Source organism: Verrucosispora sp. WMMD703 (assembly GCF_049178935.1).
GTDB lineage: Bacteria > Actinomycetota > Actinomycetes > Mycobacteriales > Micromonosporaceae > Micromonospora > Micromonospora sediminimaris.
The window spans coordinates 5,361,160-5,418,297 of the sequence record NZ_JBMHMM010000004.1 but is presented as its reverse complement, the minus strand read 5'-3'; the positions used below and the strand labels follow the sequence as shown (position 1 = coordinate 5,418,297).

The 57,138-nt window shown below is 71.0% G+C and carries 49 protein-coding genes and 2 rRNA genes (1 of these 51 only partly in view); 36 read left to right on the top strand and 15 right to left on the bottom strand.

Annotated features, from left to right (window positions below; all coding sequences use genetic code 11):
* Both ACN26Z_RS25145 and rrf read left to right on the top strand, forming a co-directional pair.
* Positions 1-2,506, top strand: a 23S ribosomal RNA gene (locus ACN26Z_RS25145); it begins 606 nt to the left of the window's first position.
* A 95-nt stretch (positions 2,507-2,601) separates the two neighbouring features.
* Positions 2,602-2,718: ribosomal RNA gene (rrf, locus tag ACN26Z_RS25140) — 5S ribosomal RNA — on the top strand.
* A gap of 308 nt (positions 2,719-3,026) precedes the next feature.
* Here rrf and ACN26Z_RS25135 read toward each other — a convergent pair.
* Complete coding sequence (locus ACN26Z_RS25135) at positions 3,027-3,710, bottom strand: hypothetical protein (protein ID WP_282237123.1); 684 nt, start codon at positions 3,708-3,710, stop codon at positions 3,027-3,029.
* Between the two features lie 69 nt (positions 3,711-3,779).
* On the opposite strand from ACN26Z_RS25135, the gene ACN26Z_RS25130 reads away from it, so the two are divergent.
* The 3 genes from ACN26Z_RS25130 to ACN26Z_RS25120 all read left to right on the top strand — a co-directional run bounded on the left by ACN26Z_RS25130 (position 3,780) and on the right by ACN26Z_RS25120 (position 8,217).
* Positions 3,780-6,398 carry a valine--tRNA ligase gene (locus ACN26Z_RS25130; protein WP_421463605.1) on the top strand — a complete coding sequence of 873 codons (2,619 nt, stop codon included), beginning with the start codon at positions 3,780-3,782 and terminating at the stop codon, positions 6,396-6,398.
* Positions 6,399-6,583: 185 nt separating this feature from the next.
* The gene (locus tag ACN26Z_RS25125; protein ID WP_421464720.1) at positions 6,584-7,855 is read left to right on the top strand and encodes a bifunctional folylpolyglutamate synthase/dihydrofolate synthase; all 1,272 of its coding nucleotides are present in this window, start codon (positions 6,584-6,586) and stop codon (positions 7,853-7,855) included.
* On the top strand, positions 7,852-8,217 hold the full coding sequence (locus ACN26Z_RS25120) for a DUF4233 domain-containing protein (protein WP_421463603.1): 366 nt from the start codon (positions 7,852-7,854) through the stop codon (positions 8,215-8,217). The genes ACN26Z_RS25125 and ACN26Z_RS25120 overlap by 4 nt, the downstream gene beginning before the upstream one ends.
* 48 nt (positions 8,218-8,265) lie before the next feature.
* Here ACN26Z_RS25120 and ACN26Z_RS25115 read toward each other — a convergent pair whose 3' ends face one another.
* Positions 8,266-9,747 carry a VOC family protein gene (locus tag ACN26Z_RS25115; RefSeq protein ID WP_421463601.1) on the bottom strand — a complete coding sequence of 494 codons (1,482 nt, stop codon included), beginning with the start codon at positions 9,745-9,747 and terminating at the stop codon, positions 8,266-8,268.
* Positions 9,748-9,888: 141 nt separating this feature from the next.
* On the opposite strand from ACN26Z_RS25115, the gene ndk reads away from it, so the two are divergent.
* Positions 9,889-10,314, top strand: a complete 426-nt coding sequence (ndk, locus tag ACN26Z_RS25110; protein WP_282237127.1) for a nucleoside-diphosphate kinase — start codon at positions 9,889-9,891, stop codon at positions 10,312-10,314.
* A gap of 14 nt (positions 10,315-10,328) precedes the next feature.
* Here ndk and sigJ read toward each other — a convergent pair whose 3' ends face one another.
* Entirely contained in the window at positions 10,329-11,207 is an 879-nt protein-coding gene (gene sigJ / locus ACN26Z_RS25105; RefSeq protein WP_093407594.1) for an RNA polymerase sigma factor SigJ, read from the bottom strand.
* A complete protein-coding gene (locus tag ACN26Z_RS25100) occupies positions 11,204-11,644 on the bottom strand; it encodes a carboxymuconolactone decarboxylase family protein (protein WP_421463598.1) in 441 nt (146 codons plus the stop codon). Before ACN26Z_RS25100 ends, sigJ begins: the two co-directional genes overlap by 4 nt.
* Positions 11,645-11,824: 180 nt before the next feature.
* On the opposite strand from ACN26Z_RS25100, the gene ACN26Z_RS25095 reads away from it, so the two are divergent.
* From ACN26Z_RS25095 to ACN26Z_RS25085, 3 genes are all read left to right on the top strand, one after another.
* Entirely contained in the window at positions 11,825-13,369 is a 1,545-nt protein-coding gene (locus ACN26Z_RS25095; protein WP_282237128.1) for an alkaline phosphatase D family protein, read from the top strand.
* Positions 13,370-13,759: 390 nt separating this feature from the next.
* Positions 13,760-16,906, top strand: coding sequence for an isoleucine--tRNA ligase (ileS, locus tag ACN26Z_RS25090; protein WP_282237129.1), 3,147 nt, complete (start codon positions 13,760-13,762; stop codon positions 16,904-16,906).
* A 150-nt stretch (positions 16,907-17,056) separates the two neighbouring features.
* Complete coding sequence (locus ACN26Z_RS25085; RefSeq protein WP_093407584.1) at positions 17,057-17,755, top strand: lysophospholipid acyltransferase family protein; 699 nt, start codon at positions 17,057-17,059, stop codon at positions 17,753-17,755.
* Positions 17,756-17,826: 71 nt separating this feature from the next.
* Here the strand turns inward: ACN26Z_RS25085 and ACN26Z_RS25080 are convergent, their stop codons facing one another.
* The gene (locus tag ACN26Z_RS25080) at positions 17,827-18,912 is read right to left on the bottom strand and encodes a hypothetical protein (RefSeq protein WP_421464719.1); all 1,086 of its coding nucleotides are present in this window, start codon (positions 18,910-18,912) and stop codon (positions 17,827-17,829) included.
* Positions 18,913-19,408: 496 nt separating this feature from the next.
* On the opposite strand from ACN26Z_RS25080, the gene ACN26Z_RS25075 reads away from it, so the two are divergent.
* Entirely contained in the window at positions 19,409-20,080 is a 672-nt protein-coding gene (locus ACN26Z_RS25075; RefSeq protein ID WP_282237132.1) for a TMEM175 family protein, read from the top strand.
* Between the two features lie 33 nt (positions 20,081-20,113).
* On the opposite strand, the gene ACN26Z_RS25070 is transcribed toward ACN26Z_RS25075, so the two are convergent.
* A complete protein-coding gene (locus tag ACN26Z_RS25070; protein WP_282237133.1) occupies positions 20,114-20,470 on the bottom strand; it encodes a winged helix-turn-helix transcriptional regulator in 357 nt (118 codons plus the stop codon).
* A gap of 65 nt (positions 20,471-20,535) precedes the next feature.
* Here ACN26Z_RS25070 and ACN26Z_RS25065 point away from each other — a divergent pair, with 65 nt between their 5' ends.
* The 10 genes from ACN26Z_RS25065 (at position 20,536) to ACN26Z_RS25020 (ending at position 32,279) form a co-directional block, all read left to right on the top strand.
* Complete coding sequence (locus ACN26Z_RS25065; RefSeq protein ID WP_282237134.1) at positions 20,536-21,435, top strand: LLM class flavin-dependent oxidoreductase; 900 nt, start codon at positions 20,536-20,538, stop codon at positions 21,433-21,435.
* A complete protein-coding gene (locus tag ACN26Z_RS25060; protein ID WP_282237135.1) occupies positions 21,432-22,748 on the top strand; it encodes an FAD-binding oxidoreductase in 1,317 nt (438 codons plus the stop codon). The genes ACN26Z_RS25065 and ACN26Z_RS25060 overlap by 4 nt, the downstream gene beginning before the upstream one ends.
* 37 nt (positions 22,749-22,785) lie before the next feature.
* Positions 22,786-24,768 carry a TIGR03960 family B12-binding radical SAM protein gene (locus ACN26Z_RS25055; RefSeq protein WP_421463594.1) on the top strand — a complete coding sequence of 661 codons (1,983 nt, stop codon included), beginning with the start codon at positions 22,786-22,788 and terminating at the stop codon, positions 24,766-24,768.
* 101 nt (positions 24,769-24,869) lie between these two features.
* Positions 24,870-25,589 carry a TIGR03936 family radical SAM-associated protein gene (locus ACN26Z_RS25050; RefSeq protein WP_396887726.1) on the top strand — a complete coding sequence of 240 codons (720 nt, stop codon included), beginning with the start codon at positions 24,870-24,872 and terminating at the stop codon, positions 25,587-25,589.
* 130 nt (positions 25,590-25,719) lie between these two features.
* Positions 25,720-28,746 (top strand): Rne/Rng family ribonuclease, encoded by a 3,027-nt coding sequence (locus tag ACN26Z_RS25045; protein WP_421463593.1) that lies wholly within the window; start codon positions 25,720-25,722, stop codon positions 28,744-28,746.
* 185 nt (positions 28,747-28,931) lie between these two features.
* Positions 28,932-29,447, top strand: coding sequence for a hypothetical protein (locus ACN26Z_RS25040; RefSeq protein ID WP_421463591.1), 516 nt, complete (start codon positions 28,932-28,934; stop codon positions 29,445-29,447).
* A 189-nt stretch (positions 29,448-29,636) separates the two neighbouring features.
* Complete coding sequence (gene rplU, locus ACN26Z_RS25035) at positions 29,637-29,951, top strand: 50S ribosomal protein L21 (RefSeq protein WP_093407572.1); 315 nt, start codon at positions 29,637-29,639, stop codon at positions 29,949-29,951.
* Between the two features lie 11 nt (positions 29,952-29,962).
* On the top strand, positions 29,963-30,217 hold the full coding sequence (rpmA, locus tag ACN26Z_RS25030) for a 50S ribosomal protein L27 (protein WP_091197044.1): 255 nt from the start codon (positions 29,963-29,965) through the stop codon (positions 30,215-30,217).
* A 90-nt stretch (positions 30,218-30,307) separates the two neighbouring features.
* The gene (gene obgE, locus ACN26Z_RS25025; RefSeq protein WP_282237139.1) at positions 30,308-31,759 is read left to right on the top strand and encodes a GTPase ObgE; all 1,452 of its coding nucleotides are present in this window, start codon (positions 30,308-30,310) and stop codon (positions 31,757-31,759) included.
* 70 nt (positions 31,760-31,829) lie between these two features.
* Positions 31,830-32,279, top strand: a complete 450-nt coding sequence (locus ACN26Z_RS25020; protein ID WP_282237140.1) for a GNAT family N-acetyltransferase — start codon at positions 31,830-31,832, stop codon at positions 32,277-32,279.
* Positions 32,280-32,285: 6 nt separating this feature from the next.
* On the opposite strand, the gene ACN26Z_RS25015 is transcribed toward ACN26Z_RS25020, so the two are convergent.
* On the bottom strand, positions 32,286-32,765 hold the full coding sequence (locus ACN26Z_RS25015) for a DUF4383 domain-containing protein (RefSeq protein ID WP_421463589.1): 480 nt from the start codon (positions 32,763-32,765) through the stop codon (positions 32,286-32,288).
* A gap of 189 nt (positions 32,766-32,954) precedes the next feature.
* Entirely contained in the window at positions 32,955-34,202 is a 1,248-nt protein-coding gene (locus tag ACN26Z_RS25010) for a cytochrome P450 (RefSeq protein ID WP_421463588.1), read from the bottom strand.
* A 274-nt stretch (positions 34,203-34,476) separates the two neighbouring features.
* Between ACN26Z_RS25010 and ACN26Z_RS25005 the strand changes: the two genes are divergently transcribed.
* Positions 34,477-34,854, top strand: a complete 378-nt coding sequence (locus ACN26Z_RS25005; protein ID WP_282237143.1) for a hypothetical protein — start codon at positions 34,477-34,479, stop codon at positions 34,852-34,854.
* Between the two features lie 22 nt (positions 34,855-34,876).
* On the opposite strand, the gene ACN26Z_RS25000 is transcribed toward ACN26Z_RS25005, so the two are convergent.
* Positions 34,877-35,095, bottom strand: a complete 219-nt coding sequence (locus ACN26Z_RS25000) for a DUF397 domain-containing protein (RefSeq protein WP_093407559.1) — start codon at positions 35,093-35,095, stop codon at positions 34,877-34,879.
* 68 nt (positions 35,096-35,163) lie between these two features.
* On the opposite strand from ACN26Z_RS25000, the gene pepN reads away from it, so the two are divergent.
* The 10 genes from pepN (at position 35,164) to ACN26Z_RS24950 (ending at position 46,761) form a co-directional block, all read left to right on the top strand.
* Positions 35,164-37,677 (top strand): aminopeptidase N, encoded by a 2,514-nt coding sequence (pepN, locus tag ACN26Z_RS24995; RefSeq protein ID WP_421463586.1) that lies wholly within the window; start codon positions 35,164-35,166, stop codon positions 37,675-37,677.
* A gap of 74 nt (positions 37,678-37,751) precedes the next feature.
* Positions 37,752-38,348: a nicotinate-nucleotide adenylyltransferase gene (gene nadD, locus ACN26Z_RS24990; protein ID WP_093407555.1), complete on the top strand. Its 597-nt coding sequence runs from the start codon at positions 37,752-37,754 to the stop codon at positions 38,346-38,348.
* Positions 38,349-38,447: 99 nt separating this feature from the next.
* Positions 38,448-38,852 carry a ribosome silencing factor gene (rsfS, locus tag ACN26Z_RS24985; RefSeq protein ID WP_093407553.1) on the top strand — a complete coding sequence of 135 codons (405 nt, stop codon included), beginning with the start codon at positions 38,448-38,450 and terminating at the stop codon, positions 38,850-38,852.
* Positions 38,849-39,514 (top strand): histidine phosphatase family protein, encoded by a 666-nt coding sequence (locus tag ACN26Z_RS24980; protein WP_282237145.1) that lies wholly within the window; start codon positions 38,849-38,851, stop codon positions 39,512-39,514. Before rsfS ends, ACN26Z_RS24980 begins: the two co-directional genes overlap by 4 nt.
* A gap of 48 nt (positions 39,515-39,562) precedes the next feature.
* On the top strand, positions 39,563-40,423 hold the full coding sequence (locus tag ACN26Z_RS24975; RefSeq protein WP_282237146.1) for a DegV family protein: 861 nt from the start codon (positions 39,563-39,565) through the stop codon (positions 40,421-40,423).
* Positions 40,424-40,561: 138 nt separating this feature from the next.
* A complete protein-coding gene (locus tag ACN26Z_RS24970) occupies positions 40,562-41,335 on the top strand; it encodes an SDR family NAD(P)-dependent oxidoreductase (RefSeq protein ID WP_421463584.1) in 774 nt (257 codons plus the stop codon).
* A 462-nt stretch (positions 41,336-41,797) separates the two neighbouring features.
* Positions 41,798-42,646: a helix-hairpin-helix domain-containing protein gene (locus ACN26Z_RS24965; protein ID WP_421464718.1), complete on the top strand. Its 849-nt coding sequence runs from the start codon at positions 41,798-41,800 to the stop codon at positions 42,644-42,646.
* Positions 42,647-42,681: 35 nt separating this feature from the next.
* On the top strand, positions 42,682-45,063 hold the full coding sequence (locus tag ACN26Z_RS24960) for a ComEC/Rec2 family competence protein (RefSeq protein ID WP_421464717.1): 2,382 nt from the start codon (positions 42,682-42,684) through the stop codon (positions 45,061-45,063).
* A 124-nt stretch (positions 45,064-45,187) separates the two neighbouring features.
* Positions 45,188-46,168: a DNA polymerase III subunit delta gene (gene holA, locus ACN26Z_RS24955; protein WP_421463583.1), complete on the top strand. Its 981-nt coding sequence runs from the start codon at positions 45,188-45,190 to the stop codon at positions 46,166-46,168.
* Positions 46,165-46,761, top strand: a complete 597-nt coding sequence (locus ACN26Z_RS24950; RefSeq protein WP_282237150.1) for a hypothetical protein — start codon at positions 46,165-46,167, stop codon at positions 46,759-46,761. Before holA ends, ACN26Z_RS24950 begins: the two co-directional genes overlap by 4 nt.
* A gap of 103 nt (positions 46,762-46,864) precedes the next feature.
* On the opposite strand, the gene rpsT is transcribed toward ACN26Z_RS24950, so the two are convergent.
* Together rpsT and ACN26Z_RS24940 are read right to left on the bottom strand one after the other, a co-directional pair.
* Entirely contained in the window at positions 46,865-47,131 is a 267-nt protein-coding gene (gene rpsT / locus ACN26Z_RS24945; RefSeq protein WP_093407538.1) for a 30S ribosomal protein S20, read from the bottom strand.
* A 225-nt stretch (positions 47,132-47,356) separates the two neighbouring features.
* The gene (locus ACN26Z_RS24940) at positions 47,357-48,337 is read right to left on the bottom strand and encodes a phosphotransferase family protein (RefSeq protein WP_421463582.1); all 981 of its coding nucleotides are present in this window, start codon (positions 48,335-48,337) and stop codon (positions 47,357-47,359) included.
* An 87-nt stretch (positions 48,338-48,424) separates the two neighbouring features.
* Here ACN26Z_RS24940 and ACN26Z_RS24935 point away from each other — a divergent pair, with 87 nt between their 5' ends.
* The 4 genes from ACN26Z_RS24935 to ACN26Z_RS24920 all read left to right on the top strand — a co-directional run bounded on the left by ACN26Z_RS24935 (position 48,425) and on the right by ACN26Z_RS24920 (position 52,173).
* Positions 48,425-48,958 carry a DUF4240 domain-containing protein gene (locus ACN26Z_RS24935; RefSeq protein ID WP_093407536.1) on the top strand — a complete coding sequence of 178 codons (534 nt, stop codon included), beginning with the start codon at positions 48,425-48,427 and terminating at the stop codon, positions 48,956-48,958.
* A 94-nt stretch (positions 48,959-49,052) separates the two neighbouring features.
* Entirely contained in the window at positions 49,053-50,927 is a 1,875-nt protein-coding gene (gene lepA / locus ACN26Z_RS24930) for a translation elongation factor 4 (RefSeq protein WP_093407534.1), read from the top strand.
* A gap of 183 nt (positions 50,928-51,110) precedes the next feature.
* Positions 51,111-51,398, top strand: coding sequence for a GlsB/YeaQ/YmgE family stress response membrane protein (locus ACN26Z_RS24925; protein ID WP_093407532.1), 288 nt, complete (start codon positions 51,111-51,113; stop codon positions 51,396-51,398).
* 130 nt (positions 51,399-51,528) lie between these two features.
* Positions 51,529-52,173: an MOSC domain-containing protein gene (locus ACN26Z_RS24920; protein ID WP_282237152.1), complete on the top strand. Its 645-nt coding sequence runs from the start codon at positions 51,529-51,531 to the stop codon at positions 52,171-52,173.
* 85 nt (positions 52,174-52,258) lie between these two features.
* Here ACN26Z_RS24920 and ACN26Z_RS24915 read toward each other — a convergent pair whose 3' ends face one another.
* The 3 genes from ACN26Z_RS24915 to ACN26Z_RS24905 all read right to left on the bottom strand — a co-directional run bounded on the left by ACN26Z_RS24915 (position 52,259) and on the right by ACN26Z_RS24905 (position 55,237).
* A complete protein-coding gene (locus tag ACN26Z_RS24915) occupies positions 52,259-53,164 on the bottom strand; it encodes a phytanoyl-CoA dioxygenase family protein (protein WP_232511333.1) in 906 nt (301 codons plus the stop codon).
* A gap of 233 nt (positions 53,165-53,397) precedes the next feature.
* The gene (locus ACN26Z_RS24910) at positions 53,398-54,330 is read right to left on the bottom strand and encodes a hypothetical protein (protein ID WP_421464716.1); all 933 of its coding nucleotides are present in this window, start codon (positions 54,328-54,330) and stop codon (positions 53,398-53,400) included.
* A gap of 118 nt (positions 54,331-54,448) precedes the next feature.
* Positions 54,449-55,237 (bottom strand): enoyl-CoA hydratase-related protein, encoded by a 789-nt coding sequence (locus tag ACN26Z_RS24905; protein ID WP_282237154.1) that lies wholly within the window; start codon positions 55,235-55,237, stop codon positions 54,449-54,451.
* A 20-nt stretch (positions 55,238-55,257) separates the two neighbouring features.
* Between ACN26Z_RS24905 and hemW the strand changes: the two genes are divergently transcribed.
* Positions 55,258-56,481 (top strand): radical SAM family heme chaperone HemW, encoded by a 1,224-nt coding sequence (hemW, locus tag ACN26Z_RS24900; RefSeq protein WP_421463580.1) that lies wholly within the window; start codon positions 55,258-55,260, stop codon positions 56,479-56,481.
* A 27-nt stretch (positions 56,482-56,508) separates the two neighbouring features.
* On the opposite strand, the gene ACN26Z_RS24895 is transcribed toward hemW, so the two are convergent.
* Positions 56,509-57,123: a DUF4870 domain-containing protein gene (locus ACN26Z_RS24895; RefSeq protein WP_282237156.1), complete on the bottom strand. Its 615-nt coding sequence runs from the start codon at positions 57,121-57,123 to the stop codon at positions 56,509-56,511.
* Positions 57,124-57,138: the final 15 nt, after the last annotated feature.

Sequence of the window (57,138 nt, the reverse complement as noted above, 5' to 3'; positions counted from 1 at the left end):
CGCCTACAATCCGTCGGAGCCTTGCGGGGTGACGGCGTGCCTTTTGAAGAATGAGCCTGCGAGTTAGTGGCATGTGGCGAGGTTAACCCGTGTGGGGGAGCCGTAGCGAAAGCGAGTCTGAAGAGGGCGTTTGAGTCGCATGTTCTAGACCCGAAGCGGAGTGATCTAGCCATGGGCAGGCTGAAGCGCGGGTAAGACCGTGTGGAGGGCCGAACCCACCAACGTTGAAAAGTTGGGGGATGACCTGTGGTTAGGGGTGAAAGGCCAATCAAACTCCGTGATAGCTGGTTCTCCCCGAAATGCATTTAGGTGCAGCGTCGTGTGTTTCTTGCCGGAGGTAGAGCACTGGATGGTCTAGGGGGCCTACAAGCTTACCGAAATCAGCCAAACTCCGAATGCCGGTAAGTGAGAGCGCGGCAGTGAGACTGCGGGGGATAAGCTTCGTAGTCGAGAGGGAAACAGCCCAGATCACCAGCTAAGGCCCCTAAGCGTGTGCTAAGTGGAAAAGGATGTGGGGTCGCATAGACAACCAGGAGGTTGGCTTAGAAGCAGCCACCCTTTAAAGAGTGCGTAATAGCTCACTGGTCAAGTGGTTCCGCGCCGACAATGTAGCGGGGCTCAAGCACACCGCCGAAGCTGTGGCACTCACACAGAGCCCGGTGTCTGTCTTTCGAGGTGGGCATCCAGGTGTGTGGGTGGGTAGGGGAGCGTCGTGCCGGGGGTGAAGCAGCGGGGTGACCTAGTTGTGGACGCGGCACGAGTGAGAATGCAGGCATGAGTAGCGAAAGAAGGGTGAGAAACCCTTCCGCCGGATGACCAAGGGTTCCAGGGCCAGGTTAATCCGCCCTGGGTGAGTCGGGACCTAAGGCGAGGCCGAGAGGCGTAGTCGATGGACAACGGGTTGATATTCCCGTACCCGCGAAGGAGCGTCCCTGATGAACCTCGTTGTGCTAACCACCCGAGCCTGGTGCGGTCTTCGGACCAAGCTGGGGGAGCGTGGGAACCTGGCGGGTAGTAGTCAAGCGATGGGGTGACGCAGGAAGGTAGCTGAGCCCGGCCGGTGGTTGTGCCGGGGTAAGCGTGTAGGCCGACGTGTAGGCAAATCCGCACGTCATGAAGGCTGAGACGTGATGCCGAGCCGATTCAGGTGAAGTCAGTGATCCTATGCTGCCGAGAAAAGCCTCTAGCGAGTTCCGAGCGGCCCGTACCCCAAACCGACACAGGTGGTCAGGTAGAGAATACCGAGGCGATCGGGCGAACTGTGGTTAAGGAACTCGGCAAATTGCCCCCGTAACTTAGGGAGAAGGGGGGCCGGAGACGTGAAGCCCCGCGCGGGTGGAGCGTTGTATGGCCGCAGAGAGCAGGGGGAAGCGACTGTTTACTAAAAACACAGGTCCATGCGAAGAAGTAATTCGATGTATATGGACTGACGCCTGCCCGGTGCTGGAACGTTAAGGGGACCTGTTAGCTCTTCGGGGCGAAGCGGAGAACTTAAGCGCCAGTAAACGGCGGTGGTAACTATAACCATCCTAAGGTAGCGAAATTCCTTGTCGGGTAAGTTCCGACCTGCACGAATGGCGTAACGACTTCCCCACTGTCTCAACCACAGGCCCGGCGAAATTGCAGTACGAGTAAAGATGCTCGTTACGCGCGGCAGGACGGAAAGACCCCGGGACCTTTACTATAGCTTGACATTGGTATTTGAGTCGGCTTGTGTAGGATAGGTGGGAGCCGGTGAAGCTCATACGCCAGTATGGGTGGAGGCAATCTTGAAATACCACTCTGGTTGATTCGGGTATCTAACTTCGGACCGTTATCCGGTTCAGGGACAGTGTCTGGTGGGTAGTTTAACTGGGGCGGTTGCCTCCTAAAGGGTAACGGAGGCGCCCAAAGGTTCCCTCAGCCTGGTTGGCAATCAGGTGTTGAGTGCAAGTGCACAAGGGAGCTTGACTGTGAGACTGACGGGTCGAGCAGGGACGAAAGTCGGGACTAGTGATCCGGCACTTGCGTGTGGAAGCGGTGTCGCTCAACGGATAAAAGGTACCCCGGGGATAACAGGCTGATCTTCCCCAAGAGTCCATATCGACGGGATGGTTTGGCACCTCGATGTCGGCTCGTCGCATCCTGGGGCTGTAGCAGGTCCCAAGGGTTGGGCTGTTCGCCCATTAAAGCGGTACGCGAGCTGGGTTTAGAACGTCGTGAGACAGTTCGGTCCCTATCCGCCGTGCGCGTAGGATACTTGAGAAGGGCTGTCCCTAGTACGAGAGGACCGGGACGGACGAACCTCTGGTGTGCCAGTTGTCCCGCCAGGGGCACGGCTGGTTAGCTACGTTCGGAAGGGATAACCGCTGAAAGCATCTAAGCGGGAAGCCTGCTTCAAGATGAGGTATCCCACCACCTTCGGGTGGGTAAGGCCCCCAGCTAGACGACTGGGTTGATAGGCCGGAAATGTAAGCCCGGTAACGGGTTCAGTTGACCGGTACTAATAGGCCGAGGACTTGACTATCAAAGTTGCTACGCGTCCACTGTGTAACTCACAACAAACAAACAACACCCCAACAAGCGTGTTGGTGTTGGTGTTGTTTGACATGTTGATAAGGTTACGGCGGTCATGGCGGAGGGGAAACGCCCGGTCTCATTCCGAACCCGGAAGCTAAGCCCTCCAGCGCCGATGGTACTGCACCCGGGAGGGTGTGGGAGAGTAGGACACCGCCGGACATTCTTCGATTCAGGGCCACCCCAACGGGGGTGGCCCTGAAGTCATTTCTGGGCGACCCACTACGTCTCTCGGGCCGATAGGCGCGGCCGTCGTCACCTGGGGTGCCGAGATGTACGGCGTACTCCTGGTGTGTCTTCTCGCCGGTGGCGGAGTCGTCCTGGTGGCCCTCGCCAGGCTGGCCACGCCGGTGCGGCACGCCCGTCCGAGCTGACCGGACGCGGCGGGTCAGTCTCAGCGTGGCCGGTCGCGCCCGAGGGAGGGCGCGGCAGCCGTCGCACGAGCATCCGAGTCAGCGGCCCCGCAGCCGTCAGTCGCGGGTCTGCATGCTCTCCCTGATCTGCCGCAGCAGACCGGCGGAGTCGTCGACCGAACGGGCGGGGAACATGGCCAGCACCACGCTGCCGTGGTCGGCCCAGCCGCAGACCGCGAAATCGCCGCCCTCGCCGCCGGTGCTGCCGCACTTCATCACGCCGCCCAGCCGCCCCGGCGACACGCCGCGGAGCCCGGTCACGGCTGCGGTCTCGTCTGCCATCAGCTCGAACAGACTTTCCAGATCCCGCTCAGGCTGCCACAGCAGAGTGGTGCCTCCGAAGATCAGAACCGATCGCCGGGCGTCGGCCGGGTCCTGGTAGACGGCGCCGAAGCTGCTGTCGAGCTGAATGTCGGCAGCCAGTCCGCTCCGCAGGTAGTCGGCGGTGCTGGCAGCCCGGTCGCTGCTGTCCAGACGAAGACCGGCGACCTGGTCGGGGATGGCGATCCGGGCGTCCTTCTGTTGCACGATCCGCCAGCCCCAGGTGCCGAACGCGCCCACCCCCACCAGCGCGATGATCGCGAGCGCCGCCACGACCAGACGTCGCCGCCGGGACCGCACGCCCGGCCGGTCGGTGGCGTCTGCCGGCTCGCGGTCGCCCAGTTCGATCGGCTCGTCGGTCAGCTCGACCGGCGGAGCGCCCTCGTCGAGCTGGCGGGCACTGAGATGTGCGTCGGACATAGCCGACACCGTACGCGAACGACAGGTGGCGCACGTCGGGTCCGTCGAAGCGCTCCGTAGACTTTCAGGGTGACCGAGAGACTGGATGCCCGACGCCCCGACGCCCCGACCCTCGCCGGCCAGTATCAGCCGGGTGAGGTAGAGCAGCGACGGTACGAGCAGTGGGTAGCCGACGGTCGATTCCGTGCCGCCGCGGACAGCGAGCGGCAGCCCTTCACCATCGTCATCCCGCCGCCGAACGTCACCGGCTCGCTGCACATGGGCCACGCGCTCGACCACACGGTGCAGGACGCGCTGGTGCGGCGCAAGCGGATGCAGGGCTACGAGGCGCTCTGGCTGCCGGGCATGGACCACGCTGGCATCGCTACCCAGAACGTGGTCGAGCGGCAGCTCGCCGCGCAGGGGCTCTCCCGTCACGACCTGGGCCGGGAGAAGTTCGTCGAGCGGGTGTGGCAGTGGAAGGCGGAGTCCGGCGGAGCGATCCTGGGCCAGATGCGCCGGCTCGGCGACTCGGTCGACTGGGACCGGGAGCGCTTCACCATGGACGAGGGCCTGTCCCGCGCCGTGCAGACCATGTTCAAGAAGCTGTACGACGACGGCCTGATCTACCGGGCGAACCGGATCATCAACTGGTGTCCGCGCTGTCTCACCGCGCTGTCCGACATCGAGGTGGAGCACACCGACGACGACGGCGAGCTGGTCTCGATCCGGTACAGCGACGAGGTGGTGGTGGCCACCACCCGGGCGGAGACGATGCTCGGCGACACGGCGGTCGCGGTGCACCCGGACGACGAGCGGTACCGCCACCTGATCGGCACCGAGGTCGAGCTGCCGTTGACCGGGCGGCGGATCCCGATCGTGGGCGACGCCCACGTCGATCCGTCGTTCGGCACCGGCATGGTGAAGGTGACCCCGGCGCACGACCCGAACGACTTCGAGATCGGGCAGCGGCACGACCTGCCCAGCCTGACGATCATGGACGAGCGGGGTGTCATCACCGCGCACGGACCGTTCGAGGGCCTGGACCGGTTCGAGGCCCGACCGGCGATCGTGGCGGCGTTGCGGGCCGAGGGACGCGTCGTCGCGGAGAAGCGGCCGTACGTGCACGCCGTCGGTCACTGCTCCCGGTGCCGTACCACCGTCGAGCCGCGGTTGTCGTTGCAGTGGTTCGTCAACACCTCGCCGCTGGCCAAGGCGGCCGGCGACGCGGTACGCGACGGTCGGGTGCGCATCGAGCCGGCGGAACTGGCCAAGCGCTACTTCGCCTGGGTCGACAACATGCACGACTGGTGCATCTCCCGGCAGCTCTGGTGGGGCCACCGGATTCCCGTCTGGTACGGCCCGGCCGGCGAGGTGGTCTGCGTCGGCCCGGACGAGCAACCGCCGGCCGGCGAGGGTTGGCACCAGGACGAGGACGTGCTTGACACCTGGTTCTCCAGCGGCCTCTGGCCGTTCTCCACGCTCGGCTGGCCGGAGCAGACCCCGGACCTGGCGAAGTTCTACCCGACCAGCGTGCTGGTCACCGGGTACGACATCCTGTTCTTCTGGGTCGCCCGGATGATGATGTTCGGCCTGTACGCGATGGACGGCCGGCAGCCGTTCGACGTGATCGCCCTGCACGGGATGGTCCGCGACGAGCACGGCAAGAAGATGTCCAAGTCGTTCGGCAACGTGGTCGACCCGCTGGACTGGATCGACAGGTACGGCGCCGACGCCACCCGGTTCACCCTGGCCCGGGGCGCCAACCCCGGCGGCGACGTGCCGGTCAGCGAGGAGTGGTGCCAGGGCTCGCGGAACTTCTGCAACAAGCTCTGGAACGCCACCCGGTTCGCGTTGCTCAACGGTGCGCACACCGACGGCCCGATGCCGGACGCCGGACGGCTGTCGACCGTCGACCGGTGGATCCTGTCCCGGCTGGCCCACGTCACCGCCGAGGTCGACGAGCAGTTCGAGTCGTACGAGTTCGCCAAGGTCTGTGACCTGCTGTACCACTTCGCCTGGGACGACGTCTGCGACTGGTACGTGGAGCTGAGCAAGCCGGTGCTGGCCGGCGGTGGCGAACCGGCCGAGGTCAGCCGCCGGGTTCTCGGTCACGTCCTGGACCAGCTGCTGCGGCTGCTGCACCCGGTGATCCCGTTCGTCACGGAGGAACTGTGGACGGCACTCACCGGCGGCGAGACGGTGCTGACGGCAGCCTGGCCCACGGCTGATCGGGCGCTTATCGACGACGCGGCCGAGACGGAGGTGGCCACCCTCCAGCGGGTGGTGACCGAGGTCCGCCGGTTCCGCTCCGACCAGGGCCTGCGCCCGACCCAGCGGGTCGCGGCCCGGCTCGACGGGCTGTCCGGTGCCGGTGTGGCGGCGCACGAGCCGTTGATCCGGTCGCTGGCGCGGCTGGATCCGGCCGGTGACGATTTCCAGGCCAGTGCGACGCTGGCCATGCCGGGTGAGGTAAGTGTCGCGTTGGACACCCGAGGCTCGATCGACGTTGCCGCCGAGCGGGCTCGGTTGACCAAGGATCGCGCGGCGGCGGAGAAGGAGGCGGCGCAGGCCCGGGCGAAGCTGGACAACCCGGCGTTCGTCGGTAAGGCCCCCGAGCACGTCGTATCCAAGATCCGCGAACGACTGTCGGTCGCCGAGGCCGACCTGGCTCGCATCGATGCCGCCCTGGAGGCACTTTCCTCGTGACCGACCCTGTCGACCGAACCGACCCTGTCCGCGCCGACCGGCCCGGTGCCGTACCCAGCGAACCGACCGACCGCGCCCGTACCGGTGATGGTGCGGGCGCGGACCGCCGGGAGCGGACCGGTCGGGCCGATCGTGCCGCCTTCGCGCAGGTGGAAGCCGAACTGGCCGCGCGTGGCTTCACCCGGATGGTCTTCGAGCTGGACCGCATCTCGTCCCTGCTGGACCTGCTGGGCAGCCCGCAGCGGGCGTACCCGTCGATCCACCTGACCGGGACCAACGGCAAGACCTCCACGGCCAGGATGATCGACTCGCTGCTGCGGGCCTTCGGGCTGCACACCGGGCGGTACACCAGCCCGCACCTGGAGACCGTGCGGGAGCGGATAAGCCTGGACGGCGAGCCGGTGGACGAGGCTCGGTTCACCGCCGTGTACCACGAGGTGAAGCCGCTGGCCGAACTGGTCGACGACCGTTCGGCCGAGCCGCTGACCTACTTCGACATGACCACGGCGCTGGCCTTCGCCACCTTCGCCGACGCCCCCGTCGACGTGGCCGTGGTCGAGGTGGGTCTCGGTGGCGCCGAGGACGCCACAAACGTCATCCAGGCGGGGGTGTGCGTACTGACCCCGGTCGGGCTCGACCACACCGAGTGGCTCGGTGACACGCTCCAGGACATCGCGGTGGCCAAGGCCGGCATCATCCACCCCGGTGCCACGGTCATCTGCGCCGCCCAGGAGGAGGAGGCCGCCCGGCCGATCCTGCAACGCTGCGCGGAGGTGGGCGCGACCGTGGCCCGGGAAGGCTCGGAGTTCGGCGTACTGCGCCGGGCTGTCGCGGTCGGCGGTCAGGTGCTCACCCTGCAAGGGCTCGGTGGGGTGTACGAAGAGGTCTTCGTCCCGCTGCACGGTGCCCACCAGGCACAGAACGCGGCGGTGGCGCTGGCCGCCGTCGAGGCGTTCCTCGGTGCGGGTGCCCGGCGGCAGCTCGACGTGGAGGCGGTGCGGGAAGGCTTCGCCGCCGCCAGCTCCCCGGGGCGGCTGGAGCGGGTGCGTTCCGCGCCGACGATCCTGCTCGACGGCGCACACAATCCGCAGGGCATGGCGGCCACTGTCACCGCGCTCCAGGAGGAGTTCGCGTTCAGCAAGCTGGTAGCCGTCATGGGAACCCTCGCCGACAAGGACGCCGCCAGCATGCTGGAGCTGCTGGAGCCGGTGGTCGACCAACTGGTGGTGACGCGGAACAGCTCGCCCCGGGCCCTGCCGGTCAAGGAACTGGCCGCGCTGGCTGCGGAGGTGTTCGGCCCGGACCGGGTCGAGGTGGCCGAGGAGATGCCGGACGCCATCGAGGCGGCGGTGGCGCTGGCCGAGGAGGACGTGCCGGGCGAGCTGGCCGGCGTCGGGGTGCTCATCACCGGTTCCGTGGTGACCGTGGCCGACGCCCGCCGGCTGCTGAAGCGATGACCGGCGACGGCGACGGCCAGCCCCGCCGGTCGGGCCTGCGCGACCCGCAGCGGGCGGTACGCGGGCTCGGTGCGGCTGCCCTCGCCCTGGAGGCGTTGGTGCTGCTGCTGGCGATCCAGCCGATCCGGGCGGTCGGCGCTGACCTCGGTGGCGTGGCGATCGCCGTGGTGGTGGCGCTGGCCGTGGTCTCCGCCGTGCTCGCCGGCATGATGCGCCGGCCGTGGGCCTGGCACGCCGGCACCGTGTTGCAGGGTCTGCTGCTGTTGTCCGGCCTGCTGCACTGGTCGCTGTTCGTGCTGGGCGTGATGTTCGCGCTGGTGTGGGCGTACGCGCTGCACGTGCGCCGCGTCATCCTCGGCTGAGAGCGGCCGCGGAGGTGCGTCAGGCTACCGGCTGCCCCAGGGGCCTCGTCATGCCTCGGCGAGTTCCCGCCACTGGGTCAGCGCGATGCCGTGCCCGTCGGGGTCGCGGAACGCCGCCGCCCACACCTCCAGCTTGCTGCCACGGTTGACCACCCGGGGCGGGTAGGTGAATCGGACGCCGGACTCGCGCAGCCGCTCGTACGCCGACTGGATGTCGTCCACGTCGAGGTTGACGTGGACCAGCCGGCGGCTGATCGGCTGGGCCCCGGTCACCTCGCGTAGCACCAGGCGGGTCGCCCCCGAGGAGAGCACCGCGTTGGCGGCACCCCGGTCGACCTCGGTGAAGCCGAGTCGATCCCGGTAGAACTCCAGCGAGCGGGACAGCTCGGTGACCAGCAGGGTGATGCCCACCCCGCTGATCGGTGCTGCCGGGTCGGCGGCGTCCGGGTCGAAGCCGAAGATCGCCTCGTCCAGTTCCCCCGCGTCGACCGCCTCCGCCCGGTCCGCAGCGGACTGCGGGTGATCGTCGACAGTCCGACGGTCGCCGGGCGTCGCCCGGCTGTCGGCCGTCGGGCGTTCGGTGCTGGCGGTCTGGCGCGGTTCCGGATCGTCGAGCGGCAGGTCGAGCGGGTCGAGGGGATCCATCGGATCGGCCAGGCTCGCGGCCGGGCCGGTCGGTGGCGGCGCTGATCGATCGCCCGTCGGGTCGGCAGGTTCGTCTCCGGCGGCGGTCGCCGCCGGGCTGAACGGTTCCTCAGTGAACCGCTCCTCGGCGGGCATCCGAGGCGCGGGGGTGGCGCGGCGGGGCAACCGCTGCTCGTCGGAGCGTTCCACCACGGTTCCCTCCAGCACGACCGGTCGGCCCGGGCGCTGGCGTACCCGCACCGTCTCGTGGTGCTCCACCGGTTCGGCCGCGGCCTCGTGCGGTCGGCCGTCCGACGGACCGCCGAGCGGACCTTCGGACGGATCGTCGGAGGGATCGTGGAAGTCGTCCTCCGGTGCCCGACCGGCCCACGGCGGCGCCTCCTGCCCGATCAGCACCTCGTCCGGCGGCACCGTGGCGAACTCGGGGGGCAGGTCGGCGGTGCTGCCGGCCTCGGTGTGGGTGAGCACCTCGTCCCAGAGCACCCGGACGTGTCGCGGGTCGTCCAACGCCACCCGGATCGGCAGGGTCTGCCCCAGCGACGGCCACTTCGACACCGGAACCCGCGGCTCGATGATCTTCTTCGAGCGGGGCGGCAGCCCGGGCGCGTCGATCACCAGTTGCAGCTCGCAGCGACCGAAGGCGTACTGGGTCGGCGGCTCGGATGCGCTGTGCACGTGGCCGGCGCCGACGACCCAGGTGCGGCCGCCGCTGCGCACGGTGGCCAGCGCGATCGCCAGGGCCAGCAGGGCGGCACCGAGTGCGACGATGGCCCAGCTGGTCATGCCCAGGCCGAAGAGGATGACGAAGGTGGCCACGGTGCCCAGCACCGCGGCGATCAACTTGCGTACCGGTGCGATGGGTCGGTTGCCGCCACCATTCGCCACAGTGGACCTCCCGGGGGTCAGGGCCAGGCTAGGCCGGATCGGGGGCCGGGGGAAGGCCGGCCACCGCGCCGGCGCCGGGTCCGGGTCGCTAGGCTGACCGTACCCAGCCCGACCGGCTTCCGCTCTGAGGAGGAACCCAGCGTGTCCAGCAGCAGCCCGGACGACCGCACGCTCGTCCTGATCAAGCCCGACGCGGTCCGCCGAGGACTGGTGGGCGAGATCATCTCCCGATTCGAGCGCAAGGGGCTGCGGATCGACGCGATGGTGTCCCGGACGATGGACGCCGCGCTGGCCGACGAGCACTACGTCGAGCACGTCGACAAGCCGTTCTACCCGCCGCTGAAGGCGTTCATGACCGGTGGCCCGCTGGTCGCGCTCGTGCTCTCCGGTGATCAGGTCATCGAGGTGGTGCGTGGCCTGATCGGCGCCACCGACGGGCGCAAGGCCGCCGCCGGCACGATCCGCGGCGACCTGTCCCTGTCCAACCGGGAGAACCTGGTGCACGCCTCCGACTCGGCCGACAGCGCCAAGCGCGAGCTGGCGCTCTGGTTCCCCGAGCTGGGCTGAGCCAGCCGCTCGGCTCAGGCTGCCCAGGGCAGCTTGTCCGGGTTGGCCACTAGGAAGATGTCGGTGATCCGACCGGCGGCCGTGCCGAGGGTGACCGCGTACGTGTCGCCGGCCGCGGTGACCACCACGGCGGCCGGCTGGCCGTTGAGTTCCGTGCGTCGCACGGCGTGCAGCCAGCCCTTCTCCCGGACACCCAGCACGAACCGGACGACCCGGTCCGCGCCGGTGACCGGGTTGCGGGCGGCCCGCACCCGGCCGCCGCCGTCGCTCCACGCGGTCGCGTCGGCGGCGACCAGGTCGGTCAGCGCGGCCAGGTCGCCCTCGGTCGCGGCGGCGATGAACGCCTCCAGCAGCCGTTCCTGCTCGGCCCGGTCGGCGGTGAAGCGGCGCTGGTCGCGACCGATCCGGACGCTCGCCCGGTGGTGCAGCTGGCGGCAGTCCTCGGCGGAGCGGTCCAGCAACTCGGCGATCTCCGCGTAGGGCAGCTCGAAGGCGGTGTGCAGCACGTAGACGGCGCGCTCCGGCGGGGTGAGCCGCTCCAGCAGGTGCAGCAGCGCGGTGGAGAGCGAGTCGCGCAGCTCGGCACGCTCCAGCGGCCCGAACGGCGACGGCGCGGTCGGCACCGGCTCCGGCAACCACGGCCCGACGTATGTCTCGCGGGCGGCCTGCCGGGCCCGCAGCCGGTCCATCGACAGGTGGGTCACCACCCGGGACAGGTAGCGACGCGGCTCGCTCACCTCGGCGCGGTCGACCCGTAACCAGCGCAGGTACGCCTCCTGGAGGATGTCCTCGGCGTCGTGCCGGCTACCCAGTAGCCGGTACGCCAGCCCGAGCAGCATCGGCCGGTGCGCGTCCAGCGCACCGGCCGCCTCCGCCGCGTCGACCGGACTCACACGTCCGTTGGCAGCTCGTTGCGGAAGGTCACCGCGATCCGGTTCCACACGTTGATTGTGGCAATCGCCAGAACCAGGTCGGCGAGGGCCTTCTCCGGCCAGAACTTCGCCGCGGCATCCCAGACTTCGTCGGGCACGCCGTGTTCGCCCAACTGGGTGACCGCGTCGGTCAGTGCGAGCGCGGCGCGTTCCCGCTCGTCGAAGAAGGGCGCCTCCCGCCAGGCGGCCACCGCGAACAGTCGCCGGCTCGACTCGCCGGCGCCGAGCGCCTCCCGGCTGTGCATGTCGACGCAGTACGCGCAGCCGTTCAGCATCGACGCGCGCAGCTTCACCAGTTCCAGCACGGTGTGGTCGACGTTGGCCCGGACGTACTTCTCCAGCCCCAGCACGGCGCCGAAGGCCTCCGGCGCCACCTCGGCCACGTTGATCCGTTGCATGACAACCTCCCCGATAGTGCGGTCTGACACCGCCTCGACGGATCGCGCGGCCCGTCGCGTGACACCTGGGGCATGTGACACCGGTCATGCGTCGTTTCGGCGGCGGTCACCCGGACGGACGCCGACGGCCACGTCCGGCCGGTACACCGAAGCGGTCAGTCCCCTCATTCAGGAGGAACGATGACCGAACTCGACCGACGTACCCTGCTGCGGGCCGGTCTGCTCGCCGGCACCGGTGTGGCCGGCGGTGCGCTGCTGGGTGGACCGGGCGCGCTCGCCGGGCCGGCCTGGCGGCCCGCCGGGCGGCCGGTGCTGACGCACGGAGTGCAGAGCGGGGCCGCCACGGCGGACTCGGCGGTGCTCTGGACCCGGGCTGACCGCCCGGGGCGGATGATCGTTGAGGTGTCCCGCCGGCCCGACTTCCGGGGCGCCCGCCGGGTACGTGGGCCGGTGCTGACCCCGGACACCGACCTCACCGGCAAGGTGCGGCTGCGCGGGCTGCCCGGCGCCGAGCGGCTGCACTACCGGGTGCGGGTGGAGAGCCTGGACCGGCCGGGGCTGGCCAGTGCGCCGTTGACCGGCTCGCTGACCACCGCCCCGCACCAGCGGCGCGACGTGCGGTTCGTCTGGACCGGGGACATCGCCGGACAGGGCTGGGGCATCGCACCGGACTTCGGCGGGATGGAGATCTTCCGGGCGATGCGGGCGTGCCGGCCGGACTTCTTCCTGTGCAGCGGTGACACGGTGTACGCCGACAATCCGCTCACCGAGGCGGTGACGCTGCCCGACGGGCGCGTGTGGCGCAATCTGGTGGTGCCGGAGAAGCTCAAGGTTGCCGAGTCGCTGGCCGAGTTCCGTGGGCAGTTCGCGTACAACCTGCTCGACGAGCACCTGCGGGCATTCGTAGCGGAGGTTCCGCAGGTCAACCAGTGGGACGACCATGAGGTGACAAACAACTGGTATCCGGGCGAGGTGCTCACCGACAGCCGCTACACCGAGCGCCGGGTGGATGTGCTCGCCGCGCGGGCCCGGCGGGCCTTCGACGAGTGGCTGCCCACGCCGTCGCGTGGCCCGCGCTACCGACGGCTGCCGTACGGCCCGTTGCTGGATCTCTTCGTGCTGGACATGCGGACCTACAAGGACCCCAACGACGGCAACACCTACGCCGATCCGAAGCGTGGCCTGCTCGGCGCCGAGCAGCGGGCCTGGCTGATCCGGGAACTGACCCGCTCCCGGGCCACCTGGAAGATCATCGCCATCGACCTGCCGCTGGGGCTGGTGGTGCCCGACGGAGCGGGCGCGCAGGAGGGGGTGGCGCAGGGTGACCCAGGTGCTCCAGCCGGGCGGGAGCTGGAGTTCGCGCAGGTGCTCGGTGCGGCACACCGGGCGGGGGTGACCGGGATCGTCTTCCTCACCGCGGATGTGCACTACACCGCCGCGCACCACTACGACCCGGCGCGGGCGGCGGTCGCCGACTTCACCCCGTTCTGGGAGTTCGTCTCCGGGCCGGCGCACGCCGGTGCCTTCGGCCCCAACGCGCTGGACGGCACCTTCGGTCCGAGGGCCGTCTTCGTCAACGCCCCACCGCGGGCCAACACCTCCCCGGCAGAGGGCTTCCAACACTTCGGCGAGGTCCAGATCGACGCCGAGACCCGAGCCCTCACCGTCCACCTCCGCGACCGCGCTGGACGCTCCCTCTGGACCACCACCCTCCCCACCCCCTGACTCGCCCCCACCCTCCACCGTCTCCGCGATCTTGCACTTTTCGTCGTGCATAACGGTGTGAAAGCCGCCAAGAGGGGACCGGAACTGCAAGATCGCGGAGGGCGGGAGCGTCGGGGTTATTGGGGGGAGGGGTGGAAGGTGGGGTGGGTATCATGGGCGGGCGGCGATGATCCGGCTATCACCGGGGAGCTTCCGGAAGAACGGCCGGGTGACCGGCTCAGTAGAACCGGACGGGGCGGCCCGTCACAGCCGACCTAACGAGCGGGCGGTCGAACCTGACCGCCAAGCGGGGTGGTACCGCGGGCCCCCGAGGCGCCGGTCACGGCGTACCGGAGCGGCTCGTCCTCGCAGACCCACAGGACAGTGAGCGTCAGCGAGGAGCGACCCCCGATGGCCTATCCGTTGCACGACCCGACCGCCGGCGGCGTACCGGCGAGCCCGGACCTGCCCGCGGTCGAGCGCCGGGTGCTGGAGCACTGGACGGCCGACAAGACCTTCGAGGCGTCTGTGGATGCCCGCCCGGCCGGCGACCAGGGGAAGAACGAGTACGTCTTCTACGACGGCCCGCCGTTCGCCAACGGCCTGCCCCACTACGGCCACCTGTTCACCGGGTACGTCAAGGACGTGGTGCCGCGTTACCAGACCATGCGTGGCCGGCGGGTGGAGCGGCGCTTCGGCTGGGACTGCCACGGCCTGCCCGCCGAGGTGGTCGCCGAGAAGCAGCTCGGCATCACCAGCAAGGCGGAGATCCTCGACCTCGGTGTGGCCCGGTTCAACGACGCGTGCCGCAGCTCGGTGCTGGAGTTCGCCCAGGACTGGGAGCGGTACGTCACCCGCCAGGCTCGCTGGGTCGACTTCACAAACGACTACAAGACCCTCGACCTGGACTACATGGAAAGCGTCATGTGGGCCTTCAAGACCCTGCACGACAAGGGCCTGGTCTACGAGGGGTTCCGGGTGCTGGCGTACTGCTGGCGGTGTGAGACGCCGCTGTCGAACACCGAGACCCGGATGGACGACGTCTACCGCGACCGGCACGACCCGACGCTGACGGTCTGGTTCGAGCTGACCGCCGACGACGCCGCGCCGGAACTGCTCCGCGGGCCGGTGCGGTTGGGTGTCTGGACCACCACGCCGTGGACCCTGCCGTCGAACCTGGCGCTCGCCGTCGGCCCGGACATCGAGTACGCGGTGCTGGAGCGCGACGGTGTTCGTCACCTGGTGGGCGCGGCGCGGCTCGACGCGTACGCCAAGGAACTCGACGGGTACCAGCAGGTCGGCACGGTGCGTGGCGCGGACCTGGTCGGCCGCCGTTACACTCCGCTGTTCGACTTCCTGGTGGAGCAGGCCGGGCCGAACGCGTACCAGGTGCTCGGGGCGGACTTCGTGACCACCGAGGACGGCACCGGGATCGTGCACCTGGCGCCCGCCTTCGGCGAGGACGACCAGAACGTCTGCAACGCCGCCGGCATCCCGACCATCGTCACCGTCGACGACCACACCCGCTTCACCGCGCTGGTGCCGCCCTTCGAGGGCGAGCAGGTCTTCGACGTCAACAAGCCGGTGATCCGTCAGCTCAAGGAGCGGGGGGTGGTGCTCAAGCAGGACACCTACACCCACTCGTACCCGCACTGCTGGCGCTGCGACACGCCGCTGGTCTACAAGGCGGTGTCGTCGTGGTTCGTGGCGGTGACCCGGTTCAAGGACCGGATGGTCGAGCTGAACCAGCAGATCAACTGGACGCCGGGGCACATCAAGGACGGTTCCTTCGGCAAGTGGCTGGCCAATGCCCGGGACTGGTCGATCAGCCGCAACCGGTTCTGGGGGTCGCCCATCCCGGTGTGGAAGTCCGACGATCCGAACTACCCACGGGTCGACGTGTACGGGTCGCTGGCCGAGATCGAACGGGACTTCGGGGTACGCCTGAGCGACCTGCACCGGCCGGCGGTGGACGAGCTGGTCCGCCCCAACCCGGACGACCCGACCGGCAGGTCGATGATGCGTCGGGTGCCGGAGGTGCTGGACTGCTGGTTCGAATCCGGCTCGATGCCGTTCGCCCAGGTGCACTACCCGTTCGAGAACCGTGAGTGGTTCGAGCACCACTACCCGGGTGACTTCATCGTCGAGTACATCGGGCAGACCCGGGGCTGGTTCTACACGATGCACGTGCTGGCCACCGCGCTGTTCGACCGGCCGGCGTTCCGTAACTGCATCAGCCACGGCATCCTGCTCGGCTCCGATGGCCGCAAGATGTCCAAGAGCCTGCGCAACTACCCGGACGTCTACCACGTCTTCGACTCGTACGGCTCGGACGCGATGCGCTGGATGCTGATGTCCTCGCCGGTGCTGCGCGGCGGGGACATGCCGGTCACCGAGGCGAGCGTGCGTGACGCCGTCCGGCAGGTGCTGCTGCCGCTCTGGAACGTCTGGTACTTCTTCTCGCTCTACGCCAACGCGGACGGGTATCAGGCTCGTCGTCGTACCGACTCGGCGAACGTGCTCGACCGGTACGTGCTGGCGAAGACGAACGAGCTGGTGTCGACGGCCGGCGCGCAGATGGACGCGTACGACATCTCGGGCGCCTGCGCCACCGTCCGGTCCTACCTGGACGCGCTGACCAACTGGTACGTGCGTCGCTCCCGGGACCGCTTCTGGGCGGGCGACCCGGACGCGTTCGACACGCTGTGGACCGTGCTGGAGACGCTCTGCCGGGTGGTGGCGCCGCTGGCGCCGCTCACCGCGGAGGAGATCTGGCGCGGGCTGACCGGCGAGCGGTCGGTGCACCTGACCGACTGGCCGGTGGCCGAGGAGTTCCCGGCCGACCACGAACTGGTCGCTGCGATGGACACGGTACGGGCGGTGGCCTCGGCGACGCTGTCGCTGCGCAAGGCCAAGGGGCTGCGGGTGCGGCTGCCACTGGCGAAGCTGACCGTCGCCAGCCCGGCGGCCGGGCAGCTGGGGCCCTTCGCCGACCTGGTGGCCGACGAGGTCAACGTCAAGGAGGTCGACTTCACCGACGCGGTGTCGGCGTACTGCCAGCAGGTGTTGACGGTGGTGCCGCGGGCGCTCGGGCCCCGGGTCGGCAAGCAGGTTCAGCAGGTGATCAAGGCGGTCAAGGCGGGGGAGTGGGAGCTGGTCGACGGCGCTCCGGTGGCCGCCGGAGTGACCCTGGCCGAGGGCGAGTACGAGCTGCGCCTGGTCGCCGCCGACGCGGAGCACTCCGCGCCGCTGCCCGGCGGCGAGGGGGTGGTGGTGCTGGACACCACGGTCACCGCCGAACTGGCCGCCGAGGGGCTGGCCCGGGACTTCGTCCGGGTGGTGCAGCAGGCCCGCCGCGACGCCGACCTCGACGTGTCCGACCGGATCGTGGTGACCGCGTCGGGCTCCGACGAGGTCCGGGCGGCGGTGGCCGGGTACCGCGACTTCGTGGCCCGGGAGGTGCTGGCCGACAGCGTCGACTTCGCCGAGGGGATCGACGGCTTCGCCGGTGAGGTCGGCGAGGGCGTGCCAGTGACGGTGGTCGTTCGCCGCGTCTGAGTTGCACCGGAGGGGCCCTTCCGACCGGAGGGGCCCCGTTCCGGCAACCCGCACTCAGCCAGCGGACCAGCCCGACCTCACGCATGCTGTCGTGGGACGGTCCGCTACGGTGACACCGCCTCTTCCCTCATTCGATCCGCCGGAGGACCAGTGCCGCTGCTCTACACCATCGGCAAGCTCACCGTGGGGCCCGCGATGCGGCTGGCGTTCCGTCCGACGGTGGAGGGGCTGGAGCACATCCCGGACAAGGGCGGCGCGATCTTCGCCGGCAATCACCTGTCGGTGGCCGACGAACTGTTCCTCGGCACGGTGGTGCCCCGGCACCTGGCGTTCTGGGCCAAGTCGGAGTACTTCACCGGCACTGGCGTCAAGGGCCGCTTCTCCAAGTTCGTCCTCACCGGCCTCGGTGCGATCCCGGTGGAGCGGGCCGGCGGGCGTGCCGCGCTCGCCGCGTTCGACGCCGCCATCCCGGCGCTCAAGGGCGGCGACCTGGTGGTCGTGTACCCGGAGGGCACCCGTTCGCCGGACGGGCGACTGTACCGGGGGCGCACCGGTGCGGTCCGGCTCGCCATCGCGGCCGGTGTGCCGATCATTCCGGTGGGCATGATCGGCACCGAGAAGGTGCAGCCGATCGGCGCCCGGGTGCCGCGCCCCTTCACCGGCAAGATCACCGTCAGGTTCGGCAAGCCGCTCGACTTCACCGGCCGGCCGGACGACCGGCTGTCGCTGCGGCAGATGACCGACGAGATGATGGGTGAGATTCAGAAGCTCACCGGCCAGGAGTACGTCCCCCGCTACGCGCCGCCGCGGGCCCACCCGCCGGTCACCGGGGAAGCCGACGCCCGCTGAGCTATCCCGCTGGCTGCGCCGCGGCGTGGCTATCCCGCCGGTGGCGCCGTGGCGTGCCGTCGTCGACTCGATCAGCCGTCTGTGGTGACGATCTGATCCCGTAGGGTGCCCAGCAGTCGGGAGCTGTCGTCCACGGAGAGCCCGGTGAAGACGCCGGTGGTGATGCTGCCGTGGTCGACCGAGGTGCACACCACCGCACCGACTCCGTCGGTGCGTCCCACCGCGCAGCGTTCGTGGCGACCTCGGACACCGGTATCCATGATCTGCTGCTCGCCGAGTGCGTACTGGTCGGTTAGGCGCTGGATCTCGGCGTCGGCGTCCGCCGACGGGGTGAACCGGAAACCGGTGCCGCCGAAGACGGTCACCCGCTTGCCGTTGCTCGTGTGGTAGATCCCGGCGAAGGTGTCCTCGGCGAGCCAGTGCGACTGACGCATCTGGGTCTCCAACTGTCGCGCGTCACGGGCGCTGCGCGGATCCTCGCGCAGCCGTAGGTCGGCCACCTGTTGCGGCAACGCGGCGTTCGCCGGGTACTGGCTGGCCATCGGCATGCCGTAGTAGGCCGGGCAGCCGCAGCAGCAGGCCAGGGTCAGCAGCAGCAACCAGGGCCAGCGGCGCCGTCTGCGGACCGGCACCGGGACGTACCCCGCCGGCGGCTGCCAACCCGGTGGCGGTGCGACCGGTCCAGCCTTGGCCTTCTTCCTGCCCCGCCGACCGGGCGGCGGTGGTGGTGCCGGTGGGCCGGCCGGGATGGGCGGGTAGGGCCCGGGTGGTTGCGGCTGCTGTGGCGCGACCGCCGGGGGTTGTGGCGCGACCGCCGGGGGTTGTGGCTGTGGCGCGACCGCTGGCGGCGGAAGGGGCGAGACCGGTGCCGGGGAGACCGGGGGCCCGGAGTACGGCCGGGTCGGGGGCGGGCTCGGGTAGGACAGCGTCGGTGGCAGGGCGGGGAAGTCGGTCGAGGGAAGATCCCAGCCGCTGGTGTCGACACCAGCCCACGGATCGACGGGAGTCTGATGCTCCGGCTGCGGCACCGGGGTTGCCGGCGGCGGGGTGGGCTCTGCCGACTCGCCCCAGCCGCGTCGGCGCGGTGCTGCCGGCGGTACCGGCGCCGAGCCGCTCCATCGCGGGGTGGCCGCCTCCGGCGCGGACTCGGGCAGCACGCGAGTGCCCTGCGGACCGACCTGCGGCTCCACCGGCAGCGGCGGCTGACCCTCGTCGGGGACGGCCTCGGTGGGCCGCGCGTCCGCGTGGTCAACGCCGGGCGGCCGCCCGGCCCGCTCTGTGGGCGCGCCGGCCTCGGTGGGGGCCACCTTGGTCGGTTCGGCGTCGGCCGGCTCGCCGTCGGCCGGCGTGCTTCCGGCCGGTCCGGTGTCAGCTGGCCCAGCCGGCTGGTCGGCCTCGGCCGGGTCGGTGGGCAGTTCGTGGGTGACCGCCGGCTCCCCGTCCCGGTGTTGCTCCGGACGGCTCCCGTCGACCGGCCGGTCGGCTCCCGGCTGCGGCTCCGGCATCGCGGCAATCTCCTCTCGCGCCGGTCCGAGGTTAGTACCGGTGTGCCACCGGGACCGACCCGGGATGACGGGAAGGCCGATGCAAGCCGGCTCGCCGGTGCGCGCCGTTCACCGTTGGTGGCCGGATGGACACCTTTAGTCTCGGCCTATGCCCGAGTCAGCGGCGACATCCGGTGCGCCAGCGGTCAGCGAGATCGTCCGGATGACCGGATTCAGCGACGGGGTCTTCGCCATCGTGATCACCTTGTTGGTGATCGAACTCCAGGTCCCCGACCACGCCCCCGGAGAACTGCTTCACGCCCTGCTGAAGCAGGCTCCGGCGTACCTCGCCTTCCTGCTCTCCTTCGGGTACGTCGGCGTGATCTGGCTAAACCACCACACTCTGCTGCGCCTCATCCGTGGGACCACGGTCGGCCTCAACTGGATCAACCTGTGGCTGCTGCTCGGCGTGGTGATCATCCCGTTCCCGACCACCGTGCTCGCCGAAGCGTTCGCCCATGGCGGCACCGACCGTGACCGCCGGGTCGCCGTGGTGCTCTACGCCCTCGCCGCAGCCGCGATGTCCGCACCCTGGCTCGCCTTCTTCGCCTATCTCCGTCGGCATCCGATGTTGTTCCGGGAGGGGGTCGACCGGGTGTTCGTGTCCACCCAGCGGCTCCGCCCGGTGGTCGGCATGGCGCTCTATCTCACCAGTGCGGTCCTGGGCTGGTTCGTCAGCCCGGCCATCGGGCTGATCGGCATCGGTGTCATGATCTTCTTTCACGCGCTGACGAGCGAGGGTGTCCAGCGGGGGCGGGCGAGGCGGCGGAGACCGGTCTGACTGACATCGGGATCGAGTCGGCGGCCCCGGCGGTCACCTCGAACGGTGCGTGCGGCGGTGGCTCCAGGTGATCAGCGGTTGCAGCGCCGCCATCAGCTGCCGCCCCTGCTCGGTCGGGGTGTACCTGATCTGCACCGGGGTACTCGGGATCACTGAACGTTCGATCAGTCCGTCGGCTTCCAGTTCCTTGAGTCGGGCAGCCAGCAGCCGGTCGGAGATGCCGGCCACGGCGGCGCGGTATTCACCGAACCGCCGGGCACCGCGCACGGCTGCCAGCAGGATCGCGCCGGTCCACCGGCGGCCGACCAGTTCCAGGGCGTCCTGGAAGCCGCGGCAGGCCGGTTCGGGGATCTGCCGGTACGCCTCAAGATCTGTCTCGACGTCGCTCACTTATCTAAGATTAGTGACTAACCTGCGGTTTGCCCAGCCGTGGTCAACCACCGATCGTTGATGTCATGAACGATCACGGACATCCGATCACCTTCGGCGTCAGCCTGGACCCGTCCGCCGAGAGCCTGGCCGCGACCAGGCGCATCGCCCAAAGCGCGGTCGACGGCGGATTCGACCTGCTCGCCGTGCAGGACCATCCCTACCAGCCCGGCCATCTCGACAGCTGGACGATGATCAGTCATCTGGCCGCTGAGACGGACCGTGTCTCCTTCCTCACGGACGTGGCCGACCTGCAGCTACGTCCGCCAACCATGCTGGCCAAGGCCGCGGCCTCGCTGAGTGTGATGACCCGGGGCCGGGTGATCCTCGGGGTCGGCGGTGGCGCCAGCACGGACGCCATCGCCGCCATAGGGGGTGCCCGGCGCAGCGGACCGGAGATGGTCGCCTACACGGAGGAATCACTATCGATCATGCGACGGGCGTTGGCCGGCGAACCGATCCGCCACATCAGCGACCAGCACGCGGTCGAGGGATACGTGGCTGGCCCGGTGGCGCCCACTCCGGTGCCGCTCTGGGTGGGCGCACAGAAACGCCGGATGCTCACTCTCGTCGGCCGGCACGCCGACGGGTGGATCTCCCCGCTCAACATCTACGTACCGCCGACCGAGGTGCCCTCCCGTCAGGCGATCATCGACGAGGCGGCCCGCGCGGCCGGCCGCGACCCGGCGCGGCTGCGTCGGATCTACAACGTCATCGGCGCCGTTGGCCCGTACCGGGGTGCCGCCGGGCTCGTCGGCGACGTGAACCTTTGGGTGAACACGCTTACCGAGTGGGCTGTCGAGCTCGGCTTCGACACCTTCGTGTTCTGGCCGATCTCGGCCGCCGCGGCGCAGGTCGAACTCTTCGCCAACGAGGTCGCGCCGGCGGTACGCGAGCGGGTGCGCGTGGTCCGGGGGCAGCGATGAGTGGGCGCAACGCCGGACTGACACCGGCACCCGAGCAGTTGTCCGGTCGAATCGTGACACCCGGCGACCGCCGGTACGCGACGTTGCGCTCGACCTATACCCGACGGGCCACTCCGGCGGCCGTGCTACTGCCGAGAAGCACCGCCGACGTGGTGGCCGCGCTGCGGTACGCCCGGGAGCAGGGCCGGCCGATCGCAGTCCGTAGCGGCGGTCACGGCCTAGCCGGTTCGTCGTCCGTCGACGACGGGGTGGTCATTGACCTGTCGGGGCTGAACCGGATCGAGGTGCTTGATCACGCGGCCCGGCTGGTCCGGGTGCAGGCGGGGGCCCGCTGGGCCGAGGTGGCCCGGGCCCTGGCCCCCCACGGCCTGGCGATCAGCTCCGGCGACCACGGCAATGTCGGCGTCGGCGGCCTGGCCATCGGCGGTGGCGTGGGCTGGCTGGTGCGCTCGTACGGCCTGACCATTGACCACGTACGCGCCGTCGAGGTGGTGCTGGCCGACGGGACGGTGGTACGCGCCGACGCGCGCCGTGAACCCGAGCTGTTCTGGGCGGTCCGTGGGGCCGGCGCCGGGGTGGGCATCGTGGTGGCCTTCGAGATCGAGGCGGTGGAGCTGCGGCAGGTCGGGGTGGCACAGATCGCGGTGGAGGTCCGGCCAGACGGCAGCACCGTGCGGCAGTGGGCAGAGGTGCTGCGCCAATCGCCCCGGGAACTGTCGACCGCTGCCATGCTGATGCCCTATGGGCCGGTCACGGTCATGTCGATCACGGCGGTGGTCGCCGCCGAGAGCCTGCGCCGGGTGCGGCCACTGGTCGCGCCGCTACGCGAGATCGGCACGTTGCTTGACGACCGGGTCGACCTGGTGCCGTACCCCACCCTGGTGCCCACGTCCCATCTGCACGCCAACGTCGGACAGCAGCCGAACCTGACCACCAACGGCTTGTTCACCGGTATGGGCGACGAACAGGCACGGGCGGTGACGCGGGCGGCGGGTCAGGCCCTGATCCAGCTTCGCTCGGTCGGCGGCGCGGTCAACGACGTCGCGCCGACGGAGACCGCCTATCCACACCGGCACCAGGACACTCTGGTGATCGCATCGGTGTTCCCGCCGCAGGGGCCAACTGCGCTGGACGCGGCGTGGAGTGGGCTGGCCAGGCACGCCGACGGGGCGTATGTCAACTTCGAGAGCCGGCCGCGGCCGGCGGCGTTCGACCGCGTCTACCCAGGCGAGACCGGTAGGCGGGTGGCGCGTGCCTGGCGCCGGTACGACCCCGAGGGCGTTCTCCGGCCCGCCTGGGGTGCCCGGGTATGAGCGGCGGGCGGTGGGCGGGCGCGTACTCTTGGGCATCATGAGCGTCCCGCCCACGACTTCGCGTCCCGTCGCGGCCAACTCCGTGTGGCCCCGGCTGGAGCCGCTGCTGCCCCAGGTGACCAAGCCCATTCAGTACGTCGGTGGTGAGCTGGGCGCGGTGGTCAAGGAGTGGGACGCGGCGACCGTACGGTGGGCGCTGATGTATCCGGACGCGTACGAGGTGGGGCTGCCCAACCAGGGTGTGCAGATCCTCTACGAGGTGCTCAACGAGCTGCCGGACACCCTCGCCGAACGAACGTACGCGGTCTGGCCGGACCTGGAGAAGCTGATGCGCGCCCACGGCGTGCCGCAGTTCACCGTCGACGCCCACCGCCCGGTCCGCGACTTCGACCTGTTCGGCGTGTCGTTCGCCACCGAGCTGGGCTACACGAACCTGCTCACCGCGATCGACCTGGCTGGCGTCCCGCTGCTCGCCGCCGACCGCACCGACGCCGATCCGGTGATCGTGGCGGGTGGGCACGCCGCGTTCAACCCCGAGCCCATCGCCGACTTCGTCGACGCCGCCGTGCTCGGGGACGGCGAGGAGGCGGTCCTGGAGATCACCGGGATCGTCCGGGATTGGAAGGCCGAGGGCTGCCCGGGCGGCCGCGACGAGCTGCTGCTGCGGCTGGCGCGTACCGAGAGCGTCTACGTACCGCGCTTCTACGACGTGGACTACCTGCCGGACGGCCGAATCCAGCGGGTCGTGCCGAACCGGGCGGACGTGCCGTTCCGGGTGCACAAGCGCACGACGATGGATCTGGACGCCTGGCCGTACCCGAAGAAGCCGCTCGTTCCGCTGGCAGAGACGGTGCACGAGCGGTACGCGGTGGAGATCTTCCGGGGCTGTACCCGGGGTTGTCGGTTCTGTCAGGCCGGCATGATCACCCGGCCGGTGCGGGAGCGGTCGATCACCACGGTGGGGCAGATGGTGCAGCAGGGGCTGGAGTTCTCCGGCTTCCACGAGGTGGGCCTGTTGTCGCTGTCGTCGGCCGACCACTCCGAGATCGGTGACATGTGTTCCGGCCTGGCCGAGCAGTACCAGGGCACAAACGTCTCGCTCTCGTTGCCGTCCACCCGGGTCGACGCGTTCAACATCGAGTTGGCGCAGGAGCTGTCCCGTAACGGCCGGCGGACCGGTCTGACCTTCGCCCCCGAGGGCGGGTCGGAGCGGATCCGCAAGGTGATCAACAAGATGGTGTCGAAGGACGACCTGATCCGTACGGTGGTCACCGCGTACACCAACGGTTGGCGGCAGGTGAAGCTCTACTTCATGTGCGGCCTGCCGACCGAGACGGACGACGACGTCCTGGAGATCGCCGACATGGCGCACGAGGTCATCCGGGCCGGTCGCGCCGCCACCGGCTCCAAGGACATCCGGTGCACGGTCTCGATCGGCGGGTTCGTGCCCAAGCCGCACACCCCGTTCCAGTGGGCGGCCATGGAGCGGCCGGAGGTCATCGATCACCGGCTCAGGCTGCTCAAGCAGGCCATCAACGCCGACCGCTCGTTGGGCCGGGCGATCGGGTACCGCTACCACGACGGTGAGCCGTCGCTGATCGAGGGCCTGCTGTCCCGCGGTGACCGTCGGGTCGGCGCGGTGATCCGCCGGGTCTGGGAGAACGGCGGTCGGTTCGACGGCTGGAGCGAGCACTTCTCCTACCAGCGCTGGGTGGACGCGGCAGCCGAGGTGCTGCCCGATTTCGGGATCGACCTCGACTGGTACACCACCCGGGAGCGCGACGAACTGGAGGTCCTGCCCTGGGACCATCTGGACTCGGGCCTGGACAAGGACTGGCTCTGGCAGGACTGGCAGGACGCGCTCAGCGAGTACGAGCAGGACGACTGCCGGTGGACGCCCTGCTTCGACTGCGGCGTCTGCCCGGCGATGGACACCGAGATCCAGATCGGCCCGACCGGCCGGAAGCTGCTCCCGTTGACCCCGGTCAACGGCCTGAAGCTGTCCGCCGGCGCCCAGTAGTAGCCCGGCGCCACGGGTGGGGCCCGACACCGAGGAGCACGACGATCAGTAGGAAACCACAGCCCGAGGGGGGCCAGGCGCCGGTCGTCCAGCGCGTCCGGATCCGGTACGCCAAGCGTGGCCCGCTGCGGTTCACCTCGCACCGGGACTTCGCCCGGGCCTTCGAGCGGGCGCTGCGCCGGGCCGGCGTACCGGTCGCCTTCTCGCAGGGTTTCACCCCGCACCCGAAGATCTCGTACGCCAGCGCGGCGCCGACCGGGGTGGCGAGTGAGGCGGAGTACCTGGAGGTCGGCCTGCGTGAGCCGGTCGATCCGGAGCAGTTGCGGTTGGCGCTGGACGCAGCGCTCTCGCCCGGCCTCGACGTGCTCGACGTCGTGGTGGCCAGCGGTGCGAGCCTGCCCGACCGGATCGAGGCGTCCCGCTGGCGGATCGAGCTGCCGCAGGTGGATCCCGACGTGCTGGCCAAGGCGGTGGCCGCCTTCACCGCCGCCGACGAGGTGCTGGTCGAGCGCATGACCAAGCAGGGACGGCGCACCTTCGACGCCCGTGCCGCAGTCGTCGACATCGATGTGATCGCGGCATCGGCGACGCCTTCCGGGGACCCGGCCGTACCGTGTGCGATACTCGAACTGGTCGTGCGGCAGGTCACCCCGTCCGTACGGCCCGATGACGTCCTTTCCGGCTTCCGCGTGGTGGCCGGCCTGGAGCCGCCGGTGGCCCCGAAGGTGATCCGGCTGGCTCAGGGCACGCTGACCGCGCAGGGTGCGATCGTGGATCCGCTGGACGCGGACCGCGACGGGGCAACCATCGGCGGGCGCTGACCGACGGTCGGCGTCCAGGCAGGCAGACTTCGCCGGCGCGCACCCTGTGCGCCCGGGGAAACACCTTTTGCGGCAACCCTGCGTGGCAGCGCTCACCCGCGCCCGGGGAAGCCAGAACTGGAGAACGTCCATGCTCGAGAACGAGCCCGAGGGCAGCGAACGGGCCGGCATCAATCCGGCCGACGAGAGCGGCACCGCCGAGGCGACCGGATCGCCCCCGCCGCAGGAGGTGGCCGAATCCGGTCCGGTCGCTGACCCGCCGGTGGAGATTGCCGGTGCCGTGAGCGGCACCGCCGACCTGGATGGCGCGACCGACGGAGAGCCGGCCCCGCGTCGTCGGGCGACTCGCCGCCGGGCCACCTCGGTCAGCCGGCCCGAGCAGACCGACGCGCCGGTGGAGGCGTCCGGTGCCGCGGCGGCAGGTAGCGGGGAAGCTCCCCAGGCCGAGGTTTTCGCGCCGGTTTCGGGTGATCTCGACCCGGCCGCGAAGACACCGCGACGCCGTCGCAAGGCGACCACCGGGCAGAAGGCGGTCGAGGAGCCGTTGGCCGTGGCCGAGGCGGAGGCTGCCGACAGCGACGTGGTGCCGCCGGTCAAGGTGACCCGTACCCGTCGTCGGAAGTCCACGCCAGCCCCCGCCGAGCCGCCGGCCGACGCCGTGATCGAGCCGTCCGCCCAGGTCGAGCCGACCCAGCCCGCGGCCGGTCCCGCACCGGCGGCCGGCACCGACTTCGGCTCCGCCGCGCTGCCCGCCGAGGGCGCCGCCGATCCGGAGCAGGCGGCCGAGCCGGCCGAGAACGCTGCGCCGGAGAGTCCGGTCGAGCCGGTGGGCCCGGACGCTGTGCCGGCCGAACCCGAGGGCCGCTCCCGCCGTCGAAAGGCCGCGCTCACCGCACCGACTGTGCTGTTCATGGCGCCGGAAGAGGTGCTCGCCGCCCGGGCTGCCGCCGCGCAGCCCAGCGTGGAGGAGCCCGCCGAGGAACCGGCCGAGCCGTCCCGGCGTCGTCGTCGTGGCCGGCGGGAGGCCGAGCCGGTGGTGGCGACCGAGACCGAGGAGGAACCCGCCGCGGCGACCGAGGAGGTCGCCGAGGAGGAGGACGAGGACGAGGAGACCGCGGGCGGCCGGCGTCGCCGCCGGCGCGGTCGCCGGGGCCGGGGCCGGGGCAAGGGCGGCGCCGACGACGGCGAGGAGGCCGAGGAGAGCGAGTCTGCGGAGGCCGTGCAGGCCGAGGCGGACGAGCCCGAGGCCGAGTCGGAGGAGAGCGACGAGGCCGAGGGTGACGGGATGACCCGTCGGCGGCGTCGGCGGCGTCGCCGGGGGGCCGGTGACACCGACGGTGCCGCCGACGACGGTGTGCCCACCGTGGTGAAGATCAGGGAGCCACGCCGAACGGTCGACGAGGTGCAGGGCGTTTCCGGCTCGACCCGGCTGGAGGCCAAGCGGCAGCGCCGTCGGGACGGCCGCGAGCAGCGCCGTACCCGCCCGCCGATCCTCAGCGAGTCGGAATTCCTGGCCCGCCGCGAGGCGGTCGACCGGGTCATGGCCGTGCGCCAGCGTGGCGACCGGACGCAGATCGCCGTGCTGGAGGACGGCGTCCTGGTCGAGCACTACGTCACCCGCAGTTCCGCCGGCACCATGGCCGGCAACGTCTACCTCGGCAAGGTGCAGAACGTCCTGCCGAGCATGGAGGCGGCGTTCGTCGACATCGGCCGAGGTCGCAACGCGGTCCTGTACGCCGGCGAGGTCAACTGGGACACCACCGGCCTGGAGGGACGGGCCCGCTCGATCGAGCAGGCGCTCAGGTCCGGTGACTCGGTGCTAGTGCAGGTCACCAAGGACCCGATCGGGCACAAGGGTGCCCGCTTGACCAGCCACATCGCGCTCTCCGGTCGGCACCTGGTCTACGTGCCCGGCGGCAACGCGTCCGGGATCAGCCGCAAACTGCCGGACACCGAGCGTAAGCGGCTGCGTGACGTGCTGAAGAAGCTGGTGCCCGAAGGCGCCGGGGTGATCGTCCGGACCGCGGCCGAAGGTGCCAGCGAGGACGAACTGGCCCGGGACGTCAAGCGGCTTCAGGCGCAGTGGGAGGACATCCAGGCCAAGGCGGCCGAGGGCGGCGCGCCGGTGCTCCTCTACCAGGAGCCCGATCTTGTGATCAGGGTGGTCCGCGACCTGTTCAACGAAGACTTCCGCGAGCTGGTCATGGAGGGCGACGAGGCGTACGACATGGTCGAGTCGTACCTGTCGCACGTGTCGCCGGACCTGGTCGCCCGGTTGCGTCGGCACATCGGCACCACGGACGTCTTCGCCGAGTACCGCATCGACGAGCAGATCCTCAAGGGGCTCGACCGCAAGGTCTTCCTGCCCTCCGGTGGGCACCTGGTGATCGACCGGACCGAGGCGATGACGGTGGTCGACGTGAACACCGGCAAGTACACAGGTGCCGGGGGCAACCTGGAGGAGACGGTCACCCGCAACAACCTGGAGGCGGCCGAGGAGATCGTCCGGCAGTTGCGGCTGCGGGACATCGGCGGCATCGTGGTGATCGACTTCATCGACATGGTGCTGGAGTCGAACCGCGAACTGGTGCTGCGCCGGCTGACCGAGTGCCTGGGACGGGACCGCACCAAGCACCAGGTCACGGAGATCACCTCGCTGGGCCTGGTGCAGATGACCCGGAAGCGGATCGGTGCCGGGCTGCTGGAGGCGTTCAGCGAGACGTGCGAGTGCTGCAAGGGTCGGGGCCTGGTCATCCACACCGAACCGGTGCCGGAAAAGCCGCGCTCCGGGGGCGGCGACAAGGTCAAGGCGGTTGCCTCGGCAAGTGCCCCGGCGGCTGAGCAGACGACCGCTTCGTCCCGGCGCCGTGCGCGTAAGGGCACCGCCACGGCGGAGCGGACCGTGGTGGAGGTCACCGAGACCGACACCACGAGCACCGCCGACGCCGACTTCCACGACACCATGGGCTACGACCTGTCGCGTTACGAGACGGATACTCCGGCCGCGGCGGACGTCGCCGACAGCCAGCAGGGCGAGGCGGCACGGCTCGCCGCCCCGGACGACCCGGACGCGCTCGGCGACACCGACGAGGAGGAGGGCGGCACCGGTCGGCGCCGTTCCCGCCGCGGGGGCGCGCGTCGCCGTACCCGGCCCTGACCGTCGGTAGGGGCAGCTCGGCCCGCTAGCGGGGCAGACGACGGTTCGACAGGTCCCGTCCGGCGGTGATGTCCGCCGGGCGGGGCCGTCCCGTATGGTCGATGAGCGGTCGCCGCGGCCCGGCCGGGGCTCACCCCGTGTCCTGGGGCACGCGGGGGTAGACGCGGCCGCCGGAGGAGGAGTCGATGCGCCGACCGCTCGCCGTCGCCGTGGCCACGGCCGCACTGCTCGTCGGCACCGCCTGCTCGGCCGAGCGGCCCGACGCGGGCGAACCGTCCGCCCCGGCCTCGACGGGTGTCGACGTCACCACCGGCCCGGCGACGCCCACCCCGGAACAGCCGGTGGCGACCCCCGCACCCGGGGCGGCAGGCGGAAACGCCCCGGAGATCTGCGCCGCCGCCCAACAGGCCAGCGGTGACGCGGGGAAGAAGTACGTCGAGCAGCTCGCCGCGATGGTCACGGCGACCGGCGCGGGTGACACCGCCGACGCACAGGCCGCCGGCCGACGGGCCGAGGCGGCCCTGGCCGACTGGGAGAAGGCGCTCAGAGCACAGGCGGCACGCGCCGACGACCAGCGGCTCAAGGAGCTGCTGACGGAGTTGTCGACCGAGGTCGGCCAACTCGGCACCGACATCGAGGCGCTTGAGGGGACCGCGCTCGACCGGTTGCAGCAGCGCCTCGACAAGCTCTGCGCCCGCTGACCGGCCCGGCCCGGTTTGGGCCTCGGCCCGACCATGGCGTACGCTAACCTGCGGCGCACTTTGGTGTGCCGAGTTCCCGCGTGCCCGCGCCGCCGTGCTTCTGCTGCCCGGCGAGCCGCCGTGGGGACGACCGACCGGCAACGGTGGGAAAAGACGCTAGCAGCCTCAACGACAGGGAGTCCGCCTCCGATGTACGCGATCGTCAAGACCGGCGGCAAGCAGTACAAGGTCGCCGAAGGCGACGTGATCGAGGTCGAGAAGCTCACCGGTGCCCCCGGTGACGCGGTGAAGCTCGCCGCGGTGCTCCTCGTCGACGGTGACGACCTGGTGACCGACGCGGCGAAGCTCGCTCAGGTCGAGGTGTCCGGCGAGATCGCCGCACACACCAAGGGCCCGAAGATCCGGATCCACAAGTTCAAGAACAAGACCGGCTACCACAAGCGCCAGGGTCACCGCCAGCCGCTGACCCAGGTCAAGGTGACCGGCATCTCCAGCGGGAAGTAGGTCGTCCTCCAATGGCTCACAAAAAGGGTGCGTCCAGCTCGCGTAACGGTCGTGACTCCGCGGCCCAGCGACTCGGCGTGAAGCGCTTCGGTGGTCAGGTCGTCAGCGCGGGTGAGATCCTCATCCGTCAGCGTGGCACCAAGTTCCACCCCGGTGACCTGGTCGGCCGCGGCGGAGACGACACGCTCTTCGCGCTGGCCGCCGGTGCGGTCCAGTTCGGCACCAGGCGCGGTCGCAAGACCGTCAGCATCGTGCCGCAGCAGTAGCTGTCCGGCGTAAGCGGGCCGTGGACCTGATGTCCCGGCCCGCTTCGCCTTTTCTCGCGCAGGGCCGGGCCCTGCTGGAAGGATTACGTCGTGACGACGTTCGTTGACCGGGTCGTCCTGCATCTGCAGGCCGGCGACGGCGGGCACGGCTGTGTCTCGATCCACCGGGAGAAGTTCAAGCCGTTCGGCGGCCCGGACGGGGGCAACGGCGGGCACGGTGGCAGCGTCTCCCTGGTGGTCGACCCGCAGGTGCACACGCTGCTCGACTTTCACTTCCGGCCGCACGTCAAGGCGGAGAACGGGCGGGGCGGCGCGGGATCGAACCGGGACGGCGGCAACGGTGCCGACCTGGTGCTCAAGGTGCCCGACGGCACGGTGGTGCAGACCAGCGACGGCACCGTGCTGGCCGACATGGTCGGTGCCGGCACCACCTTCGAGGTGGCCCGGGGCGGGCGCGGCGGCCGGGGTAACGCGTCGCTGGCCAACGCGCGCCGCAAGGCACCCGGCTTTGCCGAGCTGGGTGAGCCGGGCGAGCAACTGGACGTGGTACTGGAGCTCAAGAGCGTCGCCGACGTCGGTCTGGTGGGGTTCCCGTCAGCCGGTAAGTCGTCCCTGATCTCGGTGATCTCCGCCGCCAAGCCCAAGATCGCCGACTATCCGTTCACTACACTGGTGCCGAATCTCGGCGTCGTACGGCTCGACAACCACACCTTCACCGTCGCCGACGTGCCCGGGCTGATCCCGGGCGCGGCCACCGGCAAGGGGTTGGGGCTGGAGTTCCTTCGGCACGTCGAGCGCTGTGCCGTGCTGGTGCACGTCATCGACACCGCCACTCTGGAGCCGGGGCGCGACCCGTTGGCCGACATCGACACCATCGAGGCGGAGCTGGCCGAGTACGGTGGGCTGGCCGACCGGCCCCGGCTGGTCGCGCTGAACAAGGTCGACGTGCCGGACGGCCGTGACCTCGCCGAGATCGTCCGACCCGACCTGGAAGCGCGTGGTCTGCGGGTCTTCGAGGTCTCCGCGGCCACCAGGGAAGGGCTCAAGGAACTCACGTACGCGATGGCGGAACTGGTGGAACAGTCGCGAGCGGCGGCACCACCGGCCGAACCGACGCGGATCGTGATCCGGCCGAAAGCGGTCGACGACGCCGGCTTCACCATCGAGCCCGAGGATGACGGCTCGTACACGGTGCGCGGTGTCCGCCCGGAGCGCTGGGTGCGTCAGACGAACTTCGACAACGACGAGGCGGTCGGCTACCTCGCCGACCGGCTGGCCCGTCTCGGCGTCGAGGACCAGCTGGCCAAGGCCGGTGCCCAGCCCGGTGACCTGGTCCGCATCGGCGAGCGGGAGTTCGACTGGCAGCCCACCCTCTACGCCGGTGCGGAGTTCGTCCCGGGTGCCCGGGGCCGTGACGTCCGGCTGGAGGAGAAGCCGACCCGGGCCAGTGCGGCCGAGCGGCTGGCCGCCCGCAAGGCTCGCCGGCAGCGACCGGCCGACGAGGTCGAGTCGGCACCCGCCGGCAGGGATGACGCCGAATAGCTTGATGCGCTCCGAAATGGGGACGACTGTTGGAAACCCTCGCGAAATTTCGTCGCCCTAGCGTGGAGTGATGCTGATCCAGTCCCGCCCGCTGGCGGATCCGGAGGTCGCCGCCCTTGCCGCGGCCGAGCAGCGCGAGCTGCGTGAGTTCACGGGCGACGCCGCCGGGCGGGACATCGGCCCGCACCGTGACACCTGCTGGCTGACGGTCGTGCTCGCCGGCCGGGCGGTGGCGTACGGCGGGATCCGAGTCCGCGACGACGACACCGGCGAGTTGGAGCATCTGTACGTGCGCCCCGCCTACCGGCGTCGCGGTGTCGGCCGGCAACTGCTTGCCGCGTTGGAGGAGTTGGCGTACCAGCGGGGGCACTCGCTCGTCCGGGTGGAGACCGGGCCGTACCTGTCGGTGGCTGTGACGTTCTTCCGGGCCTGCGGGTACGAGCCGGTTCCCGGAGCCGGTGGGCCAGGTGGCGGGCTGTATCGGAGGTGCTTCGCCAAGCGGCTGCCGGTACCGGCCTGAGCCCGCTCAGGGGCGGTCGAACGGGCGGTCGAGGCGGCCGTCGCTGCCGCCGGCCCTCGCCGACAGCAGCAGCCCGAGCAAGAGCATCCCGAGGCCGAGTCCCAGGTGCAGCCAGTTGTCCGCGTCGTTGAGCGGGATGAAGTTCGCGCCGCTCTCCTCGCCGACGGCCAGCCCGTAGATCCACAATCCGAGGTAGAGCGCACCGCCTGCGATGAGATAAAGGCGGGCACCGGCCACCCTGCGGGCCAGCGCGAGCCCGGCCACGGCGAAGCCGAGATGCAACAGGTTGTGCAGGACCGAGACCTGGAAGAGACCGAGGAGCCGGGCACCGGAGTGGTGTCCGGCGAAGGTCATGTCGCCGTAGCCGGTGGTGATGCCGGGCACGAACCCGAGCACCCCGAGGAGCAGGAACACTCCCGCCACGACCAGGGCGGCGAGTTGGACCCGGGTGCGCGTGGCCCCGCCGCCCATTGCCCGACGCGCCATCGATGTCACCTCCGTGGATCCGCGAGACGGAACTCCTGACAGCTGGACGCCACGCTCCGTGAGGTCGCCCCGCCGATCCTTCATCCTGTCGCTCGTCCCGGCCGATCCGCAGGGAAATTCCCGATCGAGCACGGCTGGCCGATCGCAGGGTGGGCCGATCGGCGACAGCGGCGGGCCCGGCCGCCCGGTTCAGCCGACGCGCCGCACGGCGGTGACCACGAAGCCGCTGCCGGGCAGCGCCGGCATCCGGCTCAGGTCCACCGCGAGATCCTGCGGCGGTACGTCGTAGCGGATGACCTCGGTCAGCAGCGCCACCGCCCGCTTCATCAACTCGATGGTGATCCACTCTCCGGCGCAGCGATGTCCGGTGAGGTGGCCCCCGCCGCCCTGCGGTATCAGCGTGAACGGGTCGCCCGGCCAGCCGGCGAAGCGCTCCGGCCGGAACCGCTCCGGCTCCGGCCACACCTCGGGGTGATGATCGGTGCCGTAGAGATCCAACAGCACTCGGCGGCCCTGCGGAAAGTGGTAACCCTGCCAGTCGAAATCCCGCCTGACCCGAGCCGCGGTCACCGGGAAGAACGGGTAGTAGCGGCGCACCTCCTGCACGAACTGCCCGGCGGCCTCCTCGTCGTGGCGTACCCGTTGCCGCCAGGCGGGATGGTCGTGCAGGGCCAGCGCGGCGAAGACCACGAACCGGGCCACCGCGACGGTCGGGCGGAGCACGTTGAGCAGTTCCACCGCGGCGACGCGGCGGGGCAGCCGATGCCCCGCGCCGTCGCGGTGCTCGGCGATCACGCGCAGGGCGGTGCCGTCGGGCGGGGACAGGGCGCCGCCGCGTACCCGCTCGACGAGGTGGCCGGCCCAGTGCTCGCCCCGCAGCCGGCCCAGCCGGCCACGCCAGTGCCGGGGACCGAGCGCGGCGGCACTGTTGATCATGGCTTGTAGGTCGGCGGTACGCCGGTCCAGTTCGCCGTCGCCCAGCGGCACCCCTGCCCAGGCGCAGACCGCTCGGGTCAGCATCGTTGCGACCTCGGTGTGCAGGGTCACCGTTCCGGCCAGTTCCCAGGCGGGCAGCCGGGCCTGCCACTCGTCGGCGAAGAGCTGCCCAAGCCGCCGTACCGCCGTCGGGGTCATGAACGACATGAACATGACCTTGCGGTCGTGGTGGGCGTCGCCGTCGAGACCCTGTACGCCGCCCCGGCCGGTAAGCGTCCGTTGACCGCGAGCCGGCATGGCACCTTCCCGCACGAACCGGTCGGTGTCGTAGAAGAGTTCGACGGCGGCCCGGCCACGCAGGCAGATCGTCGGTTCCAGCAGCAGGCGGGTCTGGAAGATGTCGGTGCCGTACCGATCGCACCGGTGACCGACGAACTGGTAGCCGGCTCGCAGGAAGGCCAGGGTGCTGTCCGGGCTGCGGTCCGTCGGGATGGTCGCCATCGGGTCCCCTGCTGCCGGGGCGCGGCCGTCGCCGACCGGCCACTCAATCGTCGCGGGTGGTATCTACCCAGGTCAGGGCGGCGCAACCGTGCCAAAGGGTGACAGTGCGGCCGAGCCGGTCAGGTAGGTGAGCTGCTGGCCCCTCCCAGGACGGGGGAAGCCTGGTTTGCTGAATTCGGCGGCGTCGTCGACCTGCCCGGCGGTGCACCGGCCGCCGGCCCGGTTGGGTGGGTACGTCGCCGGACAGGGGTTCGGCGTGCCACGGGGAGGACGGATGTGGGACAACCGTGCGGCGTACTGGCGCTGGCGGAGGGCCGGGACGGCCGGCGAGGATCGGCTACCGCTGGTGGGGCGTCCGCGCCGGCCGTCCCGGCCTGACCGTCATTTCACCGCGCATCTCGGCTTCACCGCTGCCGACCTTGTCGCCGCCCGTGAGGTGGCCGTCGGGTACGCCGAGGCGTTGAGCGTGCTCCGGCCCGAGCTGGCGATCGGTGCCTCCGCCCTGTCGCCGGCCGACGCCTGGCACCGTGCGGAGCGGCTGTTCTGCGGTGCCCTCGGGCCGGACGCCGAATGTTGTGTCGATGTCGCCGGCCACGCCGGTTTCCATCACGCGCCCGGTCCCGGTGGCCTCGGCTGGGGCGACGGTGACTAGGCGAGCGACACCGCGTCCCCGCTCAGTCCAGATCGAACTCGCCGTCCTGGGCGCCCGCGACGAAGGCGTCCCACTCGGCCTGGGTGAACACCAGCACCGGGCCGTCCGGCTCGGCGGAGTTGCGCATGCCGATGAGATCGTCGACGAAGGCGACCTCCACCGCGGCCTCCGAGGTGTCGCCCTCGGCCCGTTGCCAGACCGCCCGGGAGAGGTCGAAGTCTCCCTTGGGGTGCGCTGTCATGGTCCCGTCCTCCAGTACCAGGGGAAATGGGGAAGCCGGTTCGTTCCCTCATCGGGCAGGATAAGCGGATGCCGAGCCTGAGCCGTGCAGAGGCGACCGCGCGTGGCGCGTCGATCACCGTCGAGTCCTACCAGGTGGACCTCGACCTGACCGGGGGCGGTGAACGGTTCCGCTCCCACGTCACGATCCGGTTCCGGGCCACCGGCACCGAGACCTTCGCCGAGGTCAAGCCGGCGAAACTGCTGGCGGTACGCCTCAACGACACCGATCTCGATCCTGCGACGCTGGACGACAACCGGCTGCCGCTGACCGGCCTGGCGACGCAGAACACGCTGACCGTCGACGCTGAGATGGCATACACGAACACCGGCGAGGGGATGCACCGCTTCGTCGACCCCGCCGACGGTGAGACCTACCTGTACGTCATGTCGTTCCTGGACGATGTGCAGCGGGTCTTCGCCGCCTTCGACCAACCGGATCTGAAGGCGCCGGTCACGCTGTCGGTGACCGCGCCGAAGCACTGGACGGTGGCGGCCAACGCGGAACTGGCGGCCAACCCGGCGCCGGGTCGCTGGGAGTTCGCTCCCACCCTGCCGATCGCGACGTACTTCTTCACCCTCATCGCCGGCCCCTGGCACGTACGCCGGGACACCCACGACGGGATTCCGCTGGGTGTGTACTGTCGGCGTTCGCTCGCCGAGCACCTCGACGCCGACGCGGCGGAGATCTTCACCGTCACGAAGCAGTGCCTCGACCGGTTCCATCAGCTGTTCGACGAGCGCTATCCGTTCGGCAAGTACGACCAGGCGTTCGTGCCCGAGTTCAACGCCGGGGCCATGGAGAATCCGGGCCTGGTCACCTTCCGCGACGACTACGTGTTCCGTTCGGCGGTCACCGACAGCCAGCGCGAGCTGCGTGCCACCACGATCGCCCACGAGATGGCGCACATGTGGTTCGGTGACCTGGTCACCATGCGTTGGTGGGACGATCTGTGGTTGAACGAGTCGTTCGCGGAATACCTGGGCACCCGGGTCACCGCCGAGGCGACCCGGTTCGACCGGGCGTGGACGACGTTCGCGTTGCGCCGCAAGGCGTGGGGATACGCCGCCGACCAGCGCCCCTCAACCCATCCGGTGGCGCCGGATCGGGTGGCCGACGCCGCCGAGGGGCTGCTCAACTTCGACGGCATCTCGTACGCCAAGGGGGCCAGCGTGCTGCGGCAGCTGGTGGCGTGGCTCGGTGACGAGGCGTTCCTGACCGGTCTCAACGACCATTTCGCCCGGCACCGCTTCGGCAACGCCACCCTCGCCGACCTGCTCCAGAGCCTGGCCGCCAGCAGTGGCCGGGAGCTGACCGACTGGGCGGAGTCCTGGCTGCGGACCGCGCAGGTCAACACGCTGCGGGCCGAGGTGACGGTGGACGCCGACGGCCGGTACGACGAGGTCGTGATCGCTCAGACCGCGCCGCCGACGCACCCGGTGCTGCGCCCGCACCGCATCGGCGTCGGCCGGTACGCCGTGGACGGCACCGCCGAGCGGTTCGAGGTCGATCTCGATCCCAAGACCGACGACGGCCGTACCCGGCTCGTCGGGTTGGCCGGGGAGCCGGCGGCTGCGGTGCTGCTGCCCAACGACGGCGACCTGACCTTCGCCAAGATCCGCCTCGACGCCGCGTCGGCCGATGCGGTGCCACTGCTGCTGCCCCGCCTGACCGACCCGCTGGCCCGCGCCCTGCTCTGGGGCGAGGCGCTGGACGCGGCGACTGACGGAGAACGGCCGGTCACCGGTCTGGTCGACCTCATCGTCACGGCACTGCCCGTCGAGACGGAAGTGATCATTGTCGAGGACGTCCTGTCGATGAGTCGCGCGCTTGTCGACCGCTATCTCGACCCGCTGGCCCGACGGTCCGCCCTGGCCCGGGTCGCCGAGTCCTGCCGGCGACTGCTCGACGGCGCCGCGCCGGGGGAGTCGTTGCAACTGGCCGCCGCCCGGGGGCTGATCGCTGCGAGCACCGACGCCGAGTTGCTCACCGGGTGGCTGGCCGGCCGGGCCGTACCCACCGGGTTGGCCGTGGACACCGAACTACGGTGGGCGCTGCTCGGCCGGTTGGTGGTTCTCGGTGCCGCCGGTGTGGCCGAGATCGAGGCCGAGACGGCAGCCGACCCGAGCGCCACAGGTGCCGAGCGGGCCGCCCGGTGCCGGGCAGCCCTGCCCGATGCCGCTGCCAAACAGGCCGCGTGGGAGATCATCGTGTCGAACACGGAGCTGTCGAATCGGCTGGTCGAGGCGACCGCGGAGGGCTTCTGGCAGCCCGAGCAGGCCGACCTGACCAGCGCCTACGTGGCCAGCTACTTCGCGGACATGCCGGCCGCCGCGCGGCTGCGTACGCCCTGGGTGGCCGATGAGGTGGCGAAGCTGGCCTTTCCCCGGCACGCGGTGTCCCAGCCCACCCGGGAGGCGGCCGCGGCGTTGCTGGCCCGTGACGACCTGACACCGGGGCTGCGTCGGGTGGTCACCGACGCCGACGACGACCTTCGTCGGGCCCTGGTGGCGCGCACGGCGGTGGCCGCTACGAGCGCGTGACGACCGCGGCCGGGCCGGGCCGGAAGGGTGACGGCCCGGCCCGCCCCCGGTCTTGCACGCCCTAGGATCATGGGGTGGAGGAAGACATCCGGCGGATCGGCATCATGGGTGGAACGTTCGACCCGATCCATCACGGTCACCTCGTGGCCGCGAGCGAGGTGGCGGACCGGTTTGGCCTCGACGAAGTGATCTTCGTGCCGACCGGGCAGCCGTGGCAGAAGGCCGACGTCCCGGTCAGCTCGGCGGAGGATCGTTACCTGATGACCGTGATCGCCACCGCCTCCAACCCCCGTTTCCAGGTCAGCCGCGTCGACATCGACCGGGGTGGCCCCACCTACACCGTCGACACGCTGCGCGACCTGCGTGCCCAGTACGGTGCGAAGGCGCAGCTGTTCTTCATCACCGGCGCGGACGCCCTGGAGAAGATCCTGAGCTGGAAGGACCTCGATGAGATCTTCGAGCTGGCTCACTTCATCGGGGTCACCCGGCCGGGTTTCGCGCTGACCGCCGCGCACCTGCCCGCCGACACGGTCAGCCTGGTGCAGGTGCCGGCCATGGCGATCTCTTCCACCGACTGCCGGGCGCGGGTCGCCCGGGGCGAGCCGGTCTGGTATCTGGTGCCGGACGGTGTGGTGCAGTACATCGCGAAACGGTGCCTGTATCGGGAGTGATTCGGCCGTTTCATGCCGTTTTCCGGCTGAAACTGGCGAGTCGAGAATCCGGGCCGTGTGAGAGGCTGGAAACCTCGCACGGTTGATCGAAGGAGAACGGTGACAGTTTCCGAACGCGCTCACGAGCTGGCGATCGTCGCCGCCCAGGCGGCGGCCGACAAGAAGGCTCAGGACATCGTCATCATCGACGTGGGCGACCAACTCGCCATCACCGACGCGTTCCTGCTCGCCGCGGCCCCGAACGAGCGCCAGGTGCTGGCTATCGTCGACGCCATCGAGGAGGCCCTGCTGGACCTGCCGGAGAAGGCGAAGCCGGTGCGTCGGGAGGGCGAACGCGGCGGCCGTTGGGTGCTGCTCGACTACGTCGACGTCGTAGTGCACGTGCAGCACACCGAGGAACGCGAGTTCTACGCCCTTGACCGGCTCTGGAAGGACTGCCCGACCATTCCGTTCGTCGACCGGGACCTCGCCAGCGCAGAGGCCGCCGCCGGATCGGGCGAGTGACCAGGCTGATCATCTGGCGGCACGGCAACACCGACTGGAACGCCGCCAGCAGGGTGCAGGGACAGACCGACGTACCGCTGAACGACCTCGGCCGGGAACAGGCGCGCAGCGCAGCGCCGCTGCTGGCCGCGCTGCGCCCGGACGCCCTGGTCGCCAGCGACCTGAGCCGCGCCGCGGACACCGCCGCCGCGCTCTCCGCGCTTACCGGTCTGCCGGTACGCTCCGACGCCCGCCTGCGGGAGCGGCACTTCGGCAGCTGGCAGGGGCTGCTGTTGACCGAGGTTGCGGAGCGGTTCCCCGGGGAGTACGCCCGCTGGCGGGCCGGGGATCCCGACCCGGGAGCGGACATCGAACCGCTGGACGAGTTGGGTAAACGCATCGGCACCGCGTTGCAGGAGGCCGCCGACCAACTGTCCGGGGGCACCGTGGTGGTGGCCACTCACGGCGGTGCCGCCCGGCAGGGCTGCGGACACCTGCTCGGCTGGGAGCACGCCGTGCTGCGTGCCGTCGGCTCGCTGCGCAACTGTCACTGGACGGAACTGCGCCACGATGTCGAGCGCGGGTGGCACCTGCGCGCCCACAACGTCGGTCCGATGGAGGCCGGCATCGCCTCGACCGGCACTGCCGCGACCGGAATTCCGGTCTCCGCCGAGCCGGTCTGAGCGGACGCGTCCAGGCAGCCGCCCAGCTTGATCCGCTACGGTGCCCGCATGCCAGTCGCGGTCGTCACCGACTCCACCGCCTACCTTCCACCCGAGCTGCTGCGGGAGCACGCGCTGACCGTGGTGCCGCTGACCGTCGTGCTGGCCGGCGTCGAAGGGCTGGAGGGCGTCGAGACCTTCCCGGCGGACGCGACCCGGGCGCTGCGCGCGCGGCGGGTGTCGGTGAGCACCTCCCGCCCGTCGCCCGAGCAGTTCGGCCGGACCTACCGGGAGCTACTGGAGGCGGGGGCGGAGGGTGTCGTCTCGGTGCACCTGTCGGCCGGACTCTCCGGCACAGTCGAGGCCGCCGAGCTGGCCGCCGCCGAACTGGGCGACCGGGTCAGCGTGGTCGACAGCCGTTCCTGCGGCATGGGTCTCGGTTTCCCGGCGATCGCGGCGGCCCGGGCCGCCGCGCGGGGCGCCGACCTGGCCGGCGTACGGGCTGCGGCAGAAGCCGCCGTCGGTCGTACCAGCATCCACTTCTACGTGGACACGCTGGAGTTCCTTCGTCGCGGCGGGCGGATCAACGCGGCGGAGGCGCTGCTCGGCACCGCGCTGTCGGTCAAACCCATCCTGCACATGCCCGAGGGACGCATAGTGCTGCGGGACAAGGTCCGCACCGCCAGTCGGGGCATGGCTCGGTTGGTGGATCTCGCCGTCGAGGCGGCCGGCGACGGGCAGGTGGACCTGGCCGTACACCATCTCGACGCACCGCAGCGGGCCGAGGAACTTCTCGACACCCTGACCGTTCGGCTCGGCGACCGGTTGCGTGCGGCGTACGTCTCCGAGGCCGGTGCCGCCGTCGCGGTGCACGTCGGGCCCGGCCTCGCCTGCGTGGTGATCCACCGTAGGCCGGACAACGCCAGCTGACCAGTCGAGCCGTCAGCGCACGTCCGCGCCGTCGCGCGCGAGCCGCCGCCGGTGCCTTCGACCCGCTGGCCTGTTCGCCGTTGGTGGCGTGGGTGGGCGAGGATTGGTCGCGTGGCCGGGCCTGGGGAGGTGGGGCGGATGTCCTGTGTGGTGACCGGTGGGGGACGCGGGGTCGGGCGCGGCATCGTGGAGAGGTTGCTCGCCGACGGCCGGACGGTCGTGGTGGTCGAGCGCGATCCGGGTGCGCTGTCCTGGGTGGAGGACCACGCCCGAGCCGACCGGCTCGCGGCGGTGGTCGGTGACGCCGGTGACGAGGGCGTCGCCGGGCGGGCCGCCGACCTGGCGGAGCGCTTCGGCCCGTTGACCGGATGGGTGAACAACGCCGCCGTGTTCCGCGACGCCTCGGTGCACGACGCGCCGGTCGGCGAGGTCGTCGACCTGATCACCCGTAACCTGCGCCCCGCCGTGGTCGGCGCCGCGACCGCGGTACGCCGCTTCCTCGCCGCCGGCACCGCTGGCGTCGTGGTCAACGTCTCGTCCCACCAGGCGAGCCGGCCGGTGCCGGGCTGCCTGCCGTACGCCACGGCCAAGGCGGCCGTGGAGGGGCTGACCCGAGCGCTGGCCGTCGAGTACGGCCGGCACGGCATCCGTGCCAACGCGATAGCCCTCGGCTCGGTGGCCACCGAACGACACGAGGCGTTCCTCGCCGAGACCGAGCCGGACCAGGCGCAGCGGGTCGAGGCGGAGCTTGCCCGGCTGCACCCGGTGGGCCGGATCGGGCAGCCGCAGGACGTGGCGGAGGCGGTGGCGTACCTGCTCTCGCCGGCGGCCGCCTTCGTCAACGGGGTGACCCTGCCGGTCGACGGCGGACGCGCCGTCCTCGGTCTGGACCCGCAGGCGCGCACCGACTGAACCGACGGATCGGCGACCTGCGTCGCACGTGTCGGGCTCGTGCGACGGTCTCGGTCACGACAGGCGGCGGCCCGGCAACGCGCGGAGGCCATAGCAGATCGGGTGCATGATCGGGCTGCTGTCCACAGAGCCTCGCGCTGTCCACAGGCGGACCGGCGCGGCGCGCTCGACCGGGCCCCGCCGCCCTAACCTCGCGCCGTGTCGAAGGACGAGGACGAGGAGATGGTGGTCCGGCGGCGTCTGTGGCAACTGATGCCCAACGCGCTGGACCTGCCGGCGGGCGCTGCCGAACCACCGATGTCGGGCGGCGACCGGACGGCCCTCGCCGGGTGGCCACCGTTCGCCGAGCGGCCTCCGCCCGTCGACGTGCCCCCGCTCGCCGAGCGGCCCCCGTCCGTCGGCCTGTCCCCGCTCGCCGGGGCGTCCGGCGGGGCGCCGACGCCGGTCACGGAATGGCCGACCGTGCTGCTGCCGCTCCAAGCTGCCGGCCGGGTCGATGACTCCGGTCCCGGTCGCGCCGACGGACCGATCCGGGCCGGTGGCCCGGCCAGCAGCGGCGGCCCGGCCCGGCCCGGTGGTCCGGTTCGGGTCAGCGACGAAGGACCGGTCCACGACGAGCGAGGGCGGACGGTCGACGAGGAGTCGCCGAAGCCCCTTGCGGGGCCGAGTGCTTTCGATCCGGGGCGGCGGGGAGTGCGAGCGCTCGCCGCCGTCGCCGTCCTCGTGGTGTTGGTTGCGGCCATCTGGGCCTGGCAGTCCCGTCCTGAGGTGGAGCCGGTCGTGGCGGAGACCGGCACCGTCGTGACACCTGACCCGTCCGTCGAGACCGGCGACGAGCCGGCGAAGCCCCAGACGGAGTCGACCGGTGAGCTGGTGGTCGCCGTCGCCGGCAAGGTCCGACGGCCCGGACTGGTGCGGCTGGCGGCCGGCGCGCGGGTGGCCGACGCCCTGCACGCCGCCGGAGGGGCGTTGCCAGGGGTGGACGTGGCGATGCTCAATCCGGCCCGCCGGATCAGCGACGGCGAGTTGATCCTGGTCGGCGTACCGGCACCTCCGGGCGCTGCGGCGGGCCCCGGGTCTGGAGCCGGCCCGGTGCCGGGCGGCGGACCGGGCGCGGGCGGGCGGGTCAACCTGAACACCGCGACGTCGGTACAGCTCGAAACCCTGCCCGGGGTGGGGCCGGTGCTCGCCCAGCGGATCATCGAGTATCGCGATCAGCACGGCGGCTTCCGGTCCATCGGCGACCTGCGTCAGGTGACCGGAATCGGCGACGCCCGGTACGAGCAGCTCAAGGACCTGGTGACGGTGTGAGGGCGTCGGCAGCCCCGGTCGCACCGTCGGCCGGAATCCCCGGTGTCGCGACCGGCGGGCCCGCGCCGGACCTCCGCCTGGCGGGGCTGGCGGTCGCGGCCTGGCTCACCGCGTTGGCGGGGCTGCATCTCGATGCCCGGCGGACGCTGCTGCTGGCCGCAGGCGCGGCCGGTCTCGCCGGGGTGGCGGCGCTGCACCTGTTCGGCTTCGTCGGGCGACCCGGCCCGACCGTGCGCCGCCACGGCTGGGTCGCGGTGGCGATCCTGATCGGCGTGGTCTGTGGCGGGGCGGCCACCTCGGCGCGGCTGACCGTACGGGACGCGGGCCCACTGCGCGTCCTGGTGGACGAACGGGCCCGGGTCACCGCCGAACTTGTCGTCCGGGACGATCCCAGGCCGGTACGCGGCGGCATCGTGGGCCGTCCACCGACCCTGCTGGTGCCGGCGAGGCTGGTGACGCTGACCGGGCCGCAGGGCCAACGGATCAGCCTTCCGGCGCGGGTGCTGGTGCTCGCCGACGACCCGGCGTGGCGGGGGCTGCTGCCCGGGCAACGGCTCACTGCGGACGGGCGCCTGGCCGAGTCACGCGGCGGCGACCTCACCGGGGCGGTCCTGATGGCCGTCGGCGCACCCATTCGACTTGGTTCTCCCTCGGCGTTGCAGCGCGCGGCCGGTCGGCTGCGCGCCGGCCTCCAGCAGGCGTGCGCACCTTTGCCGGACGATCCCGGTGGCCTGCTGCCCGGCCTGGTCGTCGGGGACACCAGCCGGCTGCCTGACCCGGTGGAGGAGGATTTCCAGGCCACCGGAATGACTCACCTGAATGCTGTTTCTGGGTCGAATGTGGCAATTGTGGTGGGTGCGGTGCTGTTGCTGGCCCGCTGGGCCCGTGCCGGTCCCGCGCTGGCGGTGTGCTTCTGCGGCCTGGCCCTGGTGGGCTTCGTCATCCTGGTCCGACCGTCCCCGAGCGTGGTACGCGCGGCCACCATGGGCGCGATCGGGCTCGCCGCGTTGGCCGCCGGCCGGCCCCGGGCGGCAGTGCCCGCGCTCGCCGCCGCCGTGGCGGCGCTGGTGCTTGTCGATCCGGGCCTGGCCGGCGACCCCGGCTTCGCGCTGTCCGTGCTGGCCACCGGCGGGTTGCTGCTGCTCGCACCGAGTTGGCGGGACGGCCTGCGTCGGCGGGGCGTCCCGCCGGGGGCGGCCGAGGCGCTGGCGGTGCCGGCCGCCGCACAACTCGCCTGTTCGCCGGTGATCGCCGGACTGACGGGCACGGTCAGCCTGGTCGCGGTGCCGGCGAACCTGCTCGCGGTGCCGGCGATAGCTCCGGCGACGGTGCTCGGCGTGGCGGCCGCGGTCGTCTCGCCGATCTGGCCGGCCGGTGCCGAGGCCGTTGCCTGGCTGGCGCACTGGCCGGCGTGGTGGCTGGTGCTGGTGGCCCGGTACGGTGCCCGGCTGCCGGCGGGCAACCTGCCCTGGCCCGGCGGGATCTCCGGAGCGCTGCTGCTGACGGCGCTGACGGTGGCCTTGCTGGTGGCCGCCCGCCACCCGCTGGTACGTCGACTGGTGGCGGTCTGCGCCGTCGCGGTCGTGCTGGGTGCCCTGCCGGTGCGGGTGATCGCGCCGGGATGGCCGCCGGACGGTTGGGTCGTCACCGCCTGTGCGGTAGGTCAGGGCGACACGATGCTGCTTCCGGTGCGGGCAGGCCGGGCGGTGGTGGTGGACGCCGGTCCGGATCCGGCGGCGGCGGACGCCTGCCTGCGCCGGCTCGGCGTACGTCGGGTGTCGCTGCTGGTGGTCAGCCACTTCCACGTGGACCACACCGGCGGGGTGGCCGGAATCTTCCGGGGAAGACCTGTGGACACGGTGTTGGTTCCGCAGTGGCCGGAACCAGTGGCCGGCCGGGATCTGGTGCGCGGCACCGCCGCGGCGTACGGCACGCCGGTGGTCGCCGCAGCGGCGGGTTGGCGCTATCGGGCCGGCGCGGTCGACCTGACCGTGCTCGGCCCGCCGTACCCGATGCGCGGCACCCGCTCGGATCCGAACAACAACTCGCTGGTGCTGCTCGCCATGGTCGACCGGGTGCGGATTCTGTTGACCGGCGACGCCGAGGTGGAGGAGCAGCGGGCGCTGCGGGAGCGGCTGCCACCGGACGGGCTGCGGGCGGACGTGCTGAAAGTCGCCCACCACGGCAGCGCGTACCAGGATCCGGCCTTTCTGGACGCGGTGCGGCCGGCGGTGGCGCTGGTGCCGGTCGGCGCGGAGAACAGCTACGGCCATCCCAACGAGGCGGTGCTGGCCCGGCTGGCCCGGGGTGGCGCGCGGGTGCTGCGTACCGACGTCGGGGGTGACCTGGCGGTGGTGCGGTCGCCCCGAGGGCTGGCGGTGGTGAGCGCTGGCGTCGACCGGGTCCGTCCATCGTGATGAATCGACGGCGATTTACTGCGAAAAGCGGAAGATAAGTCTTATGTCTGGATTTGCGTTGAGTGCGGGGTCTGCCGGCAGAGTAATGACGAGCAGGCTGGACCGACCGGCCGCGCGTGCGAATATGGGCGGCGTGACCGCCGCCAGTGCCGCTCCTATTGTGCTCGTCCTCGGCGACGAGGAGCTGCTCGCCACGCGCGCGGTGTCCGAAACCGTTGCCGCCGCCCGCGCCGCTGACCCCGCCGTTGACGTGCGCGAATACCAGGCCAGCCAGCTCGCCGTCGGCGAGATCGACGAGATGCTCAGCCCGTCGCTGTTCGGCGGACGTCGCGTGCTGGTGCTCCGGTCCGGTCAGGACGCCCGCAAAGATCTGGTCGCCGCCCTGTTGGCGTACGCGAAGAACCCCGACCCCGAGGTGCAGCTCGTGGTGGCGCACCTCGGGGGCGCCAAGGGCAAGGCGTTCGCGGACGGCCTGAAGTCGGCCGGTGCCCGGGTCGTGACCGCCGCGAAGCTCAAGGGGCACCGCGACCGGGTGTCCTTCGTCCGCGACGAGATCCGCCGGGCCGGCGGACGGTGCACGGACGACGCCGCCGAGGCGCTGATCGCCGCGGTCGGCAACGACCTACGCGAACTCGCGGCAGCCTGCTCCCAACTGATCGCCGACACCGACGGCCGGATCGACGCCGACACGGTGGCGCGCTACTACCGGGGCCGGGTGGAGGTCAGCGGGTTCACGGTGGCTGACGCCACGATGGTCGGTGACCTCCCGGGCGCCTTGGAGGCGTTGCGCTGGGCCTTGCACGTGGGGGTGGATCCGGTGCCGATCGCCGACGCCCTCGCCGACGGCATCCGTACGGTCGCCCGGGTCGCCTCGGCCGGCCGGGGCAGCCCGTACCAACTTGCCAGCAGCCTCGGCATGCCGCCGTGGAAGGTCGAACGGGCCCAACGGCAGGCCCGGGGCTGGACCCCCGACGGGCTGGTCCTGGCGATGCGGGCGGCGGCCGAGTGCAACGCGGCGGTCAAGGGCGGCTCCGACGACCGGGCGTACGCGCTGGAGAAGGCGGTCTTCTCGGTGGCGGCCGCCCGGCAGGGCGGCACCAGGTGAGCGGAGCCCTCCGTGGCTCGTGGGCCACGATCCCGGCCGACGAGGAGCGGTACCGGCCGTTCTACGCGCGGGTGCTCGGCCTGCGGTTCGTCAATCCGGGTGGGGTGCTTTGCTTCATCTTCTTCGAGGGGGCGATCGCGCTGGCGGCGCTGCTCGCGCTCGCCGAGCTGGTGACCTGGTGGGCGGTGCTCGTGCTGCCCGCCACGGTGGCCGTGATGGTCAAGCTCAACGATCTGGTGGCCGCCACGGTGGTGCGCTCCGCCGCGGCCGTACCCGAGCAGGAACGTGACCGGTTCCGTCAGCAGATGGAGCCGGTGGTCGGGCGGGCCCGGGTCGACTGGCTGCGGCACAGCGTGCCCGGGGTCGTGGTGCGATCCGAACCGGTGGAGATGGAGCGTCCCGGCGTGGTGCGGTCCGAGCCGGCGGAGGAGCGCCCTGGCGCGACGCGGCCGGCACCGCCTGCCGCCGGTGCCGGACCCGACCGGTTCCCGGGCGGCGCGGCCCGGGGGACAGCGGCGGCGGGGCGCGGCGGGGCGGCCGCGGAGCGCAGTGATGTCGGGTCTCGGCCGGAAACCACCGAACCCGGGTCCTGATCAGGGCGCGCGGCCGGACCGGAAGCGGACCGATGCCGGGCGGATGGACGTGCGGAAGCCCCGAGGCACCGCCTCGGGGCTTCCGTCAGGTCTGGGCGCTGGCTCAGGAGGCGAGCGACGCGACGCGCTTGGCGATCGCGGACTTGCGGTTCGCGGCCTGGTTGCCGTGGATGACGCCCTTGCTGACCGCCTTGTCCAGCTTGCGCGAGGCATCCTGCATGAGGGCGGCGGCCTTCTCGACGTCACCGGCCTCAGCGGCCTCGTGGAACTTGCGGATGGCGGTCTTCAGCGACGACTTGACCGACTTGTTACGCAGCCGGCGCTTCTCGTTCTGCCGGTTGCGCTTGATCTGGGACTTGATGTTCGCCACGCGACAGCCTCGTCTTGATAGCTCGGGTTGGTCAGCTTGTGCGCGCGACGAGCATGCGTCATCGCTGCGCGAAGAGCCAGGTTACCAGGTCCGGTTCGGGCGGGCCAAAACGGCACCCGCACAGGTCGCCGCACCACCCGCACCCAGGCCGGTTGCCGCCGGGACACCCGCACCCAGGCCGGTCGCCGGGACACCAGCGTGTCGTCAACCGGTGGGGGCGGTGCCTCAGGCCCAGGCGCGGCGGTGCGAGAGCCAGGCGAGAGCCTGCTCGCCGGTCCACCGTTGGTGCGCCGGCAGGTGGGTCGACGCGGTCGGTGGCGCCGACGTCGAGGCGGTGAGGTGGTAGCCGGCCAGGGCGGCCAGCGTGACGTCCAGCGCGTCGTCGGGCGCGCCGGCCGCGGCCGGGTGGGCGGCGAAGCGGGAATCGACGTCCAGCCCGCCGGCGTACCCGGTGATCAGCAGGGTGACCAGGTCGAACCAGGCCGGCCCCTGGCACAGCCACGACCAGTCGCAGAACCAGGCCGCGCCGGCGGTGTCGATCAGCACGTTGTCGACCCGCAGGTCGCCGTGGGTCAGCCCGGTCGAAGCGGCGGCGTACCCGGGCAGGCGCGACTCCAGCGCGACCAGTTCGGCCAGCCGTCCCCGCGCCGGGGCGGGCAACGGCGGCACCGGTTCCCGGCCGGCGGCGACCTCGCCCCACCAGAGGATGTCGTCTCGGGCCAGGTCGCTGAGACGGGGCAGGCCGAGGGCGGTCAACTCGGCCGGTGGATCGGCGAGCGCCTCGGCGACGTCGGCGAAGGCGGTGAGGGTGGTGCTGAGTTCGACCTGCGCCCAGGGCAGCCGGGGGGTGTGACCGTCGATGGCGTCGAGGCACAGCACGTACCAGCCCGCCTCCCACAGCGACCAGTGCGGGCGGGGCACCGGCAACCCGGCCGGCAGCCGGTTGAGGATCGCGGCCTCCCGGGCGTACCAGTCGACCAGGTGTGGCTGCTCGGCGTGGGGCGCGGCCTTGACGAACGCGCGGTGCCCGTCGGCGGTGTGCAGCAGCGCGGCGAATCCCCGGGTGAAGCCGGCGCTGGCGGTCGTGGCCTGGACCACCGGGGCGCCCAGCCGGGCGGCCACTGCGGTCCGCAGTCGCGCTGGCAGGACCGACCACTCGGGCCGCTGCGCGGTCGCGTGGTACTCGGGCGGAGAGGCGGAACTCACCCGACCATGCTGCCCGGTGGCCGGTCGGGCGGCGACCTCCGGCGCGGATCCGGGCACCCGGGGTGGCGTCTGCCAGACTGCCGGACCATGAGGACCGACGACTTCTGGCAGTTGATCGACCGCGCCCGCACCGGCGGGGGAGAGCCGGACGCCATCGCCGCCCGAGCCGTCGCGCTGCTCGCCGCCCGCGACCCCGAGGAGATCGTCGGGTACGCCCACCACCAGCAACGGGTCCTCGGCGCGTCCTACCGGGTCGACCTGTGGGGTGCCGCGTACCTGATCAACGGTGGCGCCTCGGACGACGGGTTCGAGTACTTCCGGGGTTGGCTGATGACCCAGGGACGGGAGGTCTTCGCCCGGGCGGTCGCTGATCCGGACTCGCTGGCCGAGCTGCCGCAGATCCGGTCCGCCTCGCTGAGCGGTGAGGAGTTCGAGTGCGCGGACATGCTCGCGGTGCCGTGGGACGCGTACCGCAGGGCCACCGCGACCGACCTGCCGGGGGAGCGCGCGGCGGCACCGCAGCCCGACCTGAACGACTTCTGGGACTTCGACGACGAGGAGGAGGCCCGCCGTCGACTGCCCCGGCTCGCCGCCCTCTTCGTCGAGCCGCCGCAGGAGTGACGGACGCCCGGCCGATGCCCGCCGGGGACATGGGAGCATAGAGGGGGCCGGCGCGTGCCGGCCCGCTCACGTCAGCCGACCAGAACGGACCGCTGTGCCACCGACGCTCGATCCCGGCGCGAACGCTCCTGGTGCCACCGACCCGGGGCGGATCAGGAACTTCTGCATCATCGCCCACATCGACCACGGAAAGTCGACCCTGGCCGACCGGATGTTGCAGCTCACCGGCGTGGTCGACCCGCGGCAGATGCGCGCGCAGTACCTCGACCGGATGGACATCGAGCGCGAGCGTGGCATCACCATCAAGAGCCAGGCGGTCCGGATGCCGTGGACCATCGCCGAGGGCGAGCGGGCCGGCGAGCAGGCCGTGCTCAACATGATCGACACGCCTGGCCACGTCGACTTCACCTACGAGGTGTCCCGGTCGCTGGCCGCCTGCGAGGGCGCGATCCTGCTGGTCGACGCGGCCCAGGGCATCGAGGCGCAGACGCTGGCCAACCTCTACCTCGCGCTCGAGAACGACCTGCACATCATCCCGGTGCTCAACAAGATCGACCTACCGGCGGCCCAGCCGGAGAAGTACGCCGAGGAACTGGCCCACCTGATCGGGGGCGACCCGGCGGACTGCATCAGGGTCTCCGGCAAGACCGGTGAGGGTGTCCCGTACCTGCTCGATGAGATCGTCCGGCAGTTCACCCCGCCGGTCGGCGACGCCGATGCACCGGCCCGCGCCATGATCTTCGACTCGGTGTACGACGTCTACCGGGGCGTGGTCACCTACGTGCGGGTGGTCGACGGGCGGATCAGCGCCCGGGACCGGATCAAGATGATGTCCACCGGCGCCACCCACGAGCTGCTGGAGATCGGGGTCATCTCGCCGGAGATGGTCAAGGCCGACGCGCTCGGCGTCGGTGAGGTCGGCTATCTGATCACCGGTGTGAAGGACGTCCGGCAGTCCCGGGTCGGTGACACGGTCACCATCAACGGGCGGCCGGCGGCCGAGGCGCTCGGCGGTTACAAGGACCCGAAGCCGATGGTCTACTCCGGCCTGTATCCGATCGACGGGTCGGACTACCCCGCGTTGCGGGACGCGCTGGACAAGCTCAAGCTCAACGACGCCGCGTTGACCTACGAGCCGGAGACCTCCGGTGCGCTCGGCTTCGGGTTCCGCTGTGGGTTCCTCGGCCTGCTGCACCTGGAGATCATCCGGGAGCGACTGGAGCGGGAGTTCAACCTCGACCTCATCTCGACCGCGCCGAACGTGGTCTACCGGGCCATCCAGGAGGATGGCGAGGAGGTCGTGGTCACCAACCCCAGCGAGTACCCGACCGGCAAGATCGCCGAGGTGTACGAGCCGACGGTGCGGGCCACGGTGCTCACCCCCAACGACTACGTCGGTGCGGTGATGGAGCTGTGTCAGGGCCGGCGCGGCAGCCTGCTGGGCATGGACTACCTCTCCGCCGACCGGGTGGAACTGCGCTACACGCTGCCCCTCGCTGAGATCATCTTCGACTTCTTCGATCAGTTGAAGAGCCGTACGAAGGGCTACGCGTCGTTGGACTACGAGCCCTCCGGCGAGCAGGCGTCCGACCTGGTCAAGGTCGACATCCTGCTGCACGGCGAGCCGGTGGACGCGTTCAGTGCGATCGTGCACAAGGAAAAGGCGTACGCCTACGGCACCACCATCGCGGCGAAGCTGCGCAACCTCATCCCGCGTCAGCAGTTCGAGGTGCCGATCCAGGCAGCCATCGGCAGCCGGGTGATCGCCCGGGAGACGATCCGCGCCATCCGTAAGGACGTGCTCGCCAAGTGCTACGGCGGTGACATCAGCCGTAAGCGCAAGCTGCTGGAGAAGCAGAAGGAGGGCAAGAAGCGGATGAAGATGGTGGGCCGGGTGGAGGTCCCGCAGGAGGCGTTCATCGCCGCGCTCTCCTCCGACTCCGACGGCAAGGCGAGCGGAAAGAAGTAAGCGCATCCGTCCCGACGGGCGCTCGGCCACCCGGCCGGGCGCCCGTCTGCGTGGCGCGGTCTTTCGGGGTGGTCGCGACCTCTCGGCCAGAAAAGCCGGTTTGGGATCTTCGCTCGTCGGGCATTAGGCGGTCACGACAGGAACACCACAAACGTTGAACGTCTTTCGTGAAGGAGAGCGACCATGGAGCTCACCGTCTGGGGCATCATCACCGCCCTGATCGTTGGTCTGATCGTCGGTGCGCTTGGCCGACTGGTGGTGCCGGGCCGTCAGAACATGCCGATCTGGCTGCACATGCTCATCGGTGTCGGTGCCGCGCTGCTCGGCACCGTGATCGCCCGTGCGTCCGGCTTCGCCGAGACCGCCGGTATCGACTGGCGGGAGCTGATGCTCCAGGTGCTGCTGGCCGCCGTCGCGGTGGCGCTGGTCGCCGGTGTGGGCCGCAACCGCCGGGGTGTCACCCACCGGTAACAGCTGAACCGTCGAAAGGCGCCCGACCGTCGAGGTCGGGCGCCTTTCGCATGCGTACGACAAACGTGGTGCGCGACCGACCTGACCAGCGGGCGGTGGCGCGCCGAAGCCGCTCCCCTAGGATGTGATCATGACGGGCAGGGTGGCATCGGTGAACGTCGGCATCGTGACCGAGGCGGCGTGGGCCGGTGACGCGAGCGGGCGCAGCGGCATCGACAAGCGGCCGGTCGAGGCTCCGGTGTTCTTCCGCACCGACGGGTTGGTCGGCGACTTCATCGGCGAACGGTCCCACCACGGTGGTCCGGACCAGGCCGTCTACGCGTACGCGGTGGAGGACGCGGCCTGGTGGGAGGCGGACCTCGGGCGCGCCATCCGTCCGGGGGGCTTCGGCGAGAACCTCACCACGCACGCGGTCGACGTCACCGGCGCCGTGATCGGCGAGCAGTGGGCCGTCGGCGAGGTGCTGCTCCAGGTGACCAAGCCGCGTACGCCGTGCACCACCTTTGCCGGCTTCTGGGGGGTACCGGATCTGATCAAGCGGTTCACCGCCCGTGCGACGCCCGGCGCCTACCTGCGGGTGGTGCGGGAGGGCGCGGTGGGCGTCGGCGACCCGATCGAGATCGTGCACCGGCCGGCCCACGGGGTGACCCTCGGCGAGGTGTTCCGGGCGCTCACCCTGGAGCCGGCGCTGCTGCCCCGGTTGCTGGCGGCCGACGACCTGCCCGAGCCGGTTCGCGAGAAGGCGCGTCGCCGGCTGGGCGAGTCGGCCGGCTGACGGACCGGCACGTCCCCGAGCAGACGCGAACAGGCCCCGTGGGCCACGTCCAGGCGTGGCCACGGGGCCTGTCGTCACGGTCCGGTCAGCGGAGCCAGGGGATGCTGCGGTTCAGCAGACCGCGCTGCTTGAGCTCCTTGCGCAGCGGGATCTCGTCGTCGATGTAGCCGTCCCAGTTGATGCCCCAGTAGTTCGCCGTGTGGGTGCCCTCCCCGAGCAGCTGGCGCTGCACCGGCGTGCGGTTGCGGTACCACTCGCCGTCCTTGTCGGGGTGCAGCTCGTCGAGCGGGCGGATCCACCGGTAGGTGTAACCGACGAACAGCATCTTGCGGGTGATGTTCGACAGGTTCGTCGACCGGGAGTGCCACTGGCGGCGGTCGAAGATGAAGGCGTCACCCGGGTTGGCGGTGATCTCGACGGTGCCCTCGGGGTCCGGGTTGTGCACGCTCAGATCCGACGGGCGCGGCAGCGAGTTCCACAGGTGGCTGCCAGGGATCACCTTCGTCGCGCCGCGCCCCTTCTCCGACAGGTCGGAGAGCACGTAGGCGACCTTCAGCGAGAACATCGGCCGGGGCAGATTCGGGTCCATCGTCTCCGGGTCGGAGTTCTGCCGGTACCCGTCCTGGTGCCAACCCCAGTACGGCTTCTCGGGCTCCAACGCCGGCGGCGTGACGTCGAGGTGGTTGTGGTGGGTGTAGATGTTCCAGCCCGCCAGGCCCCACATGTAGGGGAACGCGATCGGGTGGGTGAGCAGCTCGCCGAAGAGCTCGTCACGCTCAAGGAAGCCCAGCAGGTGCAGGGTGCCGTCCTTGGTGGTGTTGCCCTTGGCCTTCTCCTCCTCGTACACCCGGTCGACCGCGGCCTCGAGAGCGGCCCGGTGATCCTCGGTCAGGACGTTGCGCAGCAGGAGAAAGCCCTGCTCGTGGAACTCCTTGCGGTCGACGTCACTGATCGGTTCGTAGCCGGTCCGGTCGCCGTAGTCGAACGCCACGTAGTACCCCTCCCCAAGAGGTGAAACCATTTCTGGCACAGGCCGCCGATCGTAACGCGCGTCCAGGCGGCTCGGGGGGCACCCCGCGACCTTTCCACAGGTACGGCGACTGAAGGCGGTTGGACGACTACCACACGTCACTCAACGTGGCGAGACGTGGCATTACGTACCAAATTGCCGAATTTTGCGGTGACTGCGGGTAAGGGCGGTCGGTCCAAGGAGATCGAGGTCGGTCAGACGTCGGCGTGGACCTCGGCGAGGACCTCCGTGTCACCCCGGTCGCTGTCCGGCAGGCGCTTCCAGTCGCCGCGCTTGGCGGTCCACTCCCGGCCGTCGTAGGTCACCCGCTTCACCCCGTGCTCCTTCGCGTGGGAGACCAGCCAGTGCGTGTACCGCCAGCCGGCCCGCACACCCTCGGCGGAGGGCGATTCGTTGATCCCCACCTTCAGCAGGGTCGGGTTGCCGGAGCTGTCGACGGCAGAGGTGAAGTAACTCCTGCCCACCTGCCGGTCGTCGTCGCCGGTGAAGGCCACCAGGCCCCAGTCGAGCGCCAGCCCCTCGGTCAGCGCGGCGATGGCGGCGGCGCCGCGCACCACCGGATCGCCGCCCACCGCGCAGGTGACCGCCGTGCTGGCGTGACCGAGCAGCGCCCGGGTGAGCACCTGCGACTCGTCGGCCCACTTCTCGTACGCCTCGGGGAAGGCCGAGCGCTGCACCTTCTGCGCGGCGTCGGTGACCCGCATGTCCTCCCAGCCGCGCACCTTCTTCAACGCCGCGTAGAACTTCCCCGCCGCGTACCGGGGGTCGCGGATCTGCTTCGGTGTGCCCCAACCCTGGCTCGGTCGCTGCTGGAACAGCCCCACGGAGTCGCGGTCACCACCGGTCAGGTTGCGCAACCCGGACTCCTGGTACGCGGTGGCCAGCGCCACCACCACCGCCCGCTCCGGCATCTCGCGTTGCACGCCGATCGCCGCGATGGTCGCCGCGTTCGCCATCTGCTGCGAGTCGAGCGTCACCTCGCCGTCGGCCTGGACCGTGCAGGCCCGGCCGGCCAGCGGCAGCCGTAGCCCCTCACCGGCCTGCCTCAACGCCACGATCGTCCCGATCGCGACGATCAGGACGAGGACCACGAAGCCCGTCGCGACAGCCCGAGTTCGCACCCGCACCTCCTGTGTCAAGGTCCGCCAAGCGTACGTCCCTCATCGACATGTTCGGGTCGTCCGACCGGTTCCCACCTCCCGCGGCACCTACGCGCAACGCGAGGTTCCCCGTCCCGGCCGTACCTCACCCACCGAGTTCCGCCACCCAGCGCGGCGGCCGCTTCTCCCGGAACGCGGTGACCCCCTCGACGCCGTCCGCCGACAGGAAGTACCCGGTGGACACCTCGGCCAGCTCGGTCAGGTCGGCGCGCAGGTCGACGGCGGCCGGTCGGCGCAGCAGTCGCTTCGCGCCGGCCAACGCCGACGGGGCCCCGCGTACCAGCGAGTCGCAGTACCGCCGCACCGCGGCATCCAGCTCCGCGGCCGGCACCGCGGCGGTGACCAGGCCGATCTCGGCGGCCCGCCGGCCGTCGAAGGTGTCGCCGGTCAGGTACAGCTCGGCTGCCGCCCGGGTGGTCAGGCGGGGCAGCACCGTCGCGGAGATCACCGCGGGGATCACCCCGATCCGCACCTCGGTGAAGGCGAACGTGGCCTCGGCCGCGCAGACCGCCAGGTCGGCTGCCGCGATCAGGCCCAGTCCGCCGGCCCGGGCCGGGCCGGCGACTCTCGCCAGCACCGGCTTCGGGCACTCCCAGACCGCCGCGAGCACGTCACCCAGCATCCCGGCGGGCACCGTGCCGCTGGCGTACGCCGCCGCGGTCTCCTTCAGGTCGGCGCCGGAGCAGAAGACCGGCCCGGTGTGGTCGAGCACGATCACCCGGACCGCGTCGTCGGCGACCGCGGCGGCCAGCCCGGCCAGCAGTTCGGTCATCAGCGGCGTGGAGAGCGCGTTGCGGTTGTGCGGACTGTCCAGGGTGAGCGTGGTCACCCCGTGGGCCGTGGCGACCCGCACGAACACGTCGGGAGAGGTCATGCCAGGGCACACTAGTGGCCATGCCCGGCGTCCTTCCAGCAGGCGAGCCCGTCCCCGCCGACGGGTCGCTGCCCGCGTCCGCCCGTGCGTCCGTAGCCGTCCGGGGTTTCGGGGTCTACGTGCATGTGCCCTTCTGCGCGAGCCGCTGCGGCTACTGCGACTTCAACACGTACACCGCCGACGAGTTGGGCGGCGGCGCGAGCCGGGAGGGCTACGCCGACGCAGTGCTGGCGGAACTGGCGCTCGCCGCCCGGGTGCTGGACGACACCCCACCGGCCCGGGTGGAGACGGTCTTCGTCGGCGGCGGCACCCCCACCCTGCTGCCCGCCGACGACCTGGCCCGCATCCTCGACGCGATCGACCGGACCTGGGGGCTGGCCACCGACGCGGAGGTGACCACCGAGGCCAACCCCGAGTCGGTGACGCCCGCCTCGCTGAAGGAGTTGCGTGCGGCCGGGTACACCCGGATCTCGCTGGGCATGCAGTCGGCCGCGCCCGGGGTGCTCGCCGTGCTCGACCGCCGGCACCACGCCGGCCGGGCCACCGCCGCCGCGCTGGAGGCCCGTGACGCCGGCTTCGACCACGTAAATCTCGACCTGATCTACGGAACGCCGGGGGAGCGGGCCGAGGACTTCGCCGCCTCGCTGGACCAGGTGGTCGCCGCAGGCGTGGACCATGTCAGCGCGTACGCCCTGATCGTCGAGGACGGCACCCGGCTGGCCGCCCGGATGCGCCGTGGCGAGCTGCCGTACCCGGACGAGGACGTCGCCGCGGACCGCTACCTGGCCGCCGAGTCCACCCTCGGCGCGGCCGGTTTCTCCTGGTACGAGGTCTCCAACTGGGCCCGCACGCCAGCCGCGCGCTGCCGGCACAACCTGCTCTACTGGACCGGCGGGAACTGGTGGGGCCTCGGGCCGGGGGCGCACAGCCACGTCGGCGGGGTGCGCTGGTGGAACGTCAAGCATCCCGCCGCGTACGCGCAACGCCTCGCCGCCGGGGCGTCACCCGGGCAGGCCCGGGAGGTGCTCACCGGCGACGAGGCGCACATGGAAGACGTCATGCTCCGGTTGCGGCTGGCCTCCGGCCTGCCGCTGGACGTGCTGACCGACGCCGGGCGGGCGGGTGCGGCGCGGGCGTTGGCCGAGGGCCTGCTCGCCGAGCCCGCCCACGCCGCCGGCCGCGCCGTGCTCACCCTGCGCGGCCGGTTGCTCGCCGACGCCGTGGTCCGCGACCTGCTGCCCTGACCCCCGTCATCCGGCCGGCCCGCGCGGTCAGCGCTTCACGAACGAGTAGCTCATCGGGTACTGGTAGAGCACCCCGTCGTTGGCCTTGACCCCGCCGATGATGCCGAAGATCACCGGCACGATCCCGGCGATGATCGGCGCGAAGAACAGGATGCCACAGGTGATCATGGTGAGCACCCAGCTCAGCACACCGACGATGGCCCAGGTGAGCTGAAAGTTCAGCGCGGCCACCGAGTGGGCCCGGGCGATCGGGGACTGCTGCCCGCGGGTCATCATCGCGATCAGCGGCGCCACCCAGCCGAAGAGCCCGCCACCGACGACCACGCCGAGCGGGCCGCCGAAGTGGGCGATCAGGGACCAGGTCTTGTCCTCGTTGTTGGCGTAGCCACCGCCGGGAGCGCCGTAACCGCCGGTCGGGTAGCCGACACCGGGGGCTCCGGGTGGGGGAGGGTAACCGCCGGGCGGCGGGTAGCCCCCGGGCGGCGGGTAGCCGGCCGGCGGCGGTTGGTCGCCGGTGGGAGGTGGATAGCCGCCGGGCGGGGGATAACCGCCGGGCGGGGGATAGCCGCCCTGGCCTGGCGAACCGGACAGTGGTGTCGTGGGTTCGTCGCCGGAGTCCGGGGGACGAGGTGGTTCAGTCATGGAGGTCACGGTAGG

What these genes read in the sequence shown, in the direction of transcription:
- ACN26Z_RS24905 (WP_282237154.1), bottom strand. Translation starts at nt 55,237, where the DNA reads ATGACCTCTCCCGACGTGTTCGTGCGGGTCGCCACGGCCCACGGGGTG.
- pepN (WP_421463586.1), top strand. Translation starts at nt 35,164, where the DNA reads ATGCCGAGCCTGAGCCGTGCAGAGGCGACCGCGCGTGGCGCGTCGATC.
- ACN26Z_RS24920 (WP_282237152.1), top strand. Translation starts at nt 51,529, where the DNA reads ATGACGGGCAGGGTGGCATCGGTGAACGTCGGCATCGTGACCGAGGCG.
- ACN26Z_RS25100 (WP_421463598.1), bottom strand. Translation starts at nt 11,644, where the DNA reads ATGCAACGGATCAACGTGGCCGAGGTGGCGCCGGAGGCCTTCGGCGCC.
- ileS (WP_282237129.1), top strand. Translation starts at nt 13,760, where the DNA reads ATGGCCTATCCGTTGCACGACCCGACCGCCGGCGGCGTACCGGCGAGC.
- ACN26Z_RS25065 (WP_282237134.1), top strand. Translation starts at nt 20,536, where the DNA reads ATGAACGATCACGGACATCCGATCACCTTCGGCGTCAGCCTGGACCCG.
- ACN26Z_RS25010 (WP_421463588.1), bottom strand. Translation starts at nt 34,202, where the DNA reads ATGGCGACCATCCCGACGGACCGCAGCCCGGACAGCACCCTGGCCTTC.
- ACN26Z_RS24975 (WP_282237146.1), top strand. Translation starts at nt 39,563, where the DNA reads ATGCCAGTCGCGGTCGTCACCGACTCCACCGCCTACCTTCCACCCGAG.
- holA (WP_421463583.1), top strand. Translation starts at nt 45,188, where the DNA reads ATGGGCGGCGTGACCGCCGCCAGTGCCGCTCCTATTGTGCTCGTCCTC.
- ACN26Z_RS25045 (WP_421463593.1), top strand. Translation starts at nt 25,720, where the DNA reads ATGCTCGAGAACGAGCCCGAGGGCAGCGAACGGGCCGGCATCAATCCG.
- ACN26Z_RS25135 (WP_282237123.1), bottom strand. Translation starts at nt 3,710, where the DNA reads ATGTCCGACGCACATCTCAGTGCCCGCCAGCTCGACGAGGGCGCTCCG.
- rplU (WP_093407572.1), top strand. Translation starts at nt 29,637, where the DNA reads ATGTACGCGATCGTCAAGACCGGCGGCAAGCAGTACAAGGTCGCCGAA.
- ACN26Z_RS25075 (WP_282237132.1), top strand. Translation starts at nt 19,409, where the DNA reads ATGCCCGAGTCAGCGGCGACATCCGGTGCGCCAGCGGTCAGCGAGATC.
- ACN26Z_RS25060 (WP_282237135.1), top strand. Translation starts at nt 21,432, where the DNA reads ATGAGTGGGCGCAACGCCGGACTGACACCGGCACCCGAGCAGTTGTCC.
- ACN26Z_RS25125 (WP_421464720.1), top strand. Translation starts at nt 6,584, where the DNA reads ATGGTCTTCGAGCTGGACCGCATCTCGTCCCTGCTGGACCTGCTGGGC.
- ACN26Z_RS24970 (WP_421463584.1), top strand. Translation starts at nt 40,562, where the DNA reads ATGTCCTGTGTGGTGACCGGTGGGGGACGCGGGGTCGGGCGCGGCATC.
- ACN26Z_RS25055 (WP_421463594.1), top strand. Translation starts at nt 22,786, where the DNA reads ATGAGCGTCCCGCCCACGACTTCGCGTCCCGTCGCGGCCAACTCCGTG.
- ACN26Z_RS25000 (WP_093407559.1), bottom strand. Translation starts at nt 35,095, where the DNA reads ATGACAGCGCACCCCAAGGGAGACTTCGACCTCTCCCGGGCGGTCTGG.
- ACN26Z_RS25040 (WP_421463591.1), top strand. Translation starts at nt 28,932, where the DNA reads ATGCGCCGACCGCTCGCCGTCGCCGTGGCCACGGCCGCACTGCTCGTC.
- ACN26Z_RS25120 (WP_421463603.1), top strand. Translation starts at nt 7,852, where the DNA reads ATGACCGGCGACGGCGACGGCCAGCCCCGCCGGTCGGGCCTGCGCGAC.
- ACN26Z_RS24935 (WP_093407536.1), top strand. Translation starts at nt 48,425, where the DNA reads ATGAGGACCGACGACTTCTGGCAGTTGATCGACCGCGCCCGCACCGGC.
- ACN26Z_RS25095 (WP_282237128.1), top strand. Translation starts at nt 11,825, where the DNA reads ATGACCGAACTCGACCGACGTACCCTGCTGCGGGCCGGTCTGCTCGCC.
- ACN26Z_RS25020 (WP_282237140.1), top strand. Translation starts at nt 31,830, where the DNA reads ATGCTGATCCAGTCCCGCCCGCTGGCGGATCCGGAGGTCGCCGCCCTT.
- ACN26Z_RS25015 (WP_421463589.1), bottom strand. Translation starts at nt 32,765, where the DNA reads ATGGCGCGTCGGGCAATGGGCGGCGGGGCCACGCGCACCCGGGTCCAA.
- ACN26Z_RS25005 (WP_282237143.1), top strand. Translation starts at nt 34,477, where the DNA reads ATGTGGGACAACCGTGCGGCGTACTGGCGCTGGCGGAGGGCCGGGACG.
- hemW (WP_421463580.1), top strand. Translation starts at nt 55,258, where the DNA reads ATGCCCGGCGTCCTTCCAGCAGGCGAGCCCGTCCCCGCCGACGGGTCG.
- ACN26Z_RS24895 (WP_282237156.1), bottom strand. Translation starts at nt 57,123, where the DNA reads ATGACTGAACCACCTCGTCCCCCGGACTCCGGCGACGAACCCACGACA.
- ACN26Z_RS24925 (WP_093407532.1), top strand. Translation starts at nt 51,111, where the DNA reads ATGGAGCTCACCGTCTGGGGCATCATCACCGCCCTGATCGTTGGTCTG.
- rpmA (WP_091197044.1), top strand. Translation starts at nt 29,963, where the DNA reads ATGGCTCACAAAAAGGGTGCGTCCAGCTCGCGTAACGGTCGTGACTCC.